General features: G+C 44.7%; 49 protein-coding genes, 1 tRNA gene and 1 pseudogene (2 of these 51 cut by a window edge). 13 read left to right on the forward strand and 38 right to left on the reverse strand.

The features are described 5' to 3' along the window. From AC27KT_RS08815 to AC27KT_RS08840, 6 genes are all read right to left on the reverse strand, one after another. A protein-coding gene (locus AC27KT_RS08815; protein WP_487129156.1) for a DUF3800 domain-containing protein crosses the window boundary here: on the reverse strand, positions 1-863 show its 5' portion. The gene continues 13 nt to the left of window position 1, outside the view; the window shows 863 of its 876 coding nt (coding positions 1-863); it begins with the start codon at positions 861-863; its stop codon lies beyond the left edge, outside the window. After that, on the reverse strand, positions 863-1,753 hold the full coding sequence (locus AC27KT_RS08820; protein WP_487129158.1) for a hypothetical protein: 891 nt from the start codon (positions 1,751-1,753) through the stop codon (positions 863-865). The genes AC27KT_RS08815 and AC27KT_RS08820 overlap by 1 nt, the downstream gene beginning before the upstream one ends. Continuing rightward, complete coding sequence (locus AC27KT_RS08825) at positions 1,746-3,014, reverse strand: restriction endonuclease subunit S (protein WP_487129160.1); 1,269 nt, start codon at positions 3,012-3,014, stop codon at positions 1,746-1,748. The genes AC27KT_RS08820 and AC27KT_RS08825 overlap by 8 nt, the downstream gene beginning before the upstream one ends. After that, on the reverse strand, positions 3,011-4,519 hold the full coding sequence (locus AC27KT_RS08830) for a class I SAM-dependent DNA methyltransferase (protein ID WP_487129162.1): 1,509 nt from the start codon (positions 4,517-4,519) through the stop codon (positions 3,011-3,013). The genes AC27KT_RS08825 and AC27KT_RS08830 overlap by 4 nt, the downstream gene beginning before the upstream one ends. Before the next feature lie 38 nt (positions 4,520-4,557). After that, positions 4,558-8,010, reverse strand: coding sequence for a type I restriction-modification system endonuclease (hsdR, locus tag AC27KT_RS08835; protein ID WP_487129164.1), 3,453 nt, complete (start codon positions 8,008-8,010; stop codon positions 4,558-4,560). Between the two features lie 180 nt (positions 8,011-8,190). Further along, positions 8,191-9,366 (reverse strand): hypothetical protein, encoded by a 1,176-nt coding sequence (locus AC27KT_RS08840; protein ID WP_487129166.1) that lies wholly within the window; start codon positions 9,364-9,366, stop codon positions 8,191-8,193. On the opposite strand from AC27KT_RS08840, the gene AC27KT_RS08845 reads away from it, so the two are divergent. Continuing rightward, positions 9,359-9,661, forward strand: coding sequence for a hypothetical protein (locus AC27KT_RS08845; protein WP_342341052.1), 303 nt, complete (start codon positions 9,359-9,361; stop codon positions 9,659-9,661). The genes AC27KT_RS08840 and AC27KT_RS08845 overlap by 8 nt on opposite strands. Positions 9,662-9,887: 226 nt before the next feature. Here the strand turns inward: AC27KT_RS08845 and AC27KT_RS08850 are convergent, their stop codons facing one another. After that, positions 9,888-10,280 (reverse strand): hypothetical protein, encoded by a 393-nt coding sequence (locus AC27KT_RS08850; RefSeq protein ID WP_487129168.1) that lies wholly within the window; start codon positions 10,278-10,280, stop codon positions 9,888-9,890. Between the two features lie 39 nt (positions 10,281-10,319). Beyond that, entirely contained in the window at positions 10,320-10,643 is a 324-nt protein-coding gene (locus AC27KT_RS08855) for a hypothetical protein (protein WP_487129170.1), read from the reverse strand. A gap of 107 nt (positions 10,644-10,750) precedes the next feature. On the opposite strand from AC27KT_RS08855, the gene AC27KT_RS08860 reads away from it, so the two are divergent. The 3 genes and pseudogenes from AC27KT_RS08860 to AC27KT_RS08870 all read left to right on the forward strand — a co-directional run. Continuing rightward, positions 10,751-11,077 (forward strand): hypothetical protein, encoded by a 327-nt coding sequence (locus tag AC27KT_RS08860; protein ID WP_487129172.1) that lies wholly within the window; start codon positions 10,751-10,753, stop codon positions 11,075-11,077. A gap of 124 nt (positions 11,078-11,201) precedes the next feature. Next, entirely contained in the window at positions 11,202-12,953 is a 1,752-nt protein-coding gene (locus AC27KT_RS08865; RefSeq protein WP_487129174.1) for a tyrosine-type recombinase/integrase, read from the forward strand. A gap of 215 nt (positions 12,954-13,168) precedes the next feature. Beyond that, positions 13,169-13,948 (forward strand): annotated as a pseudogene (locus AC27KT_RS08870) (tyrosine-type recombinase/integrase); the annotation flags it as partial. Between the two features lie 200 nt (positions 13,949-14,148). Here AC27KT_RS08870 and AC27KT_RS08875 read toward each other — a convergent pair. The 3 genes from AC27KT_RS08875 to mutY all read right to left on the reverse strand — a co-directional run bounded on the left by AC27KT_RS08875 (position 14,149) and on the right by mutY (position 15,775). After that, a tRNA-Phe gene (locus tag AC27KT_RS08875) sits at positions 14,149-14,224 on the reverse strand. A gap of 151 nt (positions 14,225-14,375) precedes the next feature. Next, positions 14,376-14,648 (reverse strand): oxidative damage protection protein, encoded by a 273-nt coding sequence (locus AC27KT_RS08880; protein WP_025256893.1) that lies wholly within the window; start codon positions 14,646-14,648, stop codon positions 14,376-14,378. 59 nt (positions 14,649-14,707) lie between these two features. Further along, on the reverse strand, positions 14,708-15,775 hold the full coding sequence (gene mutY, locus AC27KT_RS08885) for an A/G-specific adenine glycosylase (RefSeq protein ID WP_110288991.1): 1,068 nt from the start codon (positions 15,773-15,775) through the stop codon (positions 14,708-14,710). Positions 15,776-15,888: 113 nt separating this feature from the next. Here mutY and AC27KT_RS08890 point away from each other — a divergent pair, with 113 nt between their 5' ends. The 6 genes from AC27KT_RS08890 (at position 15,889) to arcA (ending at position 22,731) form a co-directional block, all read left to right on the forward strand. Next, positions 15,889-16,593 carry an alpha/beta fold hydrolase gene (locus AC27KT_RS08890; RefSeq protein ID WP_487129177.1) on the forward strand — a complete coding sequence of 235 codons (705 nt, stop codon included), beginning with the start codon at positions 15,889-15,891 and terminating at the stop codon, positions 16,591-16,593. A 91-nt stretch (positions 16,594-16,684) separates the two neighbouring features. Further along, positions 16,685-17,404 carry a tRNA (guanosine(46)-N7)-methyltransferase TrmB gene (gene trmB / locus AC27KT_RS08895; RefSeq protein WP_487129179.1) on the forward strand — a complete coding sequence of 240 codons (720 nt, stop codon included), beginning with the start codon at positions 16,685-16,687 and terminating at the stop codon, positions 17,402-17,404. Next, the gene (locus tag AC27KT_RS08900) at positions 17,404-18,486 is read left to right on the forward strand and encodes a methyltransferase (protein WP_487129181.1); all 1,083 of its coding nucleotides are present in this window, start codon (positions 17,404-17,406) and stop codon (positions 18,484-18,486) included. Before trmB ends, AC27KT_RS08900 begins: the two co-directional genes overlap by 1 nt. A gap of 146 nt (positions 18,487-18,632) precedes the next feature. Next, positions 18,633-20,057, forward strand: a complete 1,425-nt coding sequence (gene glgA / locus AC27KT_RS08905; protein WP_487129183.1) for a glycogen synthase GlgA — start codon at positions 18,633-18,635, stop codon at positions 20,055-20,057. A 165-nt stretch (positions 20,058-20,222) separates the two neighbouring features. Next, positions 20,223-21,869 (forward strand): sensor histidine kinase, encoded by a 1,647-nt coding sequence (locus AC27KT_RS08910; protein WP_487129185.1) that lies wholly within the window; start codon positions 20,223-20,225, stop codon positions 21,867-21,869. A 154-nt stretch (positions 21,870-22,023) separates the two neighbouring features. Beyond that, the gene (gene arcA / locus AC27KT_RS08915; protein ID WP_014996957.1) at positions 22,024-22,731 is read left to right on the forward strand and encodes a two-component system response regulator ArcA; all 708 of its coding nucleotides are present in this window, start codon (positions 22,024-22,026) and stop codon (positions 22,729-22,731) included. Between the two features lie 222 nt (positions 22,732-22,953). Here arcA and AC27KT_RS08920 read toward each other — a convergent pair whose 3' ends face one another. Next, positions 22,954-26,073 (reverse strand): beta-galactosidase, encoded by a 3,120-nt coding sequence (locus AC27KT_RS08920; protein WP_487129188.1) that lies wholly within the window; start codon positions 26,071-26,073, stop codon positions 22,954-22,956. 104 nt (positions 26,074-26,177) lie between these two features. On the opposite strand from AC27KT_RS08920, the gene AC27KT_RS08925 reads away from it, so the two are divergent. Next, positions 26,178-27,032: an AraC family transcriptional regulator gene (locus AC27KT_RS08925; RefSeq protein WP_487129190.1), complete on the forward strand. Its 855-nt coding sequence runs from the start codon at positions 26,178-26,180 to the stop codon at positions 27,030-27,032. Here the strand turns inward: AC27KT_RS08925 and pmbA are convergent. Continuing rightward, complete coding sequence (gene pmbA, locus AC27KT_RS08930; RefSeq protein WP_487129192.1) at positions 27,029-28,360, reverse strand: metalloprotease PmbA; 1,332 nt, start codon at positions 28,358-28,360, stop codon at positions 27,029-27,031. The two genes, AC27KT_RS08925 and pmbA, sit on opposite strands and share 4 nt — an antisense overlap. 72 nt (positions 28,361-28,432) lie before the next feature. Here pmbA and yjgA point away from each other — a divergent pair, with 72 nt between their 5' ends. Further along, the gene (gene yjgA, locus AC27KT_RS08935) at positions 28,433-28,990 is read left to right on the forward strand and encodes a ribosome biogenesis factor YjgA (protein WP_487129194.1); all 558 of its coding nucleotides are present in this window, start codon (positions 28,433-28,435) and stop codon (positions 28,988-28,990) included. 61 nt (positions 28,991-29,051) lie between these two features. Beyond that, positions 29,052-29,480 carry a hypothetical protein gene (locus AC27KT_RS08940; protein ID WP_487129196.1) on the forward strand — a complete coding sequence of 143 codons (429 nt, stop codon included), beginning with the start codon at positions 29,052-29,054 and terminating at the stop codon, positions 29,478-29,480. 88 nt (positions 29,481-29,568) lie between these two features. Here the strand turns inward: AC27KT_RS08940 and tldD are convergent, their stop codons facing one another. From tldD to AC27KT_RS09065, 25 genes are all read right to left on the reverse strand, one after another. Continuing rightward, the gene (tldD, locus tag AC27KT_RS08945; RefSeq protein WP_039217280.1) at positions 29,569-31,011 is read right to left on the reverse strand and encodes a metalloprotease TldD; all 1,443 of its coding nucleotides are present in this window, start codon (positions 31,009-31,011) and stop codon (positions 29,569-29,571) included. After that, the gene (locus tag AC27KT_RS08950; RefSeq protein WP_487129198.1) at positions 31,004-31,822 is read right to left on the reverse strand and encodes a carbon-nitrogen hydrolase family protein; all 819 of its coding nucleotides are present in this window, start codon (positions 31,820-31,822) and stop codon (positions 31,004-31,006) included. Before AC27KT_RS08950 ends, tldD begins: the two co-directional genes overlap by 8 nt. Continuing rightward, positions 31,815-35,810, reverse strand: coding sequence for a YhdP family protein (locus AC27KT_RS08955; RefSeq protein ID WP_487129199.1), 3,996 nt, complete (start codon positions 35,808-35,810; stop codon positions 31,815-31,817). Before AC27KT_RS08955 ends, AC27KT_RS08950 begins: the two co-directional genes overlap by 8 nt. Positions 35,811-35,836: 26 nt before the next feature. Then, entirely contained in the window at positions 35,837-37,303 is a 1,467-nt protein-coding gene (rng, locus tag AC27KT_RS08960; protein ID WP_487129200.1) for a ribonuclease G, read from the reverse strand. After that, positions 37,300-37,890 carry a Maf family protein gene (locus tag AC27KT_RS08965; protein ID WP_487129201.1) on the reverse strand — a complete coding sequence of 197 codons (591 nt, stop codon included), beginning with the start codon at positions 37,888-37,890 and terminating at the stop codon, positions 37,300-37,302. Before AC27KT_RS08965 ends, rng begins: the two co-directional genes overlap by 4 nt. Before the next feature lie 36 nt (positions 37,891-37,926). Beyond that, positions 37,927-38,403, reverse strand: a complete 477-nt coding sequence (gene mreD / locus AC27KT_RS08970; RefSeq protein ID WP_039217293.1) for a rod shape-determining protein MreD — start codon at positions 38,401-38,403, stop codon at positions 37,927-37,929. Next, the gene (gene mreC, locus AC27KT_RS08975) at positions 38,396-39,289 is read right to left on the reverse strand and encodes a rod shape-determining protein MreC (protein WP_487129202.1); all 894 of its coding nucleotides are present in this window, start codon (positions 39,287-39,289) and stop codon (positions 38,396-38,398) included. Before mreC ends, mreD begins: the two co-directional genes overlap by 8 nt. Positions 39,290-39,326: 37 nt before the next feature. After that, on the reverse strand, positions 39,327-40,370 hold the full coding sequence (locus AC27KT_RS08980; RefSeq protein ID WP_012516782.1) for a rod shape-determining protein: 1,044 nt from the start codon (positions 40,368-40,370) through the stop codon (positions 39,327-39,329). A gap of 354 nt (positions 40,371-40,724) precedes the next feature. Continuing rightward, entirely contained in the window at positions 40,725-44,447 is a 3,723-nt protein-coding gene (locus AC27KT_RS08985) for a DUF6701 domain-containing protein (protein WP_487129204.1), read from the reverse strand. Beyond that, the gene (locus tag AC27KT_RS08990; protein WP_487129206.1) at positions 44,447-44,935 is read right to left on the reverse strand and encodes an agglutinin biogenesis protein MshP; all 489 of its coding nucleotides are present in this window, start codon (positions 44,933-44,935) and stop codon (positions 44,447-44,449) included. The genes AC27KT_RS08985 and AC27KT_RS08990 overlap by 1 nt, the downstream gene beginning before the upstream one ends. Next, entirely contained in the window at positions 44,925-45,668 is a 744-nt protein-coding gene (locus tag AC27KT_RS08995) for a PulJ/GspJ family protein (RefSeq protein WP_136783088.1), read from the reverse strand. The genes AC27KT_RS08990 and AC27KT_RS08995 overlap by 11 nt, the downstream gene beginning before the upstream one ends. Next, a complete protein-coding gene (locus AC27KT_RS09000; RefSeq protein ID WP_487129209.1) occupies positions 45,668-46,189 on the reverse strand; it encodes a prepilin-type N-terminal cleavage/methylation domain-containing protein in 522 nt (173 codons plus the stop codon). The genes AC27KT_RS08995 and AC27KT_RS09000 overlap by 1 nt, the downstream gene beginning before the upstream one ends. Next, a complete protein-coding gene (locus tag AC27KT_RS09005; protein WP_487129211.1) occupies positions 46,179-46,640 on the reverse strand; it encodes a prepilin-type N-terminal cleavage/methylation domain-containing protein in 462 nt (153 codons plus the stop codon). Before AC27KT_RS09005 ends, AC27KT_RS09000 begins: the two co-directional genes overlap by 11 nt. 1 nt (position 46,641) lies before the next feature. Further along, positions 46,642-47,154: a type II secretion system protein gene (locus AC27KT_RS09010; RefSeq protein ID WP_487129213.1), complete on the reverse strand. Its 513-nt coding sequence runs from the start codon at positions 47,152-47,154 to the stop codon at positions 46,642-46,644. A 22-nt stretch (positions 47,155-47,176) separates the two neighbouring features. Continuing rightward, entirely contained in the window at positions 47,177-47,764 is a 588-nt protein-coding gene (locus tag AC27KT_RS09015; RefSeq protein ID WP_487129215.1) for a prepilin-type N-terminal cleavage/methylation domain-containing protein, read from the reverse strand. Between the two features lie 45 nt (positions 47,765-47,809). After that, a complete protein-coding gene (locus AC27KT_RS09020; RefSeq protein ID WP_136783092.1) occupies positions 47,810-48,304 on the reverse strand; it encodes a hypothetical protein in 495 nt (164 codons plus the stop codon). 29 nt (positions 48,305-48,333) lie between these two features. Then, positions 48,334-49,569: a type II secretion system F family protein gene (locus AC27KT_RS09025; RefSeq protein ID WP_487129217.1), complete on the reverse strand. Its 1,236-nt coding sequence runs from the start codon at positions 49,567-49,569 to the stop codon at positions 48,334-48,336. Further along, on the reverse strand, positions 49,569-51,281 hold the full coding sequence (locus AC27KT_RS09030; RefSeq protein ID WP_487129219.1) for a GspE/PulE family protein: 1,713 nt from the start codon (positions 51,279-51,281) through the stop codon (positions 49,569-49,571). Before AC27KT_RS09030 ends, AC27KT_RS09025 begins: the two co-directional genes overlap by 1 nt. Next, positions 51,281-52,606: a tetratricopeptide repeat protein gene (locus tag AC27KT_RS09035; RefSeq protein WP_487129221.1), complete on the reverse strand. Its 1,326-nt coding sequence runs from the start codon at positions 52,604-52,606 to the stop codon at positions 51,281-51,283. Before AC27KT_RS09035 ends, AC27KT_RS09030 begins: the two co-directional genes overlap by 1 nt. Beyond that, positions 52,603-53,508, reverse strand: a complete 906-nt coding sequence (locus AC27KT_RS09040) for an ExeA family protein (RefSeq protein ID WP_487129223.1) — start codon at positions 53,506-53,508, stop codon at positions 52,603-52,605. Before AC27KT_RS09040 ends, AC27KT_RS09035 begins: the two co-directional genes overlap by 4 nt. Positions 53,509-53,510: 2 nt before the next feature. Continuing rightward, entirely contained in the window at positions 53,511-55,259 is a 1,749-nt protein-coding gene (gene mshL, locus AC27KT_RS09045; RefSeq protein WP_136783097.1) for a pilus (MSHA type) biogenesis protein MshL, read from the reverse strand. Next, entirely contained in the window at positions 55,243-55,560 is a 318-nt protein-coding gene (locus AC27KT_RS09050; RefSeq protein ID WP_487129226.1) for an agglutinin biogenesis protein MshK, read from the reverse strand. The genes mshL and AC27KT_RS09050 overlap by 17 nt, the downstream gene beginning before the upstream one ends. 17 nt (positions 55,561-55,577) lie before the next feature. Continuing rightward, positions 55,578-56,225 (reverse strand): agglutinin biogenesis protein MshJ, encoded by a 648-nt coding sequence (locus AC27KT_RS09055; RefSeq protein WP_487129228.1) that lies wholly within the window; start codon positions 56,223-56,225, stop codon positions 55,578-55,580. Then, positions 56,200-56,826, reverse strand: coding sequence for a PilN domain-containing protein (locus AC27KT_RS09060; RefSeq protein WP_487129230.1), 627 nt, complete (start codon positions 56,824-56,826; stop codon positions 56,200-56,202). The genes AC27KT_RS09055 and AC27KT_RS09060 overlap by 26 nt, the downstream gene beginning before the upstream one ends. Further along, a protein-coding gene (locus tag AC27KT_RS09065) for an agglutinin biogenesis protein MshI (RefSeq protein WP_487129232.1) crosses the window boundary here: on the reverse strand, positions 56,823-57,671 show its 3' portion. The gene runs 66 nt beyond the window's last position; only the last 849 of its 915 coding nucleotides appear in the window; its start codon lies off the right edge, out of view; the stop codon is at positions 56,823-56,825. Before AC27KT_RS09065 ends, AC27KT_RS09060 begins: the two co-directional genes overlap by 4 nt.

The following is a 57,671-nucleotide window of genomic DNA, read 5'->3' on the forward strand; positions in this document are numbered from 1 at the left end:
TCGCTTTTTGGACTAGGGTAAACTCTCATCCCAACGCCCTCAAAAGCAGTTCCTAAGCTGTCTCTCCCTCCTTCGCAGTAAAACTTTTCTCGAAGAATATCGAAAGCTCTGTTGTTTTGTTCTGGGCGAAGTGTATGAAGCCCTATAGGTCTCGCAACTAGGTCTGCTAGTTGTAACCCTGAAGACATAACTTTTTTGTCAGAGAAAATTATTTCATAGGGCAATTGCAGATTTTGTTTATTGTTACCATCACAGATACGGCGAAATTCTAGCTCTAAATCTCGATCCTCTTTATCCCCCCTGCATTCAACAACTATGTGTGTTTTCTTTTCGCTCTGGCCTTTCTCCGTAAGAAAACCATTTAGCGCTTCCATACACATACCCAATGCTATGTGGTAAGCATTATCGTCAGGGTTCGAGCGCAACTCGCGTTTATCTATAGTGGCGCTTATCAAGATGAAATTACCGACCTCGATTATTTCAGTTAGCTCGTTCAAAAAATGCTGATGATGCTCTTTGCCTTTAAATATATTGAACGCGCCCTTTCGTCGCCTTATTTCGTTTTCGTGAAGCACCACTTGGTCATGGCCGAAGTGGTTGAACTTAAACTTCTCTAAAGCAGGAACAATTACTTCACTGTAGTGACGCTTGTGAAATACACAAAATGCTAGAACAAAGATGGGATAGTTTTCATCAATACTCTGGAGGCTGTGATCACCACTTTCATCCACGTACACGATGTATTTGGAAAAATCACTTTCATCTAACGATTGGGGGTTGTGACTTTTTAGCTTTTTAAGATTTTCCTCATCAATCTCAAAAAGCGGCAACTCATGCTGGACGGGTTGTTTTTCATCTGTCATTACCGAGCATCCAGTTCAGTCAAAACAAACCATAGGCAATTAAGAGCAAGGTTTGCATCTTGGTCGTCTATTGATCTGGTATTGTGCTTATGGCTTTCATTTGGTTTGCCACGCGAGTGCAGTACGCGAACAATATCAGCATTTTTAGAAATTAAATCCTGACCATCACGTTTTGGGTCGTTTACTTTATTGCGTTCAAGGTATTTACTAATTCCTTGGCCTAAATCTAGCGTTAAGTTGTCGGCTAAATCACCAAACACAATACTCAAAGCATCTCGGCACCTATCTACGGTATCTTTTGGCGATAGTTTATTGGCGCTAACTTCAACTTGCTCCAGAGCACGCTTTAACTCTTTTCTTGCAGGCGCAGAGTATTTATTGAAGTTTACGTCCGGTACAACGCCTAAGCTTCTGACTGCTTTAAGCGTAAGCAGTAGCGCTCCGTCGTATTGTTTTTCAATCGCAAGAATGCTCCAGATACTATGATGCGGAGCCTCACCAATTGTGACATTTGGAAACTTTGAAAGCCCTCTTAACTCGTTCAATGGTGAACGCTGGTAGGTAATGAGTTCGGTTTCTTGCGCAGCGCCGCTTGCCCAACCAACTAACTTTAAGTCTTTTCTAGTTTGGTCGTGTACTCGCCAGACCTTTGGCTGTGTTTCAGTGGACAGCTTAACCACTCGGCCACGCCGAATTTTAGTAATAGGGTCGAAGCTGTCTTCTCGAAACAGTAGAGGCGGAAAACCGTCAATACCATGATTTGGTGCATCTACACTTAACTCGTGAAAGGCTATAGGGAACAGGTTTGAGCGACCTTCAATCGGTATGCCTGACCCCGAACTTCCTTCATAAACTCTGCCTGTCTGTTTACAGATTCCAAGCTCACACATTTAGCGTCTCAATTGAGCTTTCGATTGATTTGATTTTTGAATCGACTGAATTTGACAATAACTCGCCTTTGAAAGCTTTAGCTAGTATTGATTGAGTGAGTTTGTCTAAACGAGCTTTGGCGGCGTTGTATTGATTTTCTACTGTGTTTGAATGCTCAAGCAATGCATTAACTCTATTAACTATTTCAAGCTGTTCTTTCAATGGCGGTACTCGAACTGGATACTTTTTAAGGGCTTTACCTGTTAAGTGCTTTATTGTTGTTCCCGTATATAACAGGGATAGTCTTTTTGAAAAATAGTCATCTTCAATACTGAAAAGCAAAAAATCTGGATTCAATTCATCTGCACAACGAACCCTATGTAGTGCCTTTTGAAATACGATGTCAGTTTTACCACCTCTCCAAACAGCACCTCTGCCAGGTTCCCCGCCTTCACATAAAAGTAAGTCACCGTCTTGAATGTTTAGTTCTTCTTGTTCTTTCTGGGAGACTAGTATTTCTTTTAAATCTTCCAGTTCAAATTTATGCCACCTTAAATTTACATTTCCCAAATATTTAGTAGCTAAGCCAGTATTTTTGTTTTTATCAAGCATTTTACCTAGTCTAGAACTAGCAACTTCAGGTAAGAATTTTACATTCCAGCTATCTGGAACATCTTTTATTAACCATGTTGATTCTTCATCACTAAGATGTTCATTCTCCTCACGCCAGTTTTTGGTGAGTTCGCCAGAGGTGGCAGCAGCAAGCACAGACTGGCGGAAGCGTTTTAAGATAGCGGGGATTTTATCGAGGCGGGCTTGGGCGGCTTCGACTTTCGCGAGCACGCTATCGAGTTTATCTGCGATGCGTTTTTGTTCTTCTAATGGAGCAACTGGTACTTCATAAGTTTTGAAATTGCCCATCTTGAGGTAATTTGTAGCAGAGCCATATTGCTTATCTAAATTGGTATCTTTCCATTTATAACGTAGCTGCCAATATAGATACTTCGGGTGGATGGTTATATCGCTGAGCACATAGGTTCTCTGATAGGCCTCAATTTTACCATCGTAATAATTTACTAACCCAACATTAGCTCCATTTCCAGGCAAAATGATCAACTTACCTTCATATGAATACGTTTCTGACTTCAAAGGTTCCATCGCACATGTAAAGAAGGAAAACTCTCCATTGTCTGAAGCATGGTTTGCATCAACCTTTCCTGTCGACACTTTACATAAATCGAAGAGTTTTTCTTTGCTCCATCCCTTAGGCAACTCACTCATAGCACAACCTCTTCCGAAGCTTCTGCTACATCCAACTCAACCAAAATCGACTGTAAATCGGTAATTGCGCCCGCCAGCTCTTCAATGGCCTCATTAATCAGCACATCTGGTTCAGGCAGTTTAGAAGCGTCTTCAACACTATCGTCTCGAATCCATGCCAAATCTAACGAGTCTTCTTTCGCAGCAATTTCTTCGCGGGTGAATTTACGCAGGCGACAAGTATCGACATCCCCTACATCACTACCATTTTGATGGTTATCGATAAAAGCTTGGCGCTGAGCTTCATCAACCTGAGTAAGGTCGCTGCCTACTGCCTCATAAAACTCATCGAAATGAGCTTTGGTTAATACCGTGCGCTTGCCGAACTGCGGCATGTTAGCTCGCATGTCGTAAACCCACACATTTTGGGTGTTACCTGTGTCTTGATTCACATCTTTTGGCTTATCGAAAAACAGCACATTTGTTTTTACGCCCGCCGCATAGAAAATACCTGTCGGTAAACGAAGGATGGTATGCAGGTTACATTTTTCCATTAAATCGTTACGTATCTTGCGCCCAGTGGAGCCTTCGAACAATACGTTATCAGGAAGCACTACCGCCACTCGACCACCAGGCTTAAGCATGGTTTGGTACATGGCATGAAGAAAAGCCAACTGCTTGTTACTGGTGTAATGTACCAGGTCGTCACGGGTTGGAACGCCACCACCCTGCTTTGTCCCAAAAGGCGGATTGGCTAGAATAAGCGAGGCTTTGGGTAAGGCTTTACCTTCGTTTGATAAAGTATCACCGTACAGTACACCTGCGTTGTCATCGTCAATCGCTAAGTCGTGTAGCATTAGGTTCATCATTGCCAGGCGGCGAGTATCTGGCACTAATTCCATGCCAAAGAAGGTTTTATGCTGATACTTGTCGTATGCAGTTTCCGAAAGGCTTGAGATGTCGTTGTGTTCTTCTAAATACTTATGTGCAGCGATGATAAACCCGCCTGTGCCTGCCGTTGGGTCTACCACAACGTCGTCGAGCGTTGGGTGCATTAGCTCTACCATTGCATCAATAAGCACCCTTGGCGTGAAGTATTGGCCTGCGCCCGACTTCTTCTCACTCGCATTGATTTCCAGCAAGCCTTCGTACATATCGCCCAAGCCTTCTACCTTGGCTGAGTACCAGTCTAGCTTGTCGATTTCGGTTACCAGCTTGTTTAATGTTGCTGGTTTGCGAATACAGGTTGCTGCATCAGCGAAAATCGCTTTTGTAATTAACGAGCCATGTGAACCAAGGTGAATAAGTAGCTTTTTGTATTCTTCTAGTCGTGTCGCTGCGTTGAAGTTTTCAATATCGCTCCAGCGATAATTTTCAGGAATGAGATTATCTTGCCCTGTTTCTTCAACCATTTTCAGGAAGATTAGGTAAGTAAGTTCGTTCAGGTACTCGTGGTAAGTTACGCCGTCGTCGCGCAAGACGTGACAAAGGTTCCATAACTTGCTGATTAAATCTTGTGTACTCATGCTACTGTCTCTTATTTTGTTCGTTGCACAACCTGCAATCAGGCTGTTGCTTTATCATCTGTGTAACCGCCGTCGTCATCGTTTATCCACAATGCTCGATTAAACTGGGCGAGGATGTCAGTGATAGGCTGGTCGAAGAGTTTGTTGGCGCGATTGATGCCACCAAGTCGTTGCTTGAAAATACCTTCATTCAAATTGGCTTCATCAACGATGATGTTAGCTTTCATTTGTTTGGCAATGGTGCTTAACCAGTCCCGCTGCGGTGTTTTCCACGGCTGACTGGCAAGTATTCTATCTAATGCTCTATCTACTCGTTCTTCGTATGGAATAAGAGCTTCACCTATTGCGGCCTGGCGAATGTAACCAATGATTCTGGCGGCGATATCTTCATTTCGCACTTCTTTCCATGCCGCCTTGAGATCTTCTTCTCTAAACTCGTTTTTTTCAAGTTCTAATGCTAATTGTTTCAAGCTTTCACGGGTTAATTCCCACGGACGTTGAATGACTGTTTGAATTGCAACCATTCTATTACTGTTAGCATTCACGAAGTCGTTAAAGGCGGTTAGGTAGTCTTCTGGCTTCTGGCCGCTGCCATAACCTGTTGAGGTATCGAGCACCTCGTCTTCATGCTCAGAAACCACAATTCGATTAAAACCACCCGTGCCCTTTACTTTCATATCGAGCAGCTCGCCTAAGCCTGGATTATTTAAAAACCAGTCTGCTACTTCCTGCACAGGCTTTGATTTTAACTCTTGGGCAAACTCCTGAGGCGGCTTTCCAACAATGCGCTCGAATTCGCTTTGCTGAGTTTCTGTGAGGTAGCGCTTCTTACTTTGAAGCTTACTCAAAAATTGGTCTCTCGCGAGTTCCTGAAGTTTGCTGTCTTTACCCTCTTTAATCTCGCTTTCTAGTTTGCTAAAGGTAATGTCTACGTTCGTGACCACGGGCTTCATTGTGTTCACTTTTTCGAGCTGCTTGTAAATGTCTACAGCATCGTAAATACGAAACCGCTCTTTAGCGATGTCGTCACAGCGACGCGTAGCTCGGCCTAGCATTTGTTCATAAAGAATACGACTGTTCACGCGGCGCATGAATACAAGGTTGCAAATGGAGGGCACGTCCACGCCAGTGGTCAGCAGGTCTACCGTGACTACAATGTTAGGGAGACGGTCGTTCTTATAACGCCTGATAAGCTGGAGCGGCTTATCGGATGCACCCGTTATTTTCATAATTGCGTCATCGTCAACGGCTCCATGATAATGCTCACACGCGTCTTTAAGCGCCTCTACCATTTCATCAGCATGTTTGTCAGTTACACAAAAGATGAGTGTTTTCTCTTGAGAGTATGGGTCGATTGAATCACTTTCTATCAACCACTTCGCTATCGCTTTAGTAAACTCTGGCGCTATTACTTTTCTGTTGAACTGTGCAACATCAAAATCGAGTTCATCGGGTGTGTGAATGAGTTCAAGTTGATTGGTTTGCGGGTCGTAAACCTGCACTTCTTCATTCACATTGTAGTGAATACCATCGGTGTTGAGTTTGGTATGAATTCTTACAGGAGGTAGATGGTCAACGAGGTAGCCATCAATTACTGCTTCGGTATAGCTGTAAGAGAATACTGGGTCGCCAAAGATATCGGTGGTATGTATGGCTGGCGTGGCTGTTAACCCAATTTTAAATGCATCGAAGTAGTCTATTACAGCGCGATATTTTGAAACATAATCTTGCTGATCTCTAAACTTTACCTCGGTTTCACTTAGCTCTCGGTCTAACAGATAACCACGGTGACACTCATCCACTACGATGCAGTCATACTGCCCTACACCTGGCTTAGTCGCATCTTCTGACGGGTACATAATACGCTTAACCAAACCTTGCACTGTAGCTACGTGTACTTTGGTGTCGTCATCAGGCGTGGTTTTTGGATTTTTTTCTGGCTCCATGCCCAACACGTCAAAAGTATCTGCAAACGTGTTGAGGTTTTCCATGCGTACTTCACCAAAATCGACGGTAGCCTGAACGCCCAGCGCACTGCGGTCTACCAGAAACAGGATTCGGCGAAAGCGTTCTGCTTTTAGAAGGCGATATACCAGCGCGATACAGGTTTTTGTTTTGCCCGTTCCGGTTGCCATTGCTACAAGCGCACGCTCTTTTTCATCTTTAATAGCTTGCTCAACGCTTTGAATGGCTTTTTTCTGATAGTCACGTAACTGAAGTTCGTATTCAAAGCCCATGTCATCTAATTGTGCATTGGCTTTTTGGGGTGTTTGGCGTAAATACGTTTTGATTTCTTGAGGAGAATACCAGCCTTTCAATGCTTTACGGCGATTAGTGGTATCACGAACGTCTAAAAACCAGATCCCGCTTTCTTGTTCCAGTTGTTTTAAATACGCGCGGCCATTGGTTGCGAACGTAAGTGGTACTTTGAATTCACCGTATTCAGTAACCTCAATATCATCAGTTAACGATGCAATACCTTTTGCATAACGTTTGGCCTGGTCGATAGCGCCATAGACATTCTTGGCATTTTTCTTTGCTTCGACGACAGCCACCAGCATTGTGCCGATAAAGAGTGCGTAATCAGCTGGCCCAGAATCTGTGGGCCACTCTGCAATAGCACGGTTTTTATTGGGTTCTGGGCGAGCACCTTTGGCATAGCGCAAATTCTCTGTATCAGCTTCCCAACCTGCATCAATAAGTTGCTGGTCAATGATGACACGGGTTTCCGCTTCATCCATTTCAAAGTGAGATTTTTCTATGCGTTGAAGCTCGGCAGCCTGCTGCTCTTTCGGTTGCGCTTTGAAATGGTCAAAGTTGACTTTGTTTTCACGCTCAACTTCAGCGCGATAATTGGCAAGCGCTTCTTCTTGCTCATGCGCCAATTGTTCCCATATCTCACGCTCTTCAGCCATTCGCTCTGCACGAAGGCGCTCAGCCTCGGCTTTTTCATGCTCAATTTGACTAAGCTTTTCAGCTACCTTTATGCGGTCTGATGTGCGTTGAGATTCAATCTTGAGTTGTTCTAATTGCTCTTCTATTTCTCTAACGTAAGCGGAGGGATCTTCAGGTTTTACAAACTTGGAAACTTTAAAACCTTTGGCCTTGTCTCCTCCAAATGTGGTGTGAAACCACATGGAAAGCGCGTGACCTACCATCATCGACTTCAGGGCGTCGCGGTGGCTGCTACTATCAAACTCGTGGGTTGCTGTATTTCCTAACTTTCTTAAAGTATGAAAAGCGTCTCGAACGTTGTCATCTAATCTAAGTGAGTAATCTATATCGCGAAGTAAATCTACTTGCTTGATATCGTTGCCAAACTCAACGCCCACACGGGCTGCAATATTCTGAGCAATGGCTTCGCCGAGTTGGCGCATTTTGATAAGTGTTGTATTAGGATCAGAGGAGAAGTTGCGCTCAGCACTTGCTGCAAGGTTATAAAACCAAACTGCGTGTGCTTTAAGAAACTCAAAATTGCTTGTGAATACCATACAACTTTCCTTGTCTACTTATCTACTGCTCACACTATATACTAAAGTTTAATCTTGATTAAGATTTTACTGAATACAGTGTGTTCGAATTTAATAATTATATCCGCAAGTTAGCATTACTTTCATTCAACCTCCACGTCGCTCATCGCGCCTCTGATTTATGCTCAAAAGTTCTCTCGCTCATATGTTGAAATATGAATAAGGAAAGCCTATAGAATTCTTCACTGGATACTCTTTACTCAGCCTGGATTCATAATGACTAAAAGCTCGAAACTTATTAAATTCGTGAGCTGATAACGCCTTCCTTATATCAAAAAATATCGATATATCTGTACTGAACAAAAACATGCTCCCAAATTGGAGCAATGGAACTTCGTTTATATGCGGAAGAGCTACGGTATTACTGTTCAATATAGAGTCGAAGCTTGAAATTGCGTTATAAGAACAGAGCTTGAAGTTACCTAGCAAATATTTAGGCCAAGGCAGCTCCCCCTTTTCAGTCTTTATGAAAGTCTTCACACCTTTAAGTTTTTTGCCATATACGTTATCGAGGTGCTCGATTCTTTTGACAATTTGAAGAGCATGTTTTGTTTTTCTTATCTTGTAAGCTGCTTGTGCAGCTCTGCCTTTCTGAGAGTGTAGAATAGATTGCTTCTCTGCCAATTCATTTTTTCGAATTAAATCTTCTAGAAAGCAAATAACCTCTTCAATCGAAAATTTAGGAGAACTGAAGTAGGGTTTAAGCTTCGTATTAAGAACAGTCGGCGATAGAAACTTTTGTGACTCACCAAAATTAATTAAGTCACCATCAACAAGTACCTTAAATTGCAAACGCTCAGATTCAGTTAGCGCTTCGAAAAACGTTTCAATCAATCCATCGTAACGATGGTTAAACTGTAATATTGTTTTTTCGGAGAGCGGCTTTACTCGCTTATAAATGTTATTTAAAGCGCTTATCTTGCTATCTGCATCGATAATTTTTTGCTCTAATTCTTCGTACTCAGCATGTACGACACGCCCTATTCGACGTCCCAAGCTCCTTTTTATTTCTCTCTGTTTTTTGATAATTGCCCTTCTGTCCTCACTAGATAAAACACTATCTTCAATCCATTTATTGTTTTCTATTTGGGTAATTTTACGGACATCGCTTGCCACAACGTAACTTTCATCGACGAAAGCTAACTTCTGTTTAAGTACGGACACCCCTACATTTGTGGATTTTTTGTAGACCAACTTATTCCATCCGATTGATTTTAAAGCCCAAGCGCTAATTACACCTTTTTTAGCAACGCCGCCGCAAGAGTATTTAAATACCATTATCAACACAACACATAAGCAGGAACTAAAAATGAACATACTTATTACTCTTACACAAGGCGCTATCAAAAACGGCTACATAAACCTTAGAGGCAATCTAGACAAATTTGAGAGTCGGTATATTGGCGCAAGTGGTGAGGATCAGCATGGACATATGTTGCTGCTTGATATAGGTGATGGCGAAACCTTCGGTAGCGATGTATGCAGTACGTATCACCGTTTTCGCAATAGGACTGCCCTAAAAGCACTTGTACAGAAATATGGGGTTAAAGCGGGAGACACAATATCTCTTAAAAAGCTATCAACCAGTCATTGGTCAATTTCAAAAATGTAGTCATAACCCCAGCGGGCGGTGGGTTTGGTAACACCCGCAACCAGGCTTTAATCTTCACTCCCCGATACAATCGGTTCGAAGATATTGGCTTTTTACAAGGATATTAATGCGATTAGGGGTATTGATAGAGAGGTAAAATCCAAAAGTGACTGGCTGACAGCGGGAAAGACCGCGATATTCCGAATATTTTGTATTTGAAAAAGCCTCCGCAAGGAGGCTATTAGTATTAAAGAGTAAGTTTTCTCCACCGAGCTTTACAAGCAATCATCCACGTCTCAGCATCAATACCAAAAATTGACTCTATTTCATCCGAAAAGTGTTTTAGAAAGTTACGAATTTCTTCGTGGTATCTCAGTAACACAGTCAATGCTTCTCTGTGGTTCCTATATTTGCCTTTGCCATCAGATAATTCATCAACTAATGAAGAGCTAAGTGATATCCCCAGCCATTGGCCTGTTTCGCTGCGATGTAAGTAAATATATCGCTGATAATCCAGCCGTAAGTCCTCACCTTCAATTTCTAAGTTTGCTAACAGCAAAATGGTTGAGTCATCTCCTGTGAAAGGTGACTTTGACTGCCGCTTATATTTTCGAATGATACTAGGCTTTTTGTCTTGCATATTGTTACTCCTTTTTTGTCCTTAGAAGTAACTAAGCTCCTAGTCGGGAAAATCTTCGCTTATATCGTCGAAGTCAAACTTCATTTGTTCTGAAAAAAATTCGAAATCGTCCTCTGTCCACTCTGCATATAACAAAGGTTCACTCACTACTACACCAACAAGCTCTCGAATAAGAGGCAAATACGAAGGGTCAGTAATCACCTGATTTTGCAATACTACGTTCATTATCGAATCTTCGATGTGTTGGTTATTTCTATACTGCGCACCGTCTATTTCATCTCTAAACAAGAGAAACGCGTTAGCTAGTGAGCCAAAAATGTCAGAGATAACAGCGGAGCACAGGTAAGTGTTATTGGTTGTCATAAAATTCCTTAATTTAATGGGTTTCATGACTAAGTAGTTCGCGTAAACGAAAAATTTCCGTCCGTGTGGCTTATTTCACTATAAGACTTAAATGATGGAGATAAGACATGACAAACTTGAAAGTGGTTGAAAGGTCTACACACTTTTTCTCAGATGACGAAGACTGTATTGCACTATACGAACATAATGACTCATATATCTACTATGTTCGAAATTACGTATCACAAACTGAGTTTATCATCATAAGCCATTCCCTTATGGATACACTCCCAGAGCAGGCCAGAACTTTAACTGGTGTGTACGTAACAATGCATTTTGGCGTGTTGAAGTATTTTCAAGACGAAGTGACGCACCACGTGATGACAAAAGGCTTGCTAGCGCACTTTCACTATCTTTTTAACTGCACAGTTTCACATTTTATTGAGCAGCTGTAGCAATACTGAGCCAACTGAAATGTTGGCTCTTTTTTTCGCCTAGAGCTACAGACAAAAAATTTACGTGCTTTTGGAAATTCTACATCGATTAAACTGCTACCAAACTATGAACTAGGTAGATACATTGTTTCAATCGCAACAGTCTCACAAGCCGGAAACACTTGGGTATATCCCGAGTGTTGCTGCTGGTGCTGTTCGACAAGAAATACCTAAGACAACAGTCGCAGATGCTTCAATTCGTCCAATGGGCCTCAAAGAGGCTGCGCAGTTTCTCTTACTTTCAGAAAATGAAGTCATTGCGTTAGCTAACGATGGTTTAATAGCTCATAAATATTCAAAGACCCTCAACAAATACTTCTTTAACTTGCGTGGCTTATCTTCGTTTTGTGAATCGCTCGACAATTACGGGCATCTTCAGGAAAGCAAGAGTGATTATCACGTAACTGAGACTTCAACAGTTGATTGTATTTCCAGCGCCGATAATAGCTCACACAACAAAATAGACGACTCAAATAGGGCAGCGGAGTTCTCAGAAGTAGCGTTTGAACCAAAAAAAGTGTCTCAACTACCTACTCCTCAACCAGAACTTGAAAAGCAATTTCAGTTTATTGATACCAACAATGAACGCGCTCTGTCACGCTTGAATCATTTACTTACACGTAATAGAGAGGAGCTATCACCTCTTTTAGATGAATGGACTTTGTCAGATAAAGAATATTGCTTGGCGAGAAGTTTCATCGAATATTTCAAAGTGAAAGTGGTCAACGTAGACAATAAAAATCCTTTAGAAAAAAGAATGGATGTGAGGAGTGCGAATGAGTTAACTAACTTGTTTAGAGAAAACAAGTTCAACTTAAGAGAAAGACTGAACACTAGCGACTACAAAGAAGCAGTAAAAATCGCAGCAGCCAGTTTGAAGGACAAACTATCTCAGATCGGTATAAATTTCTCTTACCTCATACACTTTCAAGAGCAGAATTTTGATTTGTGGAATGAGGTTTATCGAAAGGCCGAAAGGTTGGTGCGAGATAAAAAGTCTTCTGCTAAACAAGTTGAGCAACGTTCAAGAAAAATTGCGTTTTTCAATTATATGTTCGCTACCACCGATCTCCGAAATTTTTCCCAAGAATTAGTCGAAGAAATTAACGATGCTATTGTTTTAAACGGTAAGAAAGACAGTACCAGAAACAAGTACCTAATCGAATTAAGAGCTATATATGACGAACTATTTGCAAAGCGTCTTATAAATGAAAATATCAAAGTGTGCTCTTTCCAATCAGGTAAACGAGAATTAATTGAATTGTCTACTAAGCAATTTACTAAATTCCGCGACGAATATGCTCGATGCGCTACTGAAGCAAACCTACTATCTTTTGCTTTCTACTCTGGTGCAAGAAAAGGCAATATACTCAACCATATATGTACTTCCAGTATGAAGCTTAGCGATATTGAAGATTTAACAATAAGGAACAGCAGTTTCATAAAAATCCCTGCTCGTCACGCCAAAGGAAGCAGGCTCATCACGATTCATGTAACGAAAGCCCTTAGGGAAGTTATAGAGCGCCAGTTGGAATATCGTAGAAAAAATAATATTACGCATGACAATTTGTTTGCGCTGGATGATACAGGATCAACAATTGAGTTTGATATGACGAAATGGGTGGAAGCGTTGGAAAAGGCAGGGATTGATACGACCTTCAGATTTCATCACTTCCGTCACAATCGAGCATATCAAATTTTACTTGAGGGCGGAACATTTGAAGATATTCAGCAGCTTTTTGGCTTGGCGAGTAATAAAATGGTCGCTACAGTTTATGGGCACCTAGACATAACTCAAGGTGCGCTGAATGTGAACGAAAAGGCGGCAGCGAACTAGTTCTATTATTTAGCTTTTAAATCATTAATGTTGTTATTTTTAGAGGAGCAATATTGATGGTTTATAAAAAGAGTAATTCCAAATTCTGGTTTACGAAGTTTCAGGTTTCATTTGCTGACAAGGTTAAACGTGTTCATTGCAGCACCAAGGAAACTGTGAAAAGCCGTGCAGAGCACTTTGAACACCGCCTTCGCGATGAAACGTTAGCTATACTGATGCGTAACTCTCAAGAGGTTGGCTCATGGAATGAAGCTTTAACACTTTATCTAGAATCCAGACAAGCAAACAAGACCATTGATGAAAAGACGAAAAAGCTAGCCTGGTGGTCTCAATATCTAGCAAATATTCCATTAACCGAAATTAATTCTAAGCTTATTCTGACGACGTTAGTAAAAAAGACTGACGTCACCTTAGCAACGAAGAATAGATACCTCGCAGAGATCAAAAGCTTTTTAAATTTCATTCATAAAGAGCTGGAGTGGATTGATCGCGTCCCCCATTTGAAAACCCACAAAGAGCGAGAAAAAAGCTTCTATAAGCTTACTGAGAAAGATTCTGCTCGCCTCATTGATTGCGCCCCAGCCTTTCTGCAACCTATCATCATATTTGCCCTAGCAACCGGATTTCGTGCCTCTAATATCATTGGCCTGAAATGGACTCATGTCGATTTGGAGCATCAAACACTGAAGGTAGACGCGGGTTCTCACAAAAGTGGCTCTTCGGTTCTTATACCGATGAACAATATAGTCTTCGAACTACTGAGTTCTTTGCATAACTCGAAAAATTCCGTATTTGTTTTTCTCAATTATGATAGTTCGCGTATTAAAGACTTAAATAGAAGGATATGGGCTAGGACGACGAAAGCAGCAGGTCTAGATGGGCTGCGTTTTCACGACTTACGTCATAATTGGGCATCACGCCATGCTGAGAGTGGCAGCGACTTATTAGCTATTAAAGAATTAGGGGGCTGGAAAACACTGGAGATGGTTCAGCGATACACACATCCATCGTTGAGTTATTTGTCACAGCAAGCAAACAATATCGTAAAAGAAAAAAATGATACCTTTGTCACAAAGTCAGGTTGTGACAAAAAATCGTCACACTTTGTGACAATCAATGGCCTGCGGCTAAAAAAAGACAAGGCCCAGAAATGGAAAAACCTGATAGTTTTCAATAAACTATCAGGTTCCAATAATGGTGCCTCGACCCGGGATCGAACCAGGGACACGCGGATTTTCAATCCGCTGCTCTACCAACTGAGCTATCGAGGCTGAAACTTGTTAGCGTTCTAGGCGTTTGCTGCCTGTCCTGCTGTGGGTGCGTATTAAACGGTTTTCGCCTTCACAAGTCAACCGTTTTTCTCGCTTTTTTTGCGCTTTTATTACTGTTTGCGCATTGTTTGCTCAAAAAACGCTTTTTTGCTTATTTTTCAGGCGGAACATAGCCTTCAATCGTAGGCTCTACGTCGTCAAACAAGTAGGCCGACATTTTTTCTTCCAAAAATGAACGGGCATTCGGCTCCATCATATTTAACTTATGTTCGTTAATCAGCATGGTCTGTTTCTTTTGCCATTCAGCCCATGCTTCTTTAGAAATGTTGTCGAAAATACGCTTACCCAGTTCACCCGGATAAAGTTGGAAATCTAAGCCGTCAGCTTCTTTTTGAAGCTTGCGACAAAATACCGTTCTTGCCATGTTATTTCCTTTCGTTCGCTATCTGCTTAGCAAATAATATTGCGTTGGGCTTAGAACGCCTAACGCATTAACTGCTGAATAATCTTGGTTGTAGGTGCCGCCAAACCAACTTCAATAGGCTCGTTCAACGAAAACCAACGAAATGCCGTTTCGGCTACGCGCTTTGATGGAGCAGAGTTTACCACGGCCACTACTGGGGTGATATCTAAATGAAAATGGCTAAAGGTATGACGGAACCCTTCAAGCGTTCGGGTTTCGTCGACACTGATACCTCGCTTGGCCAACTGCTCAATCCCCTCTTCTATTGAAGACACCTCAATAAAACCATATAGGCCACCCCACAGCCCTGTTGAGGGACGCTGCTCTAAATACACTTGGCTGTTAAACTGTGCCACCATCATATAGGTGGACTTCTCGGGTAGCGCCTTTTTCGGCTTCTTACCCGGGTAGTCGGCTTGCGCGCCTTGGGCGTAGGCAATACAGTCGGCTTGAAGCGGGCACTCATCACACTTTGGCTTGCTTCGTGTGCAAATCATCGCGCCCAAGTCCATCATTACCTGCGTATAGTTGGCACAACGTCCGCCTTCTGAATTGGTGGGCGTGTTTTTCTCGGCCACTTCCCAAAGCTGATTCTCTACCTTCTTCTGTCCCGGCCACCCGCCTATTGCATAGTATCGGGCCAACACACGCTTCACATTGCCATCTAATATAGGAAAGCGCATATTGCGAGATAGCGAAAGTATCGCCCCAGCAGTAGAGCGCCCTATGCCGGGCAAATCCATAACTTCTTCTAGACTATAGGGAAACTCGCCGTTGTATTTTTCTACCAGCGTATTCGCAGCTTTGTGAAGATTTCTTGCTCTTGCGTAGTAGCCAAGCCCAGTCCAATGATGAAGCACGTCGTCTTGAGAAGCCTTAGCCAAGTCGTGCACGGTAGGAAAAGACGCCATAAAGCGTTTAAAGTAGGGAATTACCGTGGTGACTTGAGTTTGCTGCAGCATTATTTCCGACACCCACACCTTATAAGGCGTAACGTCTTGTTGCCAAGGCAAATGCTTTCGCCCGTGTTTATCAAACCATGCGAGTGCTCGCTCTGCAAAGCTACCTGTATATTGTTGTTCTGTCATAATCGTCTGTATGGGCAGTTACTACCGCTTGGTCGTTTTCTACTTAGCGACCATTCATTAAAAAGCGCGCTATGGTAGCATGTAACTAGCTAGATTATTGTTAAGGAGCACACGTGTCTGTGCAGCACCCTGTTTTATTTTTTCCCGGTACCCTCTGTGACGAGCGCATATTTCTACCGCTTTGGCGCGAACTAAATATTGCACAACGTCGTTATGTACCGCTTCAATGGGCAGCATCGCTAGAAGAAATGCTGGCATTAAGTGAAGATCGTGTTCTTGATAACGAAAAAGTGCACCTTGTGGGTTATTCGATGGGGGGGTTTGTGGCTGCATTAGTAGCACAGCGCAATCCCGCCAATATTGCTTCAATAACCTTAATCGGTTACAACCCAGAAGGGTTATCAAAAGAAGAAATTGCAAAGCGCAAGCAGCTTACTACTATGCTTAAGCAAGGTAATTTTAAGCCCGACAATGACGCTTATCTTTCGCGATTTATACACCCTTCCCGCTTAGCGGATGAAAACGTGGCTGGTGTGGTAAAATCGATGGCGCAGGATTTAGGTAAAACAACGTTACTCAACCACACGCTAGCAACCACACCACGAGAAAGTACCGTTAAAGCGCTCGCAAAGATCAATGCGCCAGTAACGTTTATTACTGCCCAGCAGGATGCGATTGCCCCTGCAGAAGCAATACAGCAACTTAAAAGCGTTTTGCCTAAAGCGACGTTCCACACCATTAGTGACGCTGGGCATATGGCAATACTTGAGAAAACTGACGCCGTAGCGTCTATTATTGCGAAACAAATTGGCGTATAAAATTACAGCATTTTTGCCACGATAGCGTTGCATAAGCCGCGGGTAAGTGGATAATGCGCCACCATAAAATTGGGTAAGAAAGGCATTGCAAATGAGGCAATTCAAAAGTCAGGCGGAAGCAGAAGCCGCTGGAGTATACGTAAGCAAGGTAAAAAGCTTCGTGAAACGCGAAGGTAGACTTACTAAAGCACAAGAAAAAGCATTAGAAGATTACTGGCCAACCAAAGGTATTGACTACGCTGAAGCACAGTTATCGCTGTCAGAAATTTTTGGCCGAAGTGCGCCTGTTGTTGTAGAAATTGGCTTTGGTATGGGCAAGTCATTGGTGGAAATGGCCGCAAATGCACCTGAGAAAGACTTTATCGGCATTGAAGTTCACCGTCCAGGCGTTGGCGCATGCTTAGCTGAAGCAAGCGAACAAGGCGTCGAGAACTTGCGTGTAATGGACCATGATGCGGTAGAAGTGCTTAAAAATATGATCCCAGACGGTTCGTTGTCTCGCCTACAACTATTTTTCCCAGACCCTTGGCACAAGAAGCGTCACCACAAACGCCGTATTGTTCAACCTGAATTTGTTGAGCTGGTTCGCACCAAATTAGCTATTGGCGGTTGTTTTCACATGGCGACGGATTGGGAGCAATATGCTGAGCACATGTTAGACGTTATGATCATTGCCGACGGTTACACCAATACAGCAACTGGCGGCGACTATGTACCTCGTCCAGACTACCGCCCAATTACCAAGTTTGAAACCCGTGGCCAAAAATTAGGTCATGGCGTTTGGGATCTAATTTTCGAGCGTACTAAGTAATGATTTTATCTCCTCAAAGCCAGCTGTTAGAACGTAATATCGCGCTTTTCGACGAAGGTCAGTGGGCATTTATCAACCCTTCTGATGCGTATTTTCTGGACGGTCTTAAATCGCAAGAAGTCACGGTAATTCACCAGTATTTCGATATTTTTTCAGAGTGCGTAAGAGTCGTACCTTCGGTATCGTTTGATAGCCGAGATATTACGCGCACAGGTTTTGAGGTGACGCAAAAAGTCGGAAATCATACTCATATATTTGCGCCTTTCGTGGCACTAGAGAAATCTCACACTGACGTGATGATTTTCTTACCCAAAGCAAAAACCCATTTTCAGATGCTATTGCGAATGGCAGCCAGCATGGTGGGCCAAAATGGTCGTATTCACGTGGTGGGTGAAAATAAGGGCGGTATAAAGAGTGCTGCTAAGTTGATGGACCAATACGGCCCAACCCAAAAGGTTGATTCTGCTCGCCACTGCAGTCTTATCACCGTTTTAGTTGAAGAGCCACATCTTGCCTTTGAACCCGATGCATGGCTTGACATGAATACGTATCATGTTGAGGGCACAGCTTGGCAAGTAGCCTCTATGCCTGGCGTATTCAGCTACAAAGAACTGGATGCGGGAACTGAGCTTTTACTGGAAAAACTCTCAACATCACTGAGTGGTGAAATTCTGGATTTCGCGTGCGGCGCTGGCGTGATTGCCAGTTATATTATGCTTAAGTATCCGCATTTGAAGCTTCATCTTACTGATGTTAGCGCACTTGCAGTTTACTGTAGTGCACTCACTCTAGCAGACAATGGGTTATCAGCAACACTCTACGCTGCGGATGGATTGCACGGTTTTACTCAAAAAGTACAGCATATTGTCACCAACCCGCCATTTCACACAGGTATTAAAACTGACTACACCATCACTAAGCGCTTTATTTCTGACGCTAAAGCAAGCTTAAGTCGTGGCGGTACTATGCAGATGGTGGCGAACCGATTCTTACCCTACCCAGGGTTGCTTGCTGAACATTTTCAAACAGTGTATACCACAGCACAAACGTCGCAATTTTCTGTTTATCAGGCGGCTTTGTAATTAAAAAAGCCAATAGCTTGTGCTAACTTAGTTTTTCTATCTGTTGTTCATGCCATTGTGAAAGCCTCACGATGGCACACGGCGCTTTTTCCTTACATTGTATCAAGCAAACAAGTACGCTATACGTGCGCTCTGGGAGATCACCTGTGAATATTGTATTTGCTATTTCAGAAGTTGAAGAGTTGGTAAAAACCGGCGGTCTTGCAGATGTGGGGAAAGCACTGCCTCTCGCGCTAGATGGTTTGGGCGAAAGCGTTACAATTGTTATGCCTTATTACCAAGTACTGGCGGAGCAATTTGAACTGCCCACGATAACCGAGCAACAAACCCTGTTTACTGAAGGCCAGGTGTATCATTTTGATATTCGCTACATGCAATGGCACGGTGTTCCTATTTATTTTGTAGACTCGCCTGAGTACTTTATGCGGGAAGGGCTATATGCCAATGCTTTTGAAGCCTATGAAGACAATGGTGAGCGCTTTAGCTTTTTCAGTGGTGCCGTCCTTCAGACGCTAAAAGCCATTGATAAAAAGCCAGATATTGTTCACTGTCACGACTGGCACGCTGCTATGCTGCCGTTTTTGCTTACCCACGACAAATCAGGGTATTTTGACGGTACTAAAACCATATTCACTATTCATAATGCCGCTTTTCAAGGCGTTCATAAGCTAGAGAGCATTCCCTTTCTTCGCCATCATCCAAACATTCTGGCGCAAGTGCACGGCGGTTACATCAATATGCTTCAGAGTGGGATTGAGTTTGCCACGAAAGTGACAACCGTAAGCCCTAACTATGCAAGCGAGTTACTCACAGACTTGGGCAGTCATGGCCTGCACGAGCGGCTTGTAAATCGTCAAGCCGACTTAAGCGGTATTCTAAATGGGTGTGACTACACTCAGTGGAACCCCGAGACAGATACATTTCTCCCTGAGAACTACAGTGTAGAGAATCTTCATCCGAAGAGTGCATGTAAACGAGCGTTACAAGAGAAGTCAGGATTACCTGAGAATGGCAACGTACCGCTTATTGGAATGGTGTGCCGGCTGACAGAACAAAAAGGCTTCGGCTACATATTGCCAATCTTAGACGATTTGATTAAGCACAATGTTCAAATAGTCATTGTGGGCACGGGCGACCCTAAAGTGTGCATGGACCTTGGCGAATTCGCTCAACAACACCCTGACCAATTCGCGTTTATAAACGGTTTTAGTTCCGAGCATGCCCATCTGGTAGAAGCCGGGGCAGATTTCTTCCTAATGCCTTCTCAGTTTGAGCCGTGCGGGTTGAACCAAATGTACAGTTTAGCTTATGGGACCATCCCTATAGTACGTTCGGTAGGCGGGCTCAAAGACACGGTTATCGATTACAGCAACGATAGTGAAGGTACGGGTTTTGTGTTTGATGATCCTACGCCACCTGCACTGCTATCTTGCATTCGTCGAGCTCTGCTGGCGTTCTACGAAGATGCCGGAAAGTTCAGAGCGATGCAGCAACGTGGGATGCGAACGCGATTCACATGGAAAGCAGCAGCAAAAAGTTATCAGCAGTTGTATTTAGCAGCCGTTAATTAGGCTTTATTTTTTGCTTTGTTTTACAGCGACATATCCACTTAGACGTGAATATTTGTGATGGGTGTGTTCTACATTAATTATTGTTTATAAGCACCTTTCCTTTTGTCCATTTTTGCGCCACTATTAAAAAATGGACGATGTAGATGGACGGTACACAAGGCGGGTATGACGGATAAGGCAGTTAAGCTTTCTATAAAGAGCCTCTTTCTCTGGGTGGTGATGTCTATTGCTACCTTTTCACTTGCTGTTTTAACAACGCTTGCAGTTTATACACAGATAAAAACTTATCGCCACGAGCTTGAGTCGAATGCACTGATACTCGCCAAACTAGTTGCCAGAAGTTCTGCCACTTACCTCTACGATGAAACGCCTGAACGCATTGAATTTGCATTAAATAACCTCACTGCCGCTGAGCATGTGCTCAATGCTCATGTTTACAAAGCAAAAAGCGGGACGGCAGAGCCTGAGATTTTTGCTTCATACAACAGAGAAGGGCAGCTTTTGTTAGGTGGCAAAGAAAGTCAGTTAGCTTCCATGGTTATGAACCCAGTACTAGCAGATAATGGACGCTACCTTGAACTCAGTGCAAAAGTGTTCGATATAGAGACTAACATTCAGTTGGGCTGGGTGTATCTAAGGGTTTCATCAGAAAACTTTAATCAATTGGTTGGAAAGTCAATTTGGCTTAATTTAGCCGTAGCCTTGGCGTTATTGCTAATAAGTTTTTATTCCGCACTAAGAATGCAGCGTTTTGTGACAGGCCCAGTAGAAAGTATCGCTAACTTTTTGCAACGCACATCGCGACAGCGCGACTATTCGGCCCGTGCCAGCGGCTCCACCATTAAAGAACTCGATATCTTAGCTGACGCCGTTAATGTGATGTTGTTTCGTATACAAGAGTACATGCAAAAGCAACGGCAGGCTGAAGAGCAACATAGAAAGCTCAACGCCAGCCTAGAAGATATGGTAAGTCAACGAACAACCGCCCTCAAGGATGCCAATCAGGAGCTTATTCAAACGCTCGAAAAGCTACATCAGTTTCAGCGTCAAATTGTACAAAATGAAAAAATGGCCTCGCTCGGAGATATGGTTGCGGGTGTTGCCCACGAGGTAAATACTCCGATAGGTTTAGGCGTTACTGCATCGACAATGATGTTAGACAGGTTAGCGGTTATTCAAAAAGACTTCGAAAATAAAACGCTGAAAGCCAGTGCAATGAAACGCTTTTTGGATGAAAGTAACGAAAACCTCAATATTATTTACCGCAATTTGAATAGAGCTGCCGAACTTATTAGCAGTTTTAAGCAGGTTGCTGTAGATCAAACCTCAGAATCTAGTCGAAGTTTTTGCGTTGTACAGCTAGTTAATGAGATACTACTGTCATTGCAGCCTCGACTCAAAAAATTAAAACACAACATCAACGTAGATTGCGACCCTACCCTTAGCGTTGAAACGAAGGCTGGCCCAATAAATCAAATCTTGATTAATTTAATCATGAATTCGGTTATTCATGGGTTTGAAACCATGGATGAAGGCACAATTGATATTCGTGCCGAAATGGTGAGTAGCAATAAGCTCAAGCTTGTTTATACCGATAACGGAAAAGGTATATCCCCAGAAATTCGCAAACGGATATTTGACCCCTTTGTTACCACGAAGCGTGGGCAAGGCGGTTCCGGATTGGGAATGCACTTGGTATACAACTTAGTAACGCAAGCCCTTAGTGGTTCAATATCGATTACCAGTGAGGAAGGCAACGGCGTAGAATTTGTAATTATCTTCCCCGTTGTTAATGCGAAAACGTCAGAATAGTTGTATAAAGTATGAACTTTTCTTGATTTTTATTGGCTAACCCCAATACCTTAACAGTAAGAATATTCACAAGTTGCTTGCAATCAAGTACATGAATATTAAAATTTAACCAGTTAGTTGCTTAAATCGTATTTTAGAAAGAGTGTAGAACACCATGCAGACGCCAAATGTGTTAATTGTTGAAGATGAGGTGGTAACCCGTACCACGCTTAAGAGTTTATTTGAAGCGGAAGGGTATAATGTGTTTGAGGCCGAGAACGGTGATCAAATGCATGATTTCTTCGAGAATCACGCTATCAATTTGGTTATCATGGACATTAACCTACCGGGTAAAAACGGCCTTATTTTGGCACGCGAAGTTCGTGACCGTAAAAACGTTGGGCTTATCTTCCTAACGGGTCGTGATAACGACGTTGACCGTATTCTAGGTCTTGAAATTGGCGCAGACGATTATCTGACTAAGCCATTTAACCCTCGTGAATTGACTATTCGCGCGCGCAACTTATTATCTCGTACTACAAACTCTTCAGAAGATGACGATTTGCCAAGCCGTGTAAGCTTTAACGGCTGGACGCTTGATGGTGATAGCCGTTCATTGATTTCGCCTAACGGTAAAGAGTTCCGTCTACCACGTAGTGAATTCCGTGCACTTCACCTTTTCCTAAGCAACCCAGGTAAAATCCTTACCCGTGAGCAGCTGATTATGGAAATGACGGGGCGTGAACTTCGTCCGAACGACCGTACGGTTGACGTAACTATTCGTCGTATTCGTAAGCACTTCGAGTCAGATCCAACAGACGAAGAGTTGATTGTAACTATTCACGGTGAAGGTTACCGTTTCTGCGGTCAGGTTGACGGCTAAGTCGCTACCTGAACAAACGTTGAATTAAACAAAAGCCGCTTTATAAAGCGGCTTTTTGGTATTTATATTTGTATCGAGAGCTTACGCATTCGCTGACTTGCAAAGGCGCTTCACAGCAAGATGCAAAAAAGTACATGCTTAGCAACGGCGGCATAACAAGGTTATACCGCAGTATATCAATATATATACGTGTTGATTGAACACCTGCATTCATAGTAGATGTTAATTGGCTATCGCGTTGAAGCAAACTGAATAACGGTAACGCTTCCCTTCCAACAAGAACGCTTTGTGCGTACTTGGGCTCCACGAGTCATCGCCGCCCACGCCCATATGCGCATGATCAATGTACACAAATACACAGTCTTGAGGTATTAAATCACAAGTGTGTTTTGCCTCATCTAACTGTGCCTGCCCATATTCACTTACACTGAAATGGAACTGCCCGCTTGCCGTTACGCTGCCAAGAGCCAACGTTTTACAGTCACTTCGCAAACCATTGTCTGTAGGAAATATATAGTGCGTTTGCATATCGCCGATAGGTAACGTGTAGTTACCATAGCGCGCCGCCGATTTTCTGTCTGGATAGTTCTCAAATGGTCCAAGCCCTTGCCAGGCTACTGGCATATTCTCCTGCAATACAGGCACTGCTATTTGCATACCAATACGCGGCATAGGCGGTAAACCATCATCTAATAGCACCTCCACCTCTACCGAAAGCTCGGCCTGCGCGTTAACGGTATAGATCCATTTGGTTGCCGCCATCAGCTTTTCCGCATGGTGATATTCAAATAACGACGTTATACGCACGTCTTGCGCGCCCTGTTCAACGTTTACGCCCGTACAAGTACGTGTCCATTTGCCAATTCCAGCACGACGCCAGCGAGACTCCCACGCATTAGGGTCGGGATTATCAACTTCACTTACCCCAATGTCGTTATCTAGCGGCGCTCTGAAGAAGTTATCTTCTAACGGCGCGCTAAGTGCCTCCTCTGCGTCTTGAAGCCACGAGGTTAATAGCCCGCTCTCACTATTAAAGCTAAATACGTTGTTTAGCGCGCGTACCAGCACCATTCCGTCTTGAGCTTCAATTGATAACTCACTAGTGCTGTTAGCTATGTCGTTATCAGTAAAAGAAAACGACACTATTCCACGCTTATTGACCAGCGCTAACTGAGCGGTGTCCATAACATGCCCCGCATTAGCCCACGGGCAATCATTCGCTAGTACCACATCAATATTTAAGTGGTAATCAGCGCCAGCTTTAAACGTAATATCTGGGGTAAGACTGAGCGTTTGTGTTTGTTGCGGCGCTATGTCGATTTCGCATTCGCCCGTTGCCTCAGCAATCGGTTTTCCGTTTTCTAGCACTTGCCAACGTAACAACTCGTTGTCTGTGCGTCTAAACAGGTAATCGCTGCTTACTGAAAGCTCAAACTTGTTATCTTTTTCAACCAACGAAAAGCTTAAGTGCTGTTGACAATATTTAGCTTCTAATAAGTGCGGATGTGGCGTTCTGTCTGGAAATAACAGACCGTTTATACAGAATTGTCTGTCGTTTTCAGTATCGCCGAAATCTCCGCCGTAAGCCCAGTATGCTTCACCGCTATTGGTATGTTTTACTAATCCTTGATCAACCCAGTCCCAAATAAAGCCACCTTGAAGACGCGGATACTCTTTAAATGCTTTCCAATATTCATCAAAGCTGCCCAAGCTGTTGCCCATTGCGTGGGCATACTCGCACAGAATAACGGGTCGGTTTTCCCCCGGCATCGACAACCATTTTTTAATGGCCCACTTAGGCACTGCATCGTCCTTAACGTCGGTATCAACTCTTGCGTACATGGGCGCAATAATATCGGTCGCCGTAGTATCAGCGCCACCGCCTTCATATTGCACAGGTCGTGATGAGTCAAATGACTTCGCCCAGCCATACATGGCGTCGTGAGTCGGCCCATGACCACACTCGTTACCTAACGACCAGATGATAATACAAGGGTGGTTTTTGTCTCGCTCGACCATTTGGGTGAAGCGCGCCATGTAAGCACCGGCCCATAGCGGGTCGCGAGAAAGTCTTCCCATTGGGAACATACCATGGGTTTCAATATTGGCTTCATCTACCACATAAAGCCCGTATTCGTCACAAAGCTCATACCAGCGAGGGTGATTGGGGTAATGTGCAGTACGCACAGCATTGAAGTTGTTTTGCTTTAATAGCTTAATGTCTTCAAGCATGTCATCTTCGTTGATGGCATGACCTTTTGTTTGATGGTGTTCGTGACGGTTAACCCCACGAATTAGCACGGCTTTACCATTTACCAGTAACTGGCCGTTTTTCATTTCAATATTTCTAAAACCAACATTGTAGGCCTCAACATCGACGGCGTTGCCATGGTCATCAATAAGCGACACCACAATACGGTACAAATTAGGGGTTTCAGCAGTCCAGTGTTTTGGCTCTTTCACATTAAGCGTTTGAAAAACCACATCATCCCAACCGCCCTTTTCATCAATACGCTTATTGTTAGTGCCGGTAATGACTTGCTCTGTGACAGCGTTATCGCCATCAAAAAGCTGGATACCTACTTTAAATGAAGACGGCGCATTGATAGCTGTACGAACTGAAACCGTAGCGTCGCGGTAGCACGCGTCAAGGCTTGGCGTAACAAACACATCCTGAATGTGATGCTGAGGTTTGGTGACTAAACTCACGTCGCGGAAGATACCGCTTAACCACCACATGTCCTGATCTTCTAAGTAGCTGCCGTCTGACCATCGGATCACCATTACCGCTAGTCGGTTTTCACCTTCGACCAAGTAGCCAGACAAATCGAATTCGGCCGGTAGTCGGCTGTCTTGGGAATAACCTACGTACTCACCGTTGCACCACAAGTGAAACGCGCTATTTACCCCTTCAAAAACTATATGGTTGCGCTGCGTTAACTCATCCTTGGTAACGTTGAACGTAGTGCGATAGCAACCCGTTGGATTCTCGCTGGGAACCACAGGTGGGTTTACCGCGAAGGGATATTTCACGTTACAGTAAATCGGTTTGTCGTGACCTTGCAGCTGCCAATTAGAAGGTACCGCAATAGGCTGCCAATTAGCAGACTCGTCATCACTTAATGTTTTAGAAAGCAGGCTTTCAGGTACGTTTGCTGGAGCTTCAAATAAACGGAAATCCCACTCGCCGTTTAAACTACGCTTTTGCGCGTTGGTATTGTGCAATGCGTCTTTTAGCGTTTTATATCCGTGATGTGGACTGTGGGCATTGATACGATTCCTCTGAAATACAACCGGGTTTTGCCAATCGTTTTGAGCTACTACTTGCGCAACATTAAGCATGTCATATCCTTTACTTTTTCGTTAGGCGCAATATAGCTAACTTTCATTAAATCCTTTATGCTCTAATCTTTCATATATTTATCCAAAACTATCATTTCACATTTATGCAACTAAGCTTTAGAGACATTGTAGACATAGGCCCTAAGTGCTTTGAACGCTTTATTGATAGTAGTAATGCGCCTGAAATCAGCGACCTGGGGATTGAACTAGCAGGATGCTCTAACTTATCAGGTGACTATACGGTAGGTCGCGTTTCGCCTCCTAACCACACCTTGTTTTACAGCATTCATGGACAAGGAAAGTTTCGTGTCCCGTCAGGCGAGATGCAATTAGATGAAGGACAGCTAATTATTTTACCCGCTGGACAAAGTTTTGAAGTCACAATAGTCAGTGAACAATGGGATATTATTTGGGTTAACCTGGCAGACTCCGAACGCTGGACATCATTTAATAAGCGAGGTGCGGTGATTGTGGATAATGCCATGCTGGAAGGACTGCATCATGCAATGGAACTTTTGTATTTAGAGCGTGACGTCGAGAATCGAAATTCGGCGATGCAAGTTGTGTCTCGCTACCTGTACCGTATTATTGATGCACCTTTGAATAACGAGCCTTGTCACGATGAGAAAGAACGACGCCAGGTAAGCAGACTACACAGCCTTTTTTCTGCGGTTGAAAAACAGCTTCAGTTTGATTGGGATATGGAAAGCTTAAGTGAGAAAGCGCATTATTCTGCCCCTCACCTTCATAGGCTGTGCTTACAAGTGTTTGGGCGCAGCCCCAAACAGCACGTTATCCATTTGCGTATGACACGAGCCAAAAGCTTATTACTAAGCACGCAGTGGCCCGTATCTTATATCGCCAGTTATGTAGGCTACGCAAATGTATTTACGTTCTCGAAACGCTTTAAGAAGTCCACCGGGCTGTCTCCTTCAGCGTTTCGAGAAAGCGTAAACTAGCTGCCTGCTATCTTCATTTGGTCAATAAGCACAGAACCGGTCTGTACACTACCGCGCACATCTTTTTCAGCGCCAATTGCCACAATGCCTTTAAACATATCTTTCAGATTGCCAGCAATCGTTACCTCGTGAACTGGGTATTGGATGATGCCATTTTCAACCCAGTATCCCGCTGCGCCGCGCGAGTAATCGCCCGTCACACCGTTAACGCCCTGCCCCATCAGTTCGGTTACGAACAAACCTGTGCCCATTTCTTTAAGCAGGTCGGCGTCGCTATGACCCGTATCACCTACTAGCCAGTTATGAATACCACCAGCGTGGCCATTCGAGCGGGTGTTTAGTTTACGCGAGGAGTACGCAGTATAAAGATATGTAGCCAATTTACCCGCATCGACAATGGTCATGTCAGAACATGCCACACCTTCGTTATCAAAGCTTGAGCTTGCCAGACCGCCTTTAATAAACGGACGCTCTTCAATATTAAGCCATTCCGGGAAAACTTGTTTACCCAAGCTATCTAGCAAGAAGCTAGAGCGACGATAAAGGCTGCCACCGCTTATGGCTCCTACATAATGACCAAACAAGCTAGATGCGATGTCACGGTGTAAAAGCACAGGCACGTTTGCCGTGTTAATTTTACGAGCACCTAAACGGTCTACAGTAGCTTTAGCGGCATCAATACCCACTGCACTTGCTGATTGCAGCAAAGAGGCTTTACGACTTACTGTGTAAGCGTAATCGCGCTGCATGTCGTTGTCTTGTGCGCCAATAACCATACAGCTTAGTGAATAACGGCTGCTAGGATAACCTGCATTGATACCGTGCGTGTTGCCGTAAACGCGCATACCTAGATTTGCGTTGTACGACGCGCCATCTGAATTTGAAATGCGCGAGTCGTAATTCATTGCCGCCGTTTCGGCCTCAATAGCAGTTTTAATGGCCTTTTCAGTATCTAATTCTTCAGGGTGATACAGGTCTAAATCAGGGAACTCGGTAGCGATAAGGTCGGCATCGGCCAAACCTGTACAAGGATCTTCACTGGTATAGCGTGCAATATCTACGGCTTTTTCTACCGCGAGTGTTAGCGCCGCTTTGCTCAGATCTGCGGTAGACGCACTCCCCTTTCGCTTGCCTACGTATACACTGATACCTAAGCCACCGTCGTTGGTAAATTCAACGTTTTCAACTTCTTGCATACGTGAAGACACGGCGATGCCCTGCACTTTAGACATGCTTGCTTCGGCTTGCGTTGCGCCTTTTGAAACGGCTAATTTTAGTACATCATCTACGACATTTTGAATGTCGGCTAACTGCTGCTCAATTTGCATAGTAAGTTTCGCTGTCTTAATTCGACTGTGATAGTTACAATTTAGCTAAAGTGTAACACTAATGAGTTTGAAATGAGTGATCAGAAATACAATTCTCCTGAAGATCCTTACTTCGAAGATGCGCAAGCAGATGAGTTCGAAGAGGAAGAATTAATCAGTAAAACTGAGCTGAAGCGTCAAGCCAAAGAACTTCATAAGCTAGGTGAAACCTTGGTTAACCTGACCGATGCTCACATCGCTACGATCCCTATGGATGAAGAGCTTGCTGACGCCATCGCTATTGCCCGCAAAGTAAACAAGAAAAAAGACGGTTACCGCCGCCAGCTTCAGTTTATCGGCAAGGTATTGCGCCAGCGAGACACCGCTCCTCTTGAAGAGGCGTTGGCCAAAATCACCCACCAGCATCAGGCGAGCAATGCGGCCTTTCACGCACTAGAGAAAGCCCGTGAAGCCGTCATTGAGCAGGGCGACCCCGCTATTCAAAAACTGATTGAAGCGCACCCTGAACTTGACCGCCAAAAGCTGCGCCAATTTAACCGCCAAATTAAGAAAGAGCGTGAGAAAAATGCGCCACCTAAAGCATTCAGAGAGCTGTTTCAGTATTTGAAAGACGTTATTCATGAAGATTAACGGTCTGCAATTAAAGTAATCTCAACATCACAATTTCGTTCACCAGCCAAAGGGGGATAGTGTGAAAATATTTTCCAACCCTAACGCAACACTGAAAAGCAAGTACGGCCAGTACCAAATTGCTGTGCTTGGTAGCATTGTTGGCGTGTCGGCTGAAGGTATTGCCGATGGTTCAGCCATTGAACGCTATGCGCGAGATATGATGGATGTGATTAACAGCTTTGGTGGGGATCACTGGGCATTTTTAGGTTTTTTGCATGGTTCTGCCCTTCTTACTAAAGCAGGTGAGACAGAACTGCAGCGTTCAATAGAATGGCGTGCGAAACATGGAATGGCGCTTGGCGCGCTAGTTATCGGCGATACCACGGTGCAGCCTATTGTAAAAGCTCAATTTCAGAGAATTTACGACAATGCAGGCCTTGAGCTAGGTATTTTTACCAACGAAGAAGATGCTATTGAGTGGTTGAACGAAAAAGGATTTGAAAGTTAGCCGCGACTTATACCAGTTCGCATACAAAAAAGGTTGGTGCCTAGGCCCAACCTTTTTTAAATTTTCCAGTGTACAGGTTTGAGCTGAATTAAGCCGTACCACCCACCGTCAACTCGTCAATTTTAAGTGTGGGCTGTCCTACACCCACCGGCACGCTTTGACCGTCTTTACCACATACACCAACGCCTTTATCCAGGGCTGTGTCGTTACCAATCATTGAGATCTTTTGCATAACCTCTGGACCGTTACCAATTAAGGTAGCCCCTTTCACTGGTGCGGTAATTTTACCATTTTCAATTAAGTAGGCTTCCGCGCTAGAAAATACAAATTTTCCTGACGTAATGTCTACCTGTCCGCCAGCAAAGTTCGGCGCGTAAATACCTTTGTCGATAGACGCGATAATTTCCTGCGGATCGTGTTGGCCTTCCAACATATAAGTATTCGTCATGCGGGGCATGGGCAAATGCGCATAGGATTCACGACGACCGTTTCCGGTAGGTGCAACGCCCATAAGTTTGGCGTTGTGTTTATCCTGCATATAGCCTTTCAAGATACCATCTTCAATAAGCACGTTGTGCGCTGTTGGTGTACCTTCATCGTCTACCGACAACGAGCCACGACGGTCGTTTAATGTGCCATCGTCAACAACCGTCACGCCTTTTGCAGCAACGCGCTGACCAATACGGCCACTAAATGTTGATGCACCCTTACGGTTAAAGTCGCCTTCAAGACCGTGCCCTACCGCTTCGTGAAGTAATACACCAGGCCAGCCGTTACCTAATACTACAGGCATAGCGCCTGCCGGTGACGCCACAGCCTGCATGTTTACGCGTGCCATGTGAAGGGCATCTTCTGCCAAGGTTTCGTAATACGGTTTGCCGTTTTCGTCTTGCTTAAAGAACGAGTAGGCATAGCGACCACCAGCCCCCGCTGAACCACGTTCACGTCTATCGCCTTGTTCTAGCAATACCGAGCAGTTCAAGCGCACTAGCGGGCGAATATCAGTAGCTAAAGTACCGTCACTGCCAGCAACTAAAATTTCTTCATACACACCGCTTAAGCTCACCACTACCTGATTGGCAGACGGCTCTTGTTTGCGGATATAGGCATCTACTGCTTTTAAAAGCGAAATTTTCTCAGCATCTTGCATCGCAAGAATAGGGTTATTTTCGCTATATCGCGCTTGCACTGGTTTTTGCCCAAGCGAAGCAACTTGTTGTGACCCGCCGCTTGGCGCAATGCCGCGAGCCGCTTTACACGCTTTGGTCAACGCTTCTTCGCTTATTTCATCTGAATAAGCGAACCCTGTTTTCTCGCCGCTAATTGCACGCACGCCTACGCCGCGCTCTATGTTATAGCTGCCTTCTTTAATAATGCCGTCTTCCAACACCCAGCTTTCGTGCTGGCTTGACTGAAAATATAAATCGGCATAGTCGGTATCGTGACGATGAATAGTCGCTAAAGCACGCTCTAGCTTAGAGATATCTAGCCCTGAGTCAGATAATAAATGACGCTCAACAGATTTAGACAAAGTGACTCCTGAATCGGTTATGTTCGGCAACCGGCATATTCTGTTTAATGGTTTCTCTTTCTGCAATATCTACTTTTGCCGAGACTAACCCTACGTCGGTTTTACGTTCGGCAAGGGTCTCCCCCCAAGGCGACAGTACAAGACTGTGACCGTATGTTTCGCGGCCATTTGCATGCACACCACTTTGATTCGCAGCTACCACAAAGCACTGCTTTTCAATGGCTCTGGCTTGCAACAACGCATGCCAATGCGCTTCTCCGGTGCGTTGGGTAAAGGCCGCTGGCAACACCAAAATATCGATATCGCCCATTGCAGTAAATAACCCTGGAAAGCGTACATCATAGCACACCGCAAGACCAATGTTGCCTATTGGAGTTTCAACAGTCACCACCTTGCTGCCCGCTTCGGTTGTCGCCGATTCACGATAACTGCCCGTGTTGTCGTTAACTGATACATCGAACATGTGAATTTTTCGGTAGTCTGCCAACACATCACCGTTGGGGCCAAACAGCATGCAGGCTGCGGAAAACTTCTCTGGGCTATTGGTTTTCACTGGAAACGTACCCGAAACCAGATAGCACTGATATTGTGCAGCAAGCGCTGACAAACGTCGCTGAATCTCACCTTCGCCCTTTGTTTCTGCCACAGCAAGTTGGCCTTTGTCTTTACCGCCGAAATAAGCAAAACACTCTGGAAGCACAACTAAACTGTTTTTCTCAATCTTTGCCGATGCCATTTCGTTTGCAACGGTGTCGAGATTTTCTTCTACGCTTGGCGCAGATGTCATTTGTAATGCAGCTAAATTAACCATCGATCACCTCCATTTTAAGCCTGCGTACGTCATCTTCCGTTAATGGCCTGTCTTGCGGGTTGGCCGGTACAGGCGCATTTTGCGCAGGTAAGCTGATGTCTTTGCTGTTGCGCTCAACTTCGTCGAACTTAGGATCTTTTATGGTGCCTGTAACGCGATAGTTCACATTCGAAATAACTTTCGCAGAGGTTAGCACCTGGTCTATGGCAAGAGCAGCGAGTGCAGTGGGCGGCGTAGCCAAGAAATACACTAAAAACGGTAAGTTCCCGGTTACGTTCGGTGCGAACGATACGTTGTAATTTAATCCACCGGTATTGAGGTCTGTGAAGCCAGTGATCTCTATTTCACCAGCGCCGCCGTCAATTTCAGTATCGTCGGTATACGCTTTGCCATCAACAATACTTAACGTGCCGCCCATATCGTCGTAGAAAAAACCCTTAGCAAAAACGTCTCGAAAATCGAGGCTGAGCTTCCGCACTAACGAGTTCAAGCTAAACAGGGTAAAGATACGTGACCCCTTATCACTCAACTCAGTTAGATACCCATCTGACAGCGACCACTGAACATTACCGTTTAGCTGTTCAAACCCGAAATCCATCGGCGCATTTGGCCAGTTGATATCAAACGCGACGTTTGCGCTAGAATCTTTTATACCTGATTCAACACCGTACTCCTTTAGCATCTGCCCAACGTCGGGAGACGTTAATGTTCCGTTTAACGCGCTTTGAATCTCGCCTCCCATGTGCTTCCAATAACCCGTCGCGGTAACGTTAGTTTCATCAGACTTCACTAGAAGCTGGCGAATGGCTAAACCATTCTCTTCCTTCGCGATGTCTAAGGTTATTTCACCTAAATCGATGCCGTGCACGCCACAGGACTGACAATAAAAATAAATGGGCGGTAGCGTATTAGGGTCAATATTGTAGGGCGACTCGCCTTCCTCATTTGGCATAGCACTATTGGTAGCTAACTCAACGCCGCTCTCTGAGTCGGCTTTTGTCGTCCCCCCGGCTTCAGCAGGCTTCTCTAGTGATAAATAGTCGGCATTTATCTCAATGCCTTGCTCGTCTAAATCACTATTAATACGAATAGTGGCTCTTGCCTGAGGCGACGCTAAGTCTAGGATCCAATCTTTATTGCGTTCTGTTGCACTGAGCTGCGCATTCTTAATACTGTGGCCAGCAAAATTTAGCTTGTCTGCTTTGGCGAATATCCGCGAGGGAGTACCAAACAAATTCGCTTTTTTGCTTTCATTTGATTGGATACTCGATTGAATATTTGTTTTTGCAATGGCGGTACTGGTGTCTTTCCCTTTGCCAGCAAGTAACATATTGATAGTGGTAAACCATTCTTGCACATCAGCTTGAGCTAGATTCGCACTGATACTAAAACCTGTACCAATGTTGGCTATATCGCTTTCGCCAAGTGCCAAGTGCGCACGTGAAAATTGCATTTCTTTGTGCGGTAGTACGCCATCAAAACGAATGTTATCACCAAGTGACGCCTCCACATTTGATGCTTTGCTATCGCCTTTACTTGTAATAAGCAGCGGTAAACTGCTGCCCGCTGGCGTATCGAAGGGAGCAGGCAATACACTTTGTGTCGCCGTTAAATCTGCAGTCAAATTGGCAGTATAGTTAAACCCACTGTTTGAAAGCGACAGTTGGACTGTCGTGTTCCAATCACTTTCGCCGTCGATGTATTCGGTGAGATCTGTGTTCACATAGTTAGCCAGCGGATGTACATGCCACCGTCCATCTAACTCTACATTTAGGTCGTACGTGTCGCCCTGCCTACCGGATAGCGACAAGTTCACCGGCTGTTTAAGAAACTGTGCCTGAAGCCCACTTGCGTCTATATCGCCATTGACAAATGACACCTCTCCTGACGCTTTATCAAACAGCATGTTAGTTGTAGAAATATAAACAGGGTTGTTGGATAGATGTGCGGTACCCGATGCCACTACATCTTTGCCTTTAAACGGAATATCAAGCTTTATGTCGGCAGATAGAGGCCCGCCAATTTGTACGTCTTCGTTAAGTACTTTGCCTAAAGATTTTTGTAATGACGAGTTCATCATTAAATCAGTCAGGGCATCTCCGGTACCTTCGCCAGTAGCATAAATAGCTAGTCGAGCACTCGGCTTGAAGCTTGGAATGGCAGCCGACATATCACTGATTTTCATACCAGCAAGCGTCGCACTAGGGCTCTCCATCACTAATGCATTATTCACAAAATATAGAGATAGATCTAAGTTATTAAGTGCCGGCCAGTCTGGCGCAAAAAGAAAATCTCCCTGCTCAATATCGACATACGCCTGAAAAATACCTGTGTTATCGTCAAACGGGAAGTCACTCGTGCGACCGTGCCACAGCACGCGCGCGTTTGCGATTTCACCTTCTCCTGTAAACGCACGAGTGAGGTATTTGTCGGTATTAGCCCCCATTAAAGAAGGGGGAAATAAACTGCTCACCTCATTTAGCGCCAATGGGCTTACATCCACATAAAGTGACATAAACCCTGTCGACGTATTCAGTTTAAACTGCGGGTGAAGAGTGATGGCATCACTATCAAGCAGCATATCGCTGCCTTTTACTACCCACTGCTTGTCTTCGCTATCTATCTGCTCTGGGTAAATATAAAACTGAGATTTAAACAGGTTTATATTGACGTCTTTCTTAATTACGCCGTTGGCACTTAGTAAGCTATCCGCACTTTCCAAGTAGATAGCGCCATTATTTTTATACCAGAAAAAGTCTGCGTCTAGCGACGAAAGACCTGGTACCTTATCTGTTTTGTCCCACTGTAAATCTAGCACTTTAGCCGCTAAAGAAGGCTGGCCGTTGTGCCATTGAATCTGCAACGTGGCCAACTCGCCTTTTGGATTAAGCCCGCGTATTTCTTCTTCACTGGTATCATCCATGAAAAGCGGTAACAACAGCAGAAAGGGATTGATTTGCACCGGCTTTACGGTGTTTATCAGCGCATCACCATTTGCACTTATACTGCCAATTAGGTCTGTTGTAAGGGTCTCGTTGCTCGAATTAAGCACCAATTGATCCACTCGGACATTCCAGCCTCCCTGTTTGTTCTCATCGTTAGGCAGCGCCTGAAGACTACCTCCGCTGATACCTGTTACCGTTTTCGCGCGGCCACTGCCCCACTCTAAAAGGCTTTCACTAAGCTCGGCTTGTACGCTAGTGACTTCACTTTGAGAAAAGTTAGTCCATACTTCAAAGTTTGCGCGGCTTTGCGCTAGTGGGCGCTTGGTCTTGATGAGATCGCTTACCCACGGAGAAATATCGAGTTCTTCTGCTTTGGCGTAGAACACGCCGTCAAAGTCTTCCCGCGTGCCTGTGATATCAATGATAAACGACGCCGAGTTAGCCGCTAAATCTGCAACCTTAAGCTGACCTAAACCTTGGTGTCGCTCTTCATGGTTGTTCCACGATAAACTTTCAATATCAAATGAATTGGTTTCATTAAGATGAGTGACAGATACCACCCCGTCTTCTAATGAGAAGCTTTGAAGCTGCTCTAAAAACAGACGCTCTAGCGCATTTACTACGGGGAAGTTATTCTTATCGCCTCCAGAAAGGCGATCGGCGTCAATATCAAGCTTAAGACCACGCAGCTCGAAACGGGTAGATGAGATAAGTTGGTGGCGTAGCGATTCCCAAAAATCTAGCTCGACGTAGATTTGCCTGATATCCAATGCAACAGGGGAAGCATCGTTTTTAGCCAACGACACCGAATTGAGCACAATACTTGGACCATTGCGCTGCCAAACAGCATGCACACTTTGGATGGATAGGTTTACGCCATACTGCTCATTAATATAATTTTCCAACAGGTGTTTGTTGTGCTCAATATGCGGCAGAGCATAGCGTGCAGCGCTTAAAACAAGCGCGAAAAGTACAAGCAATACGGCGAGTAGCAGCCAAAACTTCTTAAGTAGATAAGCGGCTACCGACGAAAAATTTGTCACATTTTGCCTTTGTATACGTTAATGCATTACATCATGACGACGTCGTACTTATCCTGATTGTACAATGTTTCTGTTTGAACCTTGATTTGTTTAGACACAAATACTTCCAGTTCTGCCAGCATATGAGACTCTTCACCCATTAAGGCTTCCGCCACTTTAGGTGAAGCGTAAACCACAAACTTGTCTGCGTCGTAGGCGCGATTCACCCGTACAATTTCACGCATAATTTCAAAGCAAATGGTTTCAATGGTTTTTACCGTGCCTCGGCCTTTGCACACCGGGCATTCGCCGCACAGTATATGCTCTATGCTTTCACGGGTACGCTTTCGGGTCATTTCAATTAGCCCTAGCGCAGTAAAACCGTGAATATTTATTTTGGCTCTGTCCTTGTTCGTCGCCACCTCTAATGAGTGTAAGACACGTCGTTTGTGGTCTGGTTCAATCATATCGATGAAGTCGATAAGGATCATCCCACCCAAGTTGCGCAATCTTAACTGACGGGCAATGGCCTGCGTCGCCTCAATATTGGTGTTAAAAATCGTTTCTTCTAAGTTCCGGTGGCCAACAAAAGCGCCTGTATTAATATCGATTGTGGTCATCGCTTCGGTTTGATCGATGATCAAATAGCCGCCAGATTTTAAATCGACACGGCGTTCCAAGGCTCGCTGCGCCTCATTTTCCACATCGTATAAGTCAAAAATAGGTCTATCACCCGGGTAGTATTCGAGCTTGCCGTTCATTTCAGGCACGTACTCTTTGGTGAACTGGTGAAGTTCGTTGAATGATAGTTTCGAGTCGATACGAATTCTGTCGAGCTCTGTACCAACAAAGTCGCGTAGCACACGTCGTGCTAGCGGTAAGTCTTCATAAAGCACGTTCGACTTACGCTTTTTCATACGCGACTGAATTTTATCCCACAGCCTTCGCAAAAATGCTGCGTCGGACTGCAGTTCGTTTTTGCCCACGCCTTCAGCCGCAGTACGCAGAATGAAGCCACCGTTTTCATCACAAAACTCTTGCACCAGCGACTTTAAGCGCTCTCTTTCTACTTCTTCTTCAATGCGTTGAGATACGCCTACGTGAGTGACCGAAGGCATAAATACAAGATAACGGCTGGGGATAGTAATGTCTGTGGTAAGGCGTGCGCCTTTGGTACCGATGGGATCTTTTACCACCTGAACCACAATATCTTGACCGTCTCGCACCAACTCGCGAATGTCTTGCTTTTGAATATGGCTTGCCGAGACTTCTTCAGCAATTTCATTGTGAATGACAATGTCAGATGCATGTAAGAAGGCGGCCTTTTCTAAACCGATATCAACAAATGCTGCCTGCATTCCCGGCAGTACACGGCTAACTTTACCGCGATAGATATTGCCAACCAAACCGCGTTTGGTATGACGCTCTACGTGAATTTCTTGCAGTATTCCGTTTTCAATAAGCGCTACCCGTGACTCTGACGGGGTAACGTTAATAAGCAGTTCAGCACTCACGATACAACTCCAAATGCATTAAGTAATTGGCGGGTTTCGTATAGTGGTAGGCCTATTACCGCACTTGCACTGCCGTTAATAGAAACTACAAACTCACCACCAATGCCTTGAATAGCGTAACTCCCTGCTTTGTCGGCAGGTTCTCCTGTTTCCCAGTATGCGTCAATTTGCTCATCCGTCAATGCTGCAAAAGTCACAGAGGTGGTAATTACTTGAGTCTGTTGCTGAGCGTTATCAAGTACACAAATAGCGGTAAGGACGTCATGAGTTTTACCAGAAAGCATAGTGAGAATGCGCTTAGAATCTGCTTTATCTTCTGGCTTGCCAACACTTTGTCCGTTAAACGATATTAGCGTGTCGCTGGCCAGAATAACCTTGTCGTCGGTCATTGCCTGCTGATCTTCAAGGTGTGCTTTCACCGCTTGGGCTTTTTCACTAGCAAGCCTTGCGACAACCTCCTTCGGTGGCTCGTTGGCACGGGGCGACTCGTCAATATCGGCAGGTTGTATTGTATGGGCGATGTTCATTTGCTTGAGCAAAGCGGTGCGCCGTGGAGAGGCTGAAGCTAACACTACCGATTTTGTCATTGGCTTACCTTTGGTTTAATCGAGAACGTGTTCGGGTTACGAAATTGAAAACTGTCTGCGCGTGCGTCGAAGCAGCCAAAATACCCACGGCCACAACACCATAGACGTAACAACGGGCCACAAATAATCGACCCGGAAATAAATATCAGTCAGTAGATGCTGCACCCAAAATGTAAGTAAGTGATATAGCGCCGATAGTAGACCGATAATAATGGCTTGCTGCCAAACGGAGTAATTTCTTAGTCTTTGGTAATTGGCCGCTAATATATAAACACAAATACTTAGGCCGAAACTATGAATGCCCAACGTTGTGCCCACAAGCACATCCATAGCAACACCAGTTAAAAACGCCACGCCCACATTCACTCTGTGGGGCAATGCCATACTCCAGTAGGCAAGCACAACTAGCACCCAGTCAGGGCGGTACACATCCACTTGAGTAGGCAGTGGAACAATTTGCAATACAAGGGCGACTAGCAGGCTTATCCAAATGACGAGGTTACGTTTACGCATCTGAAGACTCTTCCTCGTTGTCTGCTGGCTTGCTTGCCTTTTCATCGGTGTCTAACTCAGGCTCACCTTCGGCGTCCCATAAGAGCAACAAATGTCGAAGCCTGTCTAAATTAGCTAACGGCGTAGCAATTACACGTGCAAAAGGGCGACTTTCATCTCTCACTACCTGCTTAACGGTGGCGACGGGATAGCCCTCTGGGAAAACTTTACCCAGGCCCGATGAAATAAGCGTATCGCCTTCTTGAATATCTACGCTGTGCGGCACATGTTCAAGATATAACTCATTCAGTGCCCCGCTGCCGGTTGCAATAAAGCGAATATCATTGCGCAGTGAACGAACTGGAATGGCGTGCGTAACATCAGCAATAAGCAGCACGCGACTGTTGGTTGAACCGACTTCCATAACTTGGCCCACAACGCCATTGTCATCAATAACTGGCTGAGATAGATAAACACCATCTATGGCGCCTTTATTGATAACAACCTGCTGACTATATGGGTTTTTATCTACCGCCATTAGCTCAGCAACCATTTTTTTAGACGCTAGGCGCACGGGGGCTTGCAGCAGTTCGCGAAGCTGAGCATTTTCTTTGGCGATAACTTCGTACTGCTGAAGCTTTTCGCTCATGAGCAACAGCTGGTTATTCAGCTTTTGATTTTCCGCCAACAACTGTTCTTGAGAAGTAAGACGCTGGGCGCTTTCACTAAGCATTAATCCAGGAAGGTTAGCAATATACTGCAGCGGGCTCATTAAAGAGTTGAGGTACACTCGCGTTGATTTAAAGCCATCCATCTTGTGATCTACAAATATCAGAGTGACCGACAGCACAAGGGCCAGCGTAAGTCTGATATTTAAAGAAGGACCGCGAGTAAAAATAGTATCCATGATACAAATAAGGCAACCTTACGGTTGCCTTTCCTGTTTATTCGTAACTAAACAGGTCGCCACCGTGAAGGTCAATCATGTCGAAAGCCTTACCACCGCCGCGTGCTACACAGGTTAACGGATCATCAGCGATAACCACTGGGATACCCGTTTCTTCCATAAGTAGCCTATCTAGGTCTTTAAGAAGTGCACCACCGCCGGTAAGTACCATACCGCGCTCAGAGATATCAGAAGCGAGTTCTGGCGGCGACTGTTCTAGTGCCACCATTACAGCAGAAACGATACCCGTTAGCGGCTCTTGAAGTGCTTCAAGAATTTCATTTGAGTTTAGCGTAAACCCGCGAGGTACACCTTCAGCAAGGTTACGACCGCGCACTTCAATTTCGCGTACTTCTTCGCCCGGATATGCAGCACCAATTTCATGCTTGATACGTTCGGCTGTCGCTTCACCTATAAGTGAACCGAAATTACGGCGAATATAGTTGATAATAGCTTCATCGAACTTATCGCCACCAATACGCACAGAAGATGAATAAACAACGCCGTTTAGTGAGATGATAGCAACTTCAGTAGTACCACCACCGATATCTACCACCATAGAACCTTGCGCTTCAGATACCGGCAAGCCAGCGCCGATGGCCGCAGCCATAGGTTCATCAATAAGAAATACTTCTCGTGCACCCGCGCCAAGCGCTGACTCTTTGATTGCACGGCGCTCTACTTGGGTTGAACCACACGGCACACATACCAGTACACGAGGACTAGGGCGCAAGAAGTTATTGTCATGCACTTGTTTAATAAAGTGCTGAAGCATTTTTTCAGTTACGTAGAAGTCGGCGATTACACCATCTTTCATTGGACGGATGGCGCGAATGTTACCCGGCGTACGACCAAGCATTCGCTTAGCTTCTGCACCCACTGCGGCAACACTTTTAGGGCCTGCTGCACGTTCTTGACGAATAGCTACTACTGAGGGCTCGTTTAGAACAATACCTTGGTCTTTTACATAAATCAGCGTGTTAGCTGTTCCGAGGTCGATGGACAGATCGTTAGAGAACATGCCTCGAAGCTTTTTAAACATGAAGTGTGTATTCCTGTTCCTGTGTTAACGCGTATTTGCAAAGGTGAGATGGCGACGCTTTAACGTGAAGTCGATATTTATTCGCACACTTTAACAATGGGGGCAATTTTGGGCAAGTAATGGTGTCCACTTAGGGCCAAAATAACTACTTTATTGATAAGCAAATCTGGCGTCAGCCCCACAAAGGCATAGTGCATACGCGCTAATCATTTGATTCCTACATTAGAACCATTAATGACCTCGTGAACATTAGAAGGTTCAAAAACAATTAGCTAAATATTCACACTTTTTACAATGAGACCGCTACTGCTCGCTCTACCTGCAATGTCGTGAATAAACCATTAAACTGCCTTATTAGTTATTAATTTGTTCCCGCTTATAAATGATGTTGTCGTTTCCTCTATAAACACCATAGGTCAGCGTGGCGCTAGGCGGGTTGTCAGCTTCACCATCGTTATCCCAATCCCAGAGCAACCATGCTTCGGGGGTATAAGTTAACGGATAATTACCCGCCCCATTTGGCGATGATAGGCGCATACCTTCGCCGGTGACGTACGCACCTTCACTTAGGGTTCCGTCTTCAGAAGAAACTAGCTCGCCTGAGACATCATTTATATTAGCGTGAGCAAAGTCTGTGCAGCTATCGTACATGTTTATGCGCCACGTTTGACCGTCCCAGTATTGAGTACGAAGGGGAAGCAATAAGGCTTCATCTGCACCGCCATAGTTGTTAATTAACGTAGCTCGGCCGTAGGCGAAGCTGATCGCATCACCAAAATCGTCAACACAGAAACCCGTGCAAGAAAGCCCATTAAAGTTTGCGCTCTCAATTTGTCCACTATCAGCCACTAGCGCAATAGATGCGTCCATATATGCTCCGTCGAGTGCTGTGCCACCCAAGCGGCTAAATGCTATATCATTGTCAGAAAAGGAGATTTGACCTGTAGCCCCGCTTTGAGGCCATGAGATCGTGTTTGTATTTTCTAAACGGTCTAACAAACTCCCGTCGTGCTCAACCTGTAAACCAAGGTTTGTTAGTTTGTCGAAGCCATCATAGTAGTTCACAGTGCGGCTGCCATTTTGATTAAGGGCAGTAAGAGTAAAGCTAACCTCATTAATCGGTTGGTCAAAATAGTTGAACCCGTCACTGTCAGTACATGCGGCCACCACGTTCCCTGTCAGTGAAAAATTCGAAGGCGCAAACCTTCCCACGTTATCGACTAGGCCCAATACCGTGGTATCGTTCAAGTATGTACTTTGAGCTGCAATAGAAATGACACCCACTTCATCATAATTAACGGCCAAGTTAACTTTACCTTCGTTATCAAAGTTAACGCTGGTGGTACTCAAAGACCCTGCTGTTCCCCCTGCTGGCAAGGTTTGTTGAGGCGTTAAGATGACACTACCTGAATAGTGTTCGGCTGTATTGTTATTGGCTAAGTCAGCGAAGTTATCTGGTACACCATCGTTATTACTATCTTCGCCATCAACCCACTGCACAGTACGAAGACCTAGTACAAAGTTTTCACCCGTGCGCTTCAGCAGTGAGCCACTTGCGTCAGTCGCATACCCGTTGGGATTGGTACTGGTGCCACTGTCATTTAAAATGTCCATTGCAAAACCGAAAGGGCGAACCGTGAAGATATTTGAAGACCCTGATATTGCCGTCCTGTCAGTAATTGTTCCTGTGAGCGATATTTCACCTGCATCAGGATACTGCACCGTAAACTCAGCGCGAGAATTTGCATCGAACTGTAGCGCGAATGTTTCAGCTGACAACCCCAATTGATACGTGTTGCTGTCATTAGACAAGGCTAGCTTGTTCGAGCAATTGCTTGCGCTTGCACAGCTGTAGTTAAGGTCCACATCCACAATTTTGTTATTTAAGAGATCCGTATTGCCGCAGGCCTCGATAGCATAAGCTTTACTGTTAAAACCTTGATCAGATGGTTTGCCTGATAGTTGGGTTACAATGGTCGCGTTGCTGTCGGTAAGATTCTTAAATACTAAACCATCGTCTTCAAAGTCAATCTTACATCCTTCAATACCTACTTCTTTGCCGCCAATAAAGCAGCGAAGCTGAGATGATGGTGTTTCTCCTAGTGTTGCAAGCTTTGTATCGTTTCCTTTCAGGCTGTCTAGCGCTAACGAAATTTGTCCCGTAAAAGAGACGACATCGTTTCCGCTCCACTGAAAATTGGCGTTATTTTGAGGAGACAGTTTAACCGTTGAAGGTTGAGAATAAATAAGATCGCAATTCACATCTGCGCATGCTTTTAACGTTATTTGTTTAGCCGCACAGCTACTGCCTTTATTATCAGCTAATTCATAGCGATAGTGATTGAGTACTTCGATAACCTCTCGACCACATATGCCGGGTATATTATTTGGTACTTCGTTCGCCGTTACTTTAAGAGGTACAGGAATATTTACCGTAGGTGAAGAAATAGATTCGATTCCCCCGCCGGCGTTAAATCGCCCAACAATGGTTTCATCACCTACATTAGCAAACGTCACCGTGCCTTTGGCAATAACTAGCGCTTTGGGGTTAGAGCCATCAATAACTACGTCGCCGTCTACATAAATCGCTAGGTAAGCACCATCAGCAACGGTAACATTGACATTAGCCATAACGAAGCGGGTTGGTTGTCCCACGGGATTAGTGCCAGGGTCGGAAATATAGATGCGTGTAGGGGCTATGACGTTATAGTTGCCCGCTGCCATCAGCACGTTCTGCCTGTTGAAGTAGTAATCCCCCGCTAAATCACCGGCAGTTATTTCGGGGCCGCTGTCATCAACGGTAATACTAGGTATTGCTCTGGCTTGTGACTCAGTCAGTGAGTCTGTGTTATTCACTGTACAGTCGACACCCGGCTCTCCACATTTAGGATAATCCGCCGTGCCTTTTGTTCCTCCGGGGATTAATTGCGTTGCACTTAGTACGCCGCTGTTTTCATCAATAATACGGCTATTTGCGGGAAGATTAATGGCCGAGCCGCCAAATGCTGCTACCGCGCCAGGAAATGCCACGTCACAACTTGGCACCTCACCACTAAAGACAAACTCTGACGTCATAGCCAGAATGCTTGCCTCTTCTTCGGCGTGATTACGCTCCGAATCTAAACTTCGGTCTTCATCAACGCGAAGCCCCAATCTATTATTGTTAACTTGGCAACTGCGCAGCCAGCCACCGTCTTGGCCGTTGCGACTAATCTTACTGGCAGCAACAAGTGGCGTTTGAGAATAATTGTTCTTAAAATTGTTGCGGAAACAGCCATCACTCCACCCCTGAATAAGTACATCTGCAAAGTCTGCCTCCCAAACCACCTCTACACCATTATCGTCAAAGAACCTGCGATCAAACCCTTCTGTAGTGGCCATGTAAGCAACCGTTTCTGTGCGTGTTACCGGCTCATAATCGGTTTCTGACGCTTCCAAGGCTATGTAATATGACGGTGCGTCATATTTAGCCGCAATAGTTAAAAATGGCAGTAAATGCTCATTAGGTGGCTTTTTCCCGTTTACGTCTACTTGGTTATTCACGGTTTGAATAGAATGAAAGAAAACCGGCTGTTCACCAAAATCTGTTTGTAACGGTACTTCTGCATATCGCGCATTTTCTGTACCCGGAACCAATGTCCCCGTTGGAATATACCAAGGCGAATTGGTAGAAGCTTGAATAGTAGTAGCATCCAGCTGCATTTTTCCTACCTCAACGATATCGCCGTCAGGAAATTCGTGAATGCCGTAGGCGATAGCCAAGTAGTGACCTCCCATAGTAATATGAGGGCCATCTTCACCAGAGGGCTCAAGGGGCAATGCTTCAAAACCCGTTCTGGTGACGTTGCGAATTTTAACAATAGCGGGGTTGTTACCCTGATTTGTTGAGAGCATGAATACTGCGGGTGGCTCGTCGTACACCTGCGAAAAGCTTATCGTTGTCCACTCTGCTTTATTGTAGGTATTTTGAAGTTCGATGAATCTGCCTTCAATTTGAGGAACTGCTAGTGCGGGCAAAGCTGACATAGGCAACAGAAAAGCAAAAAAGAGTCGAACAAGCGATTTACAGTATGTCATTATTCTTCCTGCCTTACTTCAACAAGAACGCGTTTTGAGGTTTCAAGTTGGCCTATACGGCACTGCGCTTCGGCCCCCAATGCATAAACCCTTATTTCACCAGCGGCAACTTCAGGCTCTTCAACTTCGGTCTCCACCTCACAAGATAGCGTAATTACACAATTCTGCACATTAGCGGCATCTATAGTTATTGGTTGAGTAATTACGGCACACGCGGGGTTATTGCCATTAATTAGTCTAGAAATAGCGACTTCCATTGCGCTTTGGGCGGCTAAATAAGCACGAGCACCGTAATATTCAATGGATTGCTGCCGGATGTTAGATGAAATTTGGTTGGATAAAGCTATACCGAGCCCTAAAAGAACAATACTTATAATGATCGCAACAATCGTTGTAGAGCCTTTTTGACGAACAAGAGAACCACGCAATCCAACTGTACGCTGGCCGCTGCGATTAACGTTTAATTGGCGTGTTTTACTATGGCACATTAGGAAAATGCACCTCATGTACAACCGATATTTGTTCGTCATCACTGCTTTCTAACGTCATTTGTAGCTCAATTAAGCCATTTTGGCGTAAACCAGCGGTGACCACATTCGCGCTCCACGATGTTACGTTTGTTCCAAGAACGCCCGACGTAGCGCCTTGTGTTCTTATTAAGCGTTCACCTTGGGCTGTAGACGTTCTACAAATTGTCACTTGCGTTTCAGGAACAAAGAAACGTTTTCCCGGAGAAGATTGTGTATTAGGGGCACTGAGTGTGATGTCGTATTGATTATCGCTAGTCGGCTCGGAAGCGGCATCAGCAATAGCGTCTATTGTTCGCCCGTTATCATTCACGCTCTGCGGATTTGTCGGGTAGATAACAAGGGTATCATTCACACTCAATTGGCTATTGAACACCACAACATGCATGGGATTATTAAACGCGTCGCCCACATAGGTGCCACTTTCTTTGATCGGGTAATAAGAAAGACACCCTAAACTAGCATCAAACGACACTGAATTCGGTACCACATTGCGCAGCTCTTTTTCCAGTCGCAAAATAATAAAGCGCGCGTCTGAAACAAGGCGAGTGCGCTCTGCGCCTGTTATGTAAATTTGGGCACTGAGTGAAATTACTTGCGCTACAGATACACTAATTACGCCTAAGATGGTGATCACCAAAATAAGCTCTATAAGCGTAAAACCGCGCTGACGCTGTGCTTTGCGTGGAAACATTAATAGCTCCCTCGATAAGCGCTGAAATTGTAGACTTGGCCGTCTGGAGCGGTAACTGCTATATCAATACGCTTGAAAGTTTGCCCATCAGTTGGCGTACTGTCATCTAAATCACTGTCGTAATCTACCGTTACCGCAAAACCAAAATTGTTATAATTACCGCCCACATTACTCACTGAGTAGCCGTTGTAGTCGTCAACATCGTCATAGTCGTCTTCACTCGCCTCTTCAGGACCAAGGGTTGTTGAGCAATTTCCTTTGGCATTACAGGTTTCAAAAGGCGGGCTTCTGTCGCTGTTTTCATCATAAGAACGGCTTAGAATATCGTTCATTAACGACTGACCTAACTTAGCAGCTTTTACTTGGCGAAATGGCTCAGCCGTTTGTTCAGCTTGCGGCACAATAAGCGACAGCACTATTGTTAAGCTTATAGTGAATACAACAATACCAATTACTAGCTCTAGTAAAGTAAAGCCTTCACTGCGTTTTCTGAAGTTAGGCAACATTGCGCTAGCACGCATAAATTGCCCCTTCGCTTTGCAAACACATGGCAAAGGTACTTATTTGAATTTTGCAGTTAGATGAGCAGGCAATGTTGCTTGGTCGGCCGAATCCGTCAAACTGAATTTGAGAAAAGCTATCGCCGTTTTCATCTGCAGTTTGAAAAGTGAAATCAGTATTAGAAGCATTGACAACTTGATCGGCATCAAAAGCAGTGGAAAGAGGGTTTGCGCAGTCGTGCCCAGCGGGGGGAGCAATAACTGTATTCGTTATTTTCACACAGCTGGTGTCTTGAACGTTTTGCATGGCACGAAACTGCATATTGCGCACAAGCTGAAGTGTTCTGTCGCGAAGCGCAACAGCTTCTTCAGTGTCGCTACCAAGAAAGCGAGGTGCGGCGGTTACCGCCAGCACCCCAATAACCAATATGGTTATAATAAGTTCTACTAATGTAAAACCGTTTTTCTTCACATTACTCTACACACGTGTTTACAGTGATTGTAGGGCGCTCGCCTTCAGCTGTTGAGTTAGTATAAGCAACAGAACAAGCACTATCGGCCGCGGCTGGGTCCGGAGCCCCATCATAGGCGCCCGTGTAATAAATGAGAATAGTATCTTCACCTACTGCAACAGTAGCATATTCTCCGTCGGTATTATTGATATCAGCGTCAAGAATATTTGTGAAGTTTGCAGCAGTTGCGGCATCTGGATATCCATACACCACAGATACAGTAGTCGCATTTCCAATATTGACTGAATCTGAACCGTCACTTGAAGCGGCTACATCATTGATGAGAGCTTTACCATAAACGACGGATGAAGCAGACTCCAGAGAACCTGCAATACCTTCCAATACAGAGTCTCTTGCATCATCTTGAAGGTTCAAAAACTTAGGTGCTGCGGTTACCGCTAGAATACCCAGCAATACAATTACAATGATTAACTCGATTAGGGTAAAACCCTTTTGTGTTGATACTTTTTGCATAATCAAACTTCCTGAGTATTAATTAAAAAACAGTAACCTGGCCAGTGGCTGGGTTGTAAGTGAAACCGTCAAACGAGGTACCGTCAGGCGTGCCGTCTGCTGGTGCTGAAGTATTAGGTAAACCCATAGACTCAACTAAGTAGTAAACACAAAGCGTGTTTGCACCAGAATCATCTGAACGTACCGCGTATCTGAAGTCAGCAACGACCGTATCGTTCGTCGATGTGGTGTTGGTAGGTGCCGACTGTAGAATTAGGTCAAATGTGTTTTTGCACTCGGTATTGTTAACCGTAGAAATAAGTGTATTGCCAGTAGAGCTGCCGGTAGGGTAGCCGATAGTGCCGTCTACACCCACTTGAGTTTGATCGTAGGTGATTACTGTGCCGTTGCCGTTGCCATTGTTGCCACTTGGGCGGCCTTCCACTTCCCACTGCGCTCTTACAAGTCCAACTGCGGCAGCAAAACCACCAGCAACACCTTCAACGCTGGCTTCGCGAGCTTCGTCAGTAACATCGATAAAACGCGGCAGCGCAGTAGCCGCAAGCAAGCCCAAAATAATTACAACAATGATAAGCTCTATAAGCGTAAAGCCCTGCTGTCTCGTGTTCATACCTTCTCCTAGATTACAAAGTAAGCGCATAACTCCAACGCTTAGTTAACTTTTTCTTTCTCTTACCACACCGCTACCCGCGTTGTAGTCAAACCAAACCTTGTTTTGGATAGAAAATGCACATTGCAAATATCCATTTACGTATTTATCGCTTACCGATACGTCAGACGACATATCAAATTCTCTCAATGTCGCTAACGTGAACAGGTATTCACACGCATTGCCTTGGTTCGCTTCAAGTCCTTCAGGCCAACCTTTTGCATTTACAAATACTTCTGCTGCGACTTCTTTTTGCTGCTTTACGCTACCGCTGGCATCAAAGTCAGTTTCGTAAATCAAAACCTTCGACTGCTTGGTCTTTATCCATTGCGCTCTAGCCAACATAACAACCCGTTGAAACTGAGCCACTGCGTTTTCTTTGTTAACTTTTTCTGCTTCTTCTATGATTGGCGTAGCGTGATACACGTAAGATGCAGCCATAACAGCGAGCACCAGCCCAATCACAATAAAGTTAAACAACCCTGCTTTAGTGCTAGCCACGTTTTACCCCACCTGAACAGGTGGAACACTTACCCGCCTTTTACCGCCGACATCATGTTCCACATTGGCGTAAATATGCCAAGCGCCAGTATCAATACCATCACCGCAACAAAACCTATCAAAATAGGCTCGATTTTGGCTGTTAAGCTTTTTAGGTCGAAGTCCACTTCACGTTCGTAATAATCGGCGCTTTCTTCTAAAAGCGGTTCAAGTCGACCTGTTTCTTCTCCTACAGCAATCATCTGCAATACAAGTGTAGAAAACAGTTCGCTATTTTTCGAAACTCTCAGCAAACTTTCGCCCTTTTCTATGCCCTGACGCATTTCTTTAATGCGCATCTGCATGTGGGCGTTATCTACGGCATCTGCGGTTAACGATAACCCTGCGGTTAACGGCACACCTGCGCGTAAGATCATAGAAAAACTTCGGCTATATCTTGAAAGTAATGATCGCTCAATAATGCTCCCCACGACAGGCAACTTTAGTTTAAATTTGTCCCATTTAAGTCGTCCATTAGTCGAATTAACGTATTGTTTAGCCGAAAAAATTATTCCAATTAATACGATTAAGATTAACCACCAATAGTTAACAAAGAAGTTTGACGTGCCTATTAGCACGCGAGTCATGATGGGTAGTTCTGTGTCGAAACGCTCAAACATTTGAGTAAAAACGGGCACAACGAAAAGGTTTAAAATAAACATCGCAATAGCAAGCGCTATAAGTACAAAGGTGGGATATCGCAATGCCGATTTAATGCGCTTTCGCGTTTCTTGTTCACGCTCAAAATAAAGCGCCAGTTGCAAGAAAACATCGTCTAATTTACCGGTATTCTCTCCCACAACAACGACTGAGATAGTCAGGCGGGTAAAGATTTTTTCGTACTTGGTCATGGCGGAAGACAGGCTTCTACCCTGCTCAAGCTGGTCAGCGATATCTTTTAAAATTTCTTGAAAGCGCTTGTGTGAAGCATTTTCGCTTAACCCTCTTATTGCACGAATAATAGGAATACCGGCTTTTAACAACGAGTACATTTGGCGAGAAAAGATGATCATTTCATCCAGTCCCACTTTAGGCTCAAAGAGACTCCCTATGGCAAAGCCATCATTAGCTTTCTCGCCACTTGCCTTTTTAGTCTCTTGTATGGAAATCGGTACAATGTTTTTAGACAGTAGTGTCTGCGCAGCGGCTTGTGCTGACGCTGCCTCAATAACCCCTTTTTGAGGGCCGCCTTGAGTCGATTTACCTGCATAAGTAAACTGAGGCATTAGTGATTCACCACCTCAGGAACAAACTCCGCCACCTTGAAAACTTCATCTAATGAAGTTTTCCCTTCAGCAGCATAATCCAAGGCCATGTGGGAAAGAGGAACAAAGTCTTTATTCGCTTTTGTCGCGTCGACAAACCCCTGCGTATTGTCATCTCGTAGCGCTTCCATCATGTCTTCGTTCATTTCCAAGAACTCAAAAACACCAATACGCCCTTTGTAACCAGTATGGTTACAGCTATTGCAACCTCTCCCTTTATAAAACGCTGCATTTGCTAACTCTGGTTTTAAGAAACCTACCCATGCCTGCTCTTGCGCACTCGGTGGTCGCTCTTCTTTGCAGTTTTCACACACACGGCGCACAAGACGCTGAGCCAAAACACCACGTAGTGAGGTGGCAACGAGGTAGGGCGCTGCGCCCATATCGATAAGACGTATGGCACTGGTGACCGAGTCGTTTGTGTGAAGTGTACTTAATACCAAGTGACCGGTTAGTGCGCCTCTGAGCCCTATCTCTACGGTTTCTTGGTCGCGCATCTCCCCCACCATGATAATGTCTGGGTCTTGACGTAACGTAGTACGCAAAATTGCAGCGAAATCGAGGCCTATTTTGGCATTCACTTGCACCTGGTTAATACGCGGTAGTCGATATTCGATAGGGTCTTCAGCGGTAATGATTTTTAAATCGGGTTTATTAAGTTCGCTTAGCGCGCCATAAAGCGTGGTGGTTTTACCTGACCCCGTAGGCCCAGTTACCAATATCATACCGTGGGGCCGGTTTATGGCGGCGCGAAATTTTTCAGCCATCGCATTAGGCATACCCGTTTGGTCTAACGTCAAAAGACCTGCTGATTGGTCTAATAAACGCATAACCACCGCTTCACCATTAGCAACAGGCATAGTAGACACACGAACATCAAGCGTGTGCCCTTTCACTTTTATATTAAAACGCCCGTCTTGGGGAATACGCTTTTCTGATATGTCCAAACCTGACATAAGCTTTAGTCTGAGCACCAGTGCCGAGGCAATTTTCACCTGGTTTAACGTGTTTTCTTGCAATACACCGTCTACACGCTGCCTGATTCGCAGGATATTTTCATCCGGCTCGATATGTATATCAGAAGCTCGAACCTGAACAGCATCTTCAAATATAGAGTGAAGTAACTTCACCACTGTTGCATCAGAGGTTGTATCGTCGAGTGCAGAGAGCTCAAAGTCTGCTTCATCTGCGTATTCTTCGCCTAGCTTTTCCGCAAACGACGCAATGTCTTGCGTACGTCGATAAACGGTATCAAAAGCTTCAAGAATTTGGTTTTCCTGCACAATCGCCAGTTCAATGCTACGAGGGGCCACTAGAGGCCCCAGCTGGTCTAGCCCACCTAAGTCTGTTGGGTCGCTCATTCCTAGCAACACTTCATCATCGTCAGCTTCGAGCACCAAAGCGCGATAGCGCCTTGCATAGGTTTCAGGAATAAGCTGTGCTTGTTCAGGATCTATTCGGCGCTGTGTAATATCTAAAAACGGAATATTCAACTGCTGTGCAAGGAAGCGAAGCAATTGGGGCTCGCCGATAAAACCCAGATCAATCAGCGTATCACCTAGTTTTCGCCCAGATGAACGCTGTGCCGATAGCGCGTTATCAAGCTGTTCGCTGGTGATAATATTTTCGTGAACTAATAAATCGCCGAGGCGCATCTTTAATCGAGGACGCATTAAGGTTGCTCCTGTAAATCATTTAGGCGGGAACTGGCATATTGCGATGACGTAGAAGAAAGGCCGCCTATCGCAAGCGCTCTGGAATATGAAGAAATAGCCAAGCGTTTGTCTTCCAATGCATCGTAATTAACCCCCAGTGCCAGCCACCATTTTGCATTATTCGGTTGCAGTGATGTCATGGCGCTGAATGCCGAGATAGCTTGCGCTGGTTTATTAATGGTTTGTGCTGAAGTTCCCTTTAATATGAGATAATCGATACGTTTTTCAGCTAGCGCTTTTGCATCTAGACTCTCTGGCATTAAGTTCAACGCTTCTTCAAAACGGTTTTCTTGCACTAAAATTTTGGCCATTAGTTCACGCCACACTAAAGACTCTGGGGACAGCACGACCCCTTCGGATAGTACTTGTAGTGCCTGTAAATTGTTGTTCTGCCCAAAGTAAAGCCCCGCGAGTTGTTTGCGAGCCTCGATGTTTTGTGGGTAAGTAGACAACGCAAGAGTGAAGTTCTTTTGTGCGTCTTCAAACATGCCAAAGTTGTAGGCTTTCAGTCCAGCTTCCAGATGAGCACTACTTTGCTGCTGAGGCGATCTAGGCGCGACTTCCACCGCGGGCTTACGTGAAATTATGCTACCCGATGACGCCTCTTTTATTCCGTCATTTGTTTTACTGGTAGTTTGCTGCTGTTTCTTACTCGGCATTGAAACCGGCGAAGCCTCTTCTACAGAGCGAGCCCGCTCACTTTCAATGGCTTGCGCTTGAAGCGTTACGACCTTAGAGGCTGAGTTTGAAACTGCGCTTTCAACAACTTGTGATTCGGTATTATGACGTGAATTTGACGTGTTGTTCTCTTGTGTTTGTTGACGATATTCAGCCTCATCATCAGCTACCGTTTCATCAACGCTATTAAAGACTAATTCAGCCACATCAGAGGGCACTTCTTGATTGGCCATATCTTGCTCTGATAATGGTGTAGACTGCATCCCCTCAAGCATAACCGAGTCGCCATTTTCACTTTGCACTTCGCCGCTTTCATTGGCTGATTGAGTTAATGAAGTAGGCTCTTTTGATAAGTTCGTTTTGGTGCTTGGTGTATCATTTTGTACAGTGCCTTTTGCTCTATCGGCTACCACCAATTCACTGCTGTCATAGCTATCTACAAGTGCACTAAACACAAGCCATCCAATAAGCCCTAGTACGATTAAACCAATCAGTATTTTAGGCCACAGTGGGCGACTTGCTACTTGAACCGTAGGCGGCAACCCGAAGTCTTCACTTTGATTTCTTTCATCAAGCGATTTTAGCGTGTCATTTAAAATGCTCATAAACCTGGCGCTCCGTAAAAATGAAGCACGCTCGCTACAGCAAGCACCGCGATAGATAAAATAACGATACTTTGTCTGGGTACCAATCGACGCTTACAGTCATCGGTATCAAACACCGCATTTACTGTATGTTGCCAATTTGCTGATTCCTTGCCCTGACCGTAAGCACGAAGCAAAATTTTGTGGCAAACGATGTTGACTAACCGCGGAGTTCCACGGGTTACCAGTGCAATAAATGCACGTAAACCTTTTGAGATTAACTGCTCGCTGCCCCCGGCAGTGGTTAGTCTGTGCCCTATGTAATAGTCCACTTCTGCCGAGGTCATAGTGCGTAGCGTATACGAAAAACTAATGCGCTGACGGATTTGTCTAACTTTTGGATTCGATAAGTTATTGTCTAGTTCGGGCTGACCGAACAAGACGATTTGAAGTAATTTACTTTTTTCTGTTTCTAAGTTGCTAAACAAGCGCAGCATTTCAAGCGCATCCCAGCTTAGAGACTGCGCTTCATCGATGATCAGTACCGCTTGGCGCCCTTCCTTTTTCAGCGTTAAAAGCTTATTTTCGATAGCATTGTGCAACCCCTGCTGCGGCACCGTGTCTTTACCAGTATCGATACCTAACTCATTAGCAAATGCAATACGCAACTCGTCGGGCGTCAGGTATGGGTTTGGCAGATAACAGGCGACAAACTTATCTGAAAGGTGGTTTATCAGTTTGCGGCACAACAGGGTTTTGCCCGTACCTACTTCACCGGTCACTTTAATAAATCCTTCAGACATACTTAGCGCAGACAAAATGACTTTTAACGCTTCGTTATGCGGTGCCAGCGCACAAAAGAAATCCGTGTTCGGCGTGAGCGAAAACGGCATTTCTGTGAAGTGATAAAAGCCTTGGTACATAACTAGTTTCTATACCATTGGTCAAGTAGAGACTGAGTGCGCAGGCGTTGCTTTTCCCACGTATCAGGCTGTACCACAGAAGGGCGAATAAGGATGACTAGTTCGCGCTTGCTCTGGGTTTTCGCTTTGTTCTTAAACGCATTACCGATAATAGGTATATCGCCTAATAAAGGAGTTTTGGATTCTTGTTCGCTGGTAACCGTTTCCATTAAACCGCCTATCACTACAATCTCACCGTCGCGGGCACGTATCACGGTATCTGATTCGCGAATATTACTTTGCGCAAGCGGTAACAATATTTGTTGATCACCTACTTGGATAACCTTTGTCTGCTCCGCCGTTTCGGTTACAGACGGGTGAACATGCAGGATCACAGAACCACTTCTGTCTATTTGTGGTGTTACATCCAAAGCAATACCAGAGAAGAAGGGCGTGAGTTCGATGTCATTTTCATTTTCAGTACTTGTTGTACTTTGATCTTCACTAGTAGAAACGTCAGTAACGAAGTATTCGTCTTGCCCTACTTTAATCACCGCTTTCTGGTTGTTAGTAACCGTTACACGAGGGTTACTAAGCATTTGTACGTCACCCTGGGTTTGCAGCATATTAATAACACCATCAAAGTCGCCTCGGGATATGCGCAACGTTGATACCCCCCCGATATCGGTAGAGATAGTATTGCCAATTGCATTTACTGCATTAATAGCGGGGTCTATACCGGCTGCGGTGTTTGCGGCAAAATTAGAAGCAAGTGCGCCGCCACTAAATCCAAAATTTAGACTACCTGTTAAGCCGCTTGCTATTCGATCCCATCTAACGCCCTGTTGATAGCCATCGTTAAGTGTGACCTCAATGATACGTGCCTCAAGCACTACCTGGCGTTGCAGGCTTTCTTGGCTCTGATTCAAGAAATCTTTAACCACGGCAATTTCGCTTGGCAGCGCTCGAACCGTTACTAACCCGGCCTGCGGTGAAACCACAACCTGACGACCTTCAGTGGGTGAAACCAAAACTTTTAACGCTTCTTTCAAGTCACTCCAGAAATCATTTTCACTGGTGGTTTGAATGTTTGAACCGTTTAGCTGCTGTATATTGTTACCGCCAAGACCACCTTGGCCACCAAAACCACCCTGACCGCCCAAAGCGTTGCCGCTGATATTGTTGTTACCGTTAATACCGCCGTTGTTACCGCCGTTATTTTGATCTTGCTCGCTAACGCCACCCGCTATAACACTTACGTTCGATACGCCAAAACGCTTGATCATAAGGAAGTTTACCGGGATAGATTCTGTCTTTAACTGAGACGGCATAACTTGGATGACCTTACCTTCTAAAAATACATCCAGCGGATACATTCTAGAAATAATCGTAAGCACGTCATCAAGCGCTACGTCTTTAAGCGTTAAGCTGATTTGCCCTGACACAGCTGGGTGTACGGCCACGCTATAAGGCGTATCTTCCACTAGCGCATCAAAGAAAGGGCGAACATCTACATTGTTGGCAGATACCGCAAACATTTTCTGAGAGGTAGGAGCCGGTAGCGATTGATAACGCGCTACTTCTGACAGCAATTCTTGGTTTAACTGTGGCGGAGGTGTGGGCTTACTAACTGGCACATTCTGCGAACGATTGAGTTCGTCGCGAATATGCGGCTTAACTTCCTCGCCAACACCATAGGTTTGACAACCCGCGATAACAAACGCCGCAGCTAGGACCAGTGCGTTAGAAATAAGGCTATTTTTTAATTTCATATGCATACATTCTTAGTATTTTCTGCTGACGACCGTCAGTTATAATCACGTGTTTAGGGTGAATTTTAGACACAGTGAACTCGTTGAGCGTGTCACCCTCTCGATAAGATTTGCCAGAGATAATTGCGCTGTACCCAGAGCTTCGTTTGAAAATTGACTGCAACGCCAACTCGCCATCAACAAGATTACTCTCGCTTGCACTTATTCCTTTGACCAGAGCAGGTTTGGTTGGGTCGACTGCAGCAACTGCAGGCTTTAAAGCGCTCCCCATCACCACCAAACTTAGAACAACGAATCTCATAACGTTACCCATTCTCCTTAAAGCGAAATGAAAGTTGCATTGTTACTTACTGTCGCTAACCCTAACGTAAGTGATGCATTGGGATACTCGTCAACGTTATAAGCAAAGTCAGTTACGATGACTTTTTCAGGTGCGGCTTGAAGACGCGCTAGATAACTGCGCAAATCGAAATAACTTCCTTCGATAATTAAGCGCATATTGTGGCGGTAAAACGATGTACTCTGCGATTCACCGTCACCAAATCGAATGATTTGAGTAGGCTCTACATTGAAGTTAACTAAACGTACGTTATTTTCTTCATTTAAAAGCGTCATTAGCAACTCAGGCATTCTGTCTGCAGCCACGAAACCTTCATTCAACGAAAGCAGTGAATTGTCGACATCCAACAGCGCTTTTCTTGCGCTATCCAGTTCCTGTTGCATACGCTGGGTGTAGTCAACGGTTAGTGCTTGTTGAATTGCGTCGCGTTGAATAACCAGTGCTTTGTATTCACTTTCTTTTCGAGTAAGGGTTTTATCTGCACCAGACATGCCATCTAGCGCGGGCGATATGCCGAACCAGAAAAACAAGTAAACAATAAGACCAAAGCTCACCCACAAGATAAGCTGCTTTTCTCTCTTTTCTAAAGCAGAGAACTTATCAGAGAGCTGTTGATACTGATTCATCAGCTTCCCCTTCAAAATCGGTTGATAGTAAAAATTGCTTCACGCTTTCATCCCCGTCCACTTCGTCAAACTTCACTGACGAGAATGTCTTGCCTTGGAAGAAAGGTGACTGCTGCAATTTTTTAAGCCAAACAGGTATCGACGACGGTGCTATCGTTTGCCCCGACAGACGAATTTTCTGGGTGTCTATATTGATGCTAGTAAGCCAAAGGTTTTGGTTGTGATAATCAGCTAAATCGTCCATCACTTCGCCATACTTGGTTGCGTCAAAAGACAGCTCTCCACTTTCTAAATAGGCAAGCAACTGCTTTCTGTTTTGAATCTTGGCATTCACTTGCTCAAGCTGCTGTTGCAGCGTTTTGGTATCTCGTTTTTTCTCTAGCGCGTCATTAAGCGCTTTAATTTCGTTATTAATTTGGCTAGTTAACGCCGTTTGCTGCTGTATTTTTTCTTGCTTCGCGGTTAAAAGCACGTTTAAAGCAACAACAGCAATAAGCATTACGCCAAACGCTAAGCCGTTCACCCACAACACTTTTGATAAAGGTAAGCGCTCTTTTTTCGGCTTAAGAGACGGATGGTAAAGATTTATGGAACGTTTCACTGTGCATCCCTCGCGGCAACAAGCGCACTTGCCAAAGCAAAGTGACAAGTGGAGTCGACAACGTCAGCTAAATCAAGCTGCGGAACAAGTACATTCATTGCCGCAGGCTGGAAGGGCTTTAAACGTTCTATGACAGGTTCGCAATCGAACTGTGTTCTAAATAAGATCTCTTTAAGCGGCGGTTGTTTTAACTGTGATTCATAGAAATCCATTGAACGTTGGATTTCTAGACCAAGCATATCGCTTAACTGTGCTAAGTCTTGTTGCGCATTGGCTTTGTTCACAAAGCCTCGTAAACGTCGTGCTAACCAAATTGCACGAGAACGTACAATCATTAGAAACGGTTCGCTATTGGGCTCTTGAATAATCAGTAGTCGCGCGTAATCATCGTCTGGCACCATTTCTGTTGCCAAGACTTCTTTGGCATGAATATGGGTAAGCTTAACGTTTTTCGCTTTTTCCATACTTTGCACTAAAGCAGAAAGTGGCGACTTTTCAGCGGCAAATACATCAATTTTCTTTCCGCCAGTTCTTGTTTGTACCGGGTAATCAACATAGTCCAAGACAATATTGTCTGAGTTAAAAGGTACAAGTTCACCTAGCGTCCAGGGCAATGCGGTAGTGATATCCTCATCTGGTAAATCAGGCTTTTCTACCTGCACCATGTGATACATATCTTGCGAAAGCACAACAGACACCCGACACCCTTCTTTTTCAAAATCACGCAATGCGTTGCAAACTTGCTTTTCGAAAGGTTGGCGATTGTCAAAAGGAACAGAGGTTACAGAACTTAAAACATAGCCACTGTCGCCATGACTAATAGCGGTAATATGCAGTTCTTTCGC

Source organism: Alteromonas sp. 5NW40-0090, assembly GCF_057552975.1.

What these genes read in the sequence shown, in the direction of transcription:
- AC27KT_RS08825 (WP_487129160.1), bottom strand. Translation starts at nt 3,014, where the DNA reads ATGAGTGAGTTGCCTAAGGGATGGAGCAAAGAAAAACTCTTCGATTTA.
- AC27KT_RS08900 (WP_487129181.1), top strand. Translation starts at nt 17,404, where the DNA reads ATGATTTTATCTCCTCAAAGCCAGCTGTTAGAACGTAATATCGCGCTT.
- AC27KT_RS08855 (WP_487129170.1), bottom strand. Translation starts at nt 10,643, where the DNA reads ATGACAACCAATAACACTTACCTGTGCTCCGCTGTTATCTCTGACATT.
- AC27KT_RS09050 (WP_487129226.1), bottom strand. Translation starts at nt 55,560, where the DNA reads ATGAGATTCGTTGTTCTAAGTTTGGTGGTGATGGGGAGCGCTTTAAAG.
- AC27KT_RS08920 (WP_487129188.1), bottom strand. Translation starts at nt 26,073, where the DNA reads ATGCTTAATGTTGCGCAAGTAGTAGCTCAAAACGATTGGCAAAACCCG.
- AC27KT_RS09010 (WP_487129213.1), bottom strand. Translation starts at nt 47,154, where the DNA reads ATGCAAAAAGTATCAACACAAAAGGGTTTTACCCTAATCGAGTTAATC.
- AC27KT_RS08860 (WP_487129172.1), top strand. Translation starts at nt 10,751, where the DNA reads ATGACAAACTTGAAAGTGGTTGAAAGGTCTACACACTTTTTCTCAGAT.
- arcA (WP_014996957.1), top strand. Translation starts at nt 22,024, where the DNA reads ATGCAGACGCCAAATGTGTTAATTGTTGAAGATGAGGTGGTAACCCGT.
- hsdR (WP_487129164.1), bottom strand. Translation starts at nt 8,010, where the DNA reads ATGGTATTCACAAGCAATTTTGAGTTTCTTAAAGCACACGCAGTTTGG.
- trmB (WP_487129179.1), top strand. Translation starts at nt 16,685, where the DNA reads ATGAGGCAATTCAAAAGTCAGGCGGAAGCAGAAGCCGCTGGAGTATAC.
- AC27KT_RS08980 (WP_012516782.1), bottom strand. Translation starts at nt 40,370, where the DNA reads ATGTTTAAAAAGCTTCGAGGCATGTTCTCTAACGATCTGTCCATCGAC.
- AC27KT_RS08845 (WP_342341052.1), top strand. Translation starts at nt 9,359, where the DNA reads ATGAACATACTTATTACTCTTACACAAGGCGCTATCAAAAACGGCTAC.
- AC27KT_RS09035 (WP_487129221.1), bottom strand. Translation starts at nt 52,606, where the DNA reads ATGAGCATTTTAAATGACACGCTAAAATCGCTTGATGAAAGAAATCAA.
- mutY (WP_110288991.1), bottom strand. Translation starts at nt 15,775, where the DNA reads ATGACAGAACAACAATATACAGGTAGCTTTGCAGAGCGAGCACTCGCA.
- AC27KT_RS09025 (WP_487129217.1), bottom strand. Translation starts at nt 49,569, where the DNA reads ATGCCTCAGTTTACTTATGCAGGTAAATCGACTCAAGGCGGCCCTCAA.
- AC27KT_RS08820 (WP_487129158.1), bottom strand. Translation starts at nt 1,753, where the DNA reads ATGTGTGAGCTTGGAATCTGTAAACAGACAGGCAGAGTTTATGAAGGA.
- AC27KT_RS09030 (WP_487129219.1), bottom strand. Translation starts at nt 51,281, where the DNA reads ATGCGTCCTCGATTAAAGATGCGCCTCGGCGATTTATTAGTTCACGAA.
- AC27KT_RS08950 (WP_487129198.1), bottom strand. Translation starts at nt 31,822, where the DNA reads ATGGTTAATTTAGCTGCATTACAAATGACATCTGCGCCAAGCGTAGAA.
- pmbA (WP_487129192.1), bottom strand. Translation starts at nt 28,360, where the DNA reads ATGCAAATTGAGCAGCAGTTAGCCGACATTCAAAATGTCGTAGATGAT.
- AC27KT_RS09015 (WP_487129215.1), bottom strand. Translation starts at nt 47,764, where the DNA reads ATGAACACGAGACAGCAGGGCTTTACGCTTATAGAGCTTATCATTGTT.
- AC27KT_RS08830 (WP_487129162.1), bottom strand. Translation starts at nt 4,519, where the DNA reads ATGAGTACACAAGATTTAATCAGCAAGTTATGGAACCTTTGTCACGTC.
- mreD (WP_039217293.1), bottom strand. Translation starts at nt 38,403, where the DNA reads ATGCGTAAACGTAACCTCGTCATTTGGATAAGCCTGCTAGTCGCCCTT.
- AC27KT_RS08965 (WP_487129201.1), bottom strand. Translation starts at nt 37,890, where the DNA reads ATGACAAAATCGGTAGTGTTAGCTTCAGCCTCTCCACGGCGCACCGCT.
- AC27KT_RS08995 (WP_136783088.1), bottom strand. Translation starts at nt 45,668, where the DNA reads ATGTTTCCACGCAAAGCACAGCGTCAGCGCGGTTTTACGCTTATAGAG.
- mreC (WP_487129202.1), bottom strand. Translation starts at nt 39,289, where the DNA reads ATGGATACTATTTTTACTCGCGGTCCTTCTTTAAATATCAGACTTACG.
- mshL (WP_136783097.1), bottom strand. Translation starts at nt 55,259, where the DNA reads ATGAAATTAAAAAATAGCCTTATTTCTAACGCACTGGTCCTAGCTGCG.
- AC27KT_RS09055 (WP_487129228.1), bottom strand. Translation starts at nt 56,225, where the DNA reads ATGAATCAGTATCAACAGCTCTCTGATAAGTTCTCTGCTTTAGAAAAG.
- AC27KT_RS09040 (WP_487129223.1), bottom strand. Translation starts at nt 53,508, where the DNA reads ATGTACCAAGGCTTTTATCACTTCACAGAAATGCCGTTTTCGCTCACG.
- AC27KT_RS08840 (WP_487129166.1), bottom strand. Translation starts at nt 9,366, where the DNA reads ATGTTCATTTTTAGTTCCTGCTTATGTGTTGTGTTGATAATGGTATTT.
- AC27KT_RS09000 (WP_487129209.1), bottom strand. Translation starts at nt 46,189, where the DNA reads ATGCGTGCTAGCGCAATGTTGCCTAACTTCAGAAAACGCAGTGAAGGC.
- AC27KT_RS08850 (WP_487129168.1), bottom strand. Translation starts at nt 10,280, where the DNA reads ATGCAAGACAAAAAGCCTAGTATCATTCGAAAATATAAGCGGCAGTCA.
- AC27KT_RS08925 (WP_487129190.1), top strand. Translation starts at nt 26,178, where the DNA reads ATGCAACTAAGCTTTAGAGACATTGTAGACATAGGCCCTAAGTGCTTT.
- AC27KT_RS08985 (WP_487129204.1), bottom strand. Translation starts at nt 44,447, where the DNA reads ATGACATACTGTAAATCGCTTGTTCGACTCTTTTTTGCTTTTCTGTTG.
- AC27KT_RS08880 (WP_025256893.1), bottom strand. Translation starts at nt 14,648, where the DNA reads ATGGCAAGAACGGTATTTTGTCGCAAGCTTCAAAAAGAAGCTGACGGC.
- AC27KT_RS08910 (WP_487129185.1), top strand. Translation starts at nt 20,223, where the DNA reads ATGACGGATAAGGCAGTTAAGCTTTCTATAAAGAGCCTCTTTCTCTGG.
- AC27KT_RS08990 (WP_487129206.1), bottom strand. Translation starts at nt 44,935, where the DNA reads ATGTGCCATAGTAAAACACGCCAATTAAACGTTAATCGCAGCGGCCAG.
- yjgA (WP_487129194.1), top strand. Translation starts at nt 28,433, where the DNA reads ATGAGTGATCAGAAATACAATTCTCCTGAAGATCCTTACTTCGAAGAT.